Source organism: Microcoleus sp. T2B6 (assembly GCF_036700475.1).
Taxonomy (GTDB): domain Bacteria; phylum Cyanobacteriota; class Cyanobacteriia; order Cyanobacteriales; family Microcoleaceae; genus Microcoleus.
In genome coordinates, this window is record NZ_JAUBOZ010000062.1 from 1 (window position 1) to 46,179 (window position 46,179).

Consider the following 46,179-nt stretch of genomic DNA (forward strand, 5'->3'; position numbering starts at 1 on the left):
ACTGAGGGATAACCGCTCCCATGCTCCCGATGAAGTAAGAAGCAAATGTCGAGACTTGTCTAGTATTTGTGTAGCAGTTTATACTTTGGTTCGCTTAAGTGTACGAAACTTTAGAAATAATTAACCTCAACCTTTGAAACTATGTCACTGTATGACGAAGACACCTTTGTGGTGTTAGAAACAAACCAGCCAGAGCAGTTTTTGACTGCGGCGGAACTGTTAGAAAAGCTGAAAGCCGTGTTAGTCGAGGAACACGAAGATTTGCCGCAGGACGTGCATAAAATATCTGGCGTGGAAGCTCAAGCCAAGTATTTAATTGATACTTATTGTGAATTAGATGTCGGGTATGGAAAATTTTTGCAGTGGTATGCAGTGCGCTTGGAAAAGTAATTTTGGGCATCGCGCATTGGGCATCTGGCATCGGGCATCGGGCATCGGGAATCGGGCATCGGGAATCGGGCATCGGGAATCGGGCATCGGGAATCGGGCATCGGGCATGGAGAATTGGTTATTAGAACCAACAAGTAACAAATACCAAATAACAGGTAACAAATAGCAAATAGCAAATAGCAAATAACAACCAACAAATAACTTATGCCCTATGCCCTATGCCCCATGCCCCATGCCCAATTCCCAATTCCCAATTCCCAATGGTTAATCTTCTAACTGTTGAACCGATGATACTTCTACTGCGGTAACATCGATCGTACCGGGCGGTGTCAAGCGACTAAAATGACCTTCCTCTATTTGCAGAGGTTCGCCGCAGTTGGCACACTGAAACTGAGTTTGATTTAAAGCTGTAAATTCGTATTGACAAACTGGACACTTATCTTCAATTAAATTGCGTTTCAGCCACCACTGAAGCGCGAAAAATGCGACCACAGGTGTCACCAACAAAAAAGCTACTACAATCAACACTGATTTAACTACCCAACCCAAACCAATTGACACCAACAAACACGCGATGCCCAGCAGTATCAGCCAATTACTAATACGGGGTAGCTTGAAAGATATTTTGGGGGTGCCTTGGTTCACGGTGGTCTCCTTGGGTGTCTTTGCAGGTAGGCATAACTGCTACATAAGATTGACATAAAGCGGACAAGACTGACATCTCGGACACTTAAAACTTATTTCCTGTGTCTGCGTAGGGAGTCGGCTCCTTCTACTCAACAGGCGTTAATTCAGGACTAGCCATCCTTACTCGATCTTTTGGGACTGATGCTAAATTAATCGCAGCATTCAAGTCTCGATGACAATTGTTACCGCAAGACTCACAAACAAACATTCGCGCTTGAAGTGGCATCGGTTGAACGTGGCTGCAGCTTGAGCAAGTTTTAGATGAGGGATACCATCTATCTACCAGTTCGACAACAGTGCCGTAAATGGGAGATTTATAAGTGAGAAAGCGTCGAAATTCATAAAATCCTGAGTCTACTACTGAAGAAGCCAGTTTGTGATTTGCCACCATCCCAGAAACATTTAAATCTTCGATGCGGATGTGAGCATACTTCTGACTGATTTCTGTCGTTGTTTTCTGCAAGAAATCTCGTCGCCCCTGAGCAATATCGGCGTGTTGTTTAGCCTGATTGCGATAAAATTTTTGAGCGTTTTTCGAGGCTTCAATCCCAAGTTTTCTATTGCCTAATTGCTTGTTTCGATTGCGGTACTGTAGTTTCCCTAGCTTGATTTTCGCTTTTTTTAGGGAATTTGGCAGTTGGTATACCGTACCGTCACTCAAGGTGGCAAAGGTGGAAACTCCTAAATCTATGCCTGTCGGTTCGCATACTTCATGATACAAAGGGGGGATTCTGTCAGCTTTTATTGTAAAACTGACATACCATTTTTCGGCCCTACGGCTGATGGTAAATGTTTGAGAGCAACAGTTGTACCCGATAGATTCTTTCAGGCGAAACGTTCCCAATGTGGGAATTTTTATCCGATTTCCAGCTCTCAGAAATATTGGCCCATTGCTGCTGTCTACGGTAAAGGAGTCCCCGCCTTTCTTGCGTTTGAAATTAGGAAAGCCACTGACCCCGTTAAAAAAGCGTTCTAGGGCGCTATTGAAGGCCCGGAAAGCATTTTGATAAACGCGAGATGATAAAGTGTTAGTCCATTGATATTCTGGTTGTTTTTTGATGAAGTTTGTGAAGGTTTTTTTGATGAGGGCAATTTTTCGAGTACGGCTAACTTTGATATCCATCACGCCCAAGTAAAGGGTACGAGCCAAGTTATAGCAAAACCGAGCGTAACCGGCGTGTCGCGCCATCCTTGTACGTTCTGAATTGTTGAGTTTGAGTTCTAGCTTTAGGGCGTACATAGGCTGGGGAGAGAGTCAGGACTGCCTTCTTCGGATACTAATTTTACCAGTCGCAGCCCACAAAAGACAAGAAAACGGTGTTTTTTTGTCCAATATGTCTTTAATGTCACCAAAAGTATACGAAACTGCCGTTTAGTATCACCTCTATCCTACTCACAAATTCAGGCTGTCGATCGAGTTAATTTTCCCATTGTACACCCAGAAACCGCTCTCTACGGCATAAGCTTATCTGAGTCAGAGGGTTGAAAAATTCCTAGTAATGATTGACAAAGGGATTCAACACTAAATCTTGCGAGGGTTTGTTCCCTCAACCAGTGGCGATCGCACCTTTTATCCTCCCCTCGCAGCATTTCCACACAAGCAACCGCTACTGCTGCGGAATCTCGGTGGGGAACTCGCCATCCCAGTTTACCATCTTGCAGCGGATCGGCTGACCCGTCTGCGTCCCCCGCGAGTACGGGTACTCCGCAAGCCAGCGCTTCCAAATAAACTATACCGAACCCTTCCTGGGAGGGCATTACATAAGCATCGGCCAACTGGTAATGTGCTGCTAAATTTTCTGTCGGTACAAAACCCGCAAATATTACTCTTTCGGTAACTCCCAAGTCATCAGCGAGTTTGGCTAATCTAGATCGATCGTCTCCTCTGCCAATAACTAAGTATTTCACATTCGGAAAAGTTTCGGCTATTTGCGGCAAAGCTTGAATTGTGACATCGACGCCTTTGTAAATATCGCTCGATCGCAATCTGGCTACAGTCATCAATATTTTAGCACCAACCAAATTGTACTGCTCTAATAAATCCTGTGGCTTGTGCCGAGTCGTAAATATATTTACATCTACCGTACAAGGCACTATTTGGAACTTTTCAGGATTTAATTGGTTAATTTTGCAAGTGCGGTCGCGCGTGTACCTGCTAATAGTCCAAATACTGTCAGCTTTACTCATTGCTGTTTGATATTTGGGCCCAAGCGGTTCCCACACTTCCTTGCCGTAAGTTAAAATTGTGTAGGGAATTCCCAAGGGTTGGCACAGAATTTGAATTAGCGGTGCGAGTTTGATGTGACCGCAAAAAACCCGCTGCGGTCGTTTTTGCAGCAAGCGAGTTAGTAATACTGTAGCAAAATTAAGACGACCAAACCAGAGATTCTCGGTTTTGAGATAATAAAATTTCAGATTTCTTGACTCGTAAGGATTGTTGCATTCTTCGGAATCTCGCAACAGCAAAACTTCAGCTTGTGGCGGCGAGGTCGTGTTTGCGGTTATGGACAGGTAAGCTTTGAAAATGTCTTTAACGTAGGATTGTATGCCGCCTTCGCTGGCAAATATTTCTAGGAAACAGAATAGGTGATTTGTCGATCGCATCTCAGATTTAGGCATTGACAGCGCAGACAATTATTGCAGTATAGTAGTGATTTTGCCAATCCGGGCGATCGCCATGATCCAGAGCTTTTAAACCATGTCAATATGACTGTAGTTGTAGGTTTTACAGGCAAATATTTGACTCGCCTACTCTCACCGTTGGTTTTGAGCGACTATCTGCTTTTTTACTAGGGCTTTTTAACGGGCTGCATCGGTGAGTGCGAGACTTTGTTTGCAGTTTACTATAATCTACCGTAATTGACTGTAAACTTAATGATTTTTTACAATATCCTACCCCAAGCAAAATTTAAGATTTATTAAGTTGGCGCAGCGCGTCCGACCCGACTGCAGATTAGCAGATCGGTGGCGATATAGGCTCTCGCATCTTTAGTTTGTGCTAAAAGTTTTGTCTATCCAAAGATAGATATCGAGCCAGTATTGAACTGTTATCATCAGCAAATATAGAGAGTTAAATTTAATATGACTCTGCCAGGTTTTAAACACAATTTCTGAAAAATTTTGTCGAAAATATTCTCCTAAAATTTTCTCAGATACTGCTCAAATTAATGCTCATAAAGCCTTTAAAAAAATCAAGCCTCGTTGATTTTTTCGCAGGGAACACAGAGCCTGGATATTCGTATATTGTCTGTTCGCAAAAGCAGTCTAACGAGCCGAGCCAGAAAGTTTTACGAGAAGAAAAGAAACAAGGTTTTGTACAATCATGTACGAAGAAAAGCCTGTCACCTAAAAAATTAGGTATTCGAGCTTAAACCTGACCAAAGCTAATGTTAGGTGGGCAACGTCATATTTACGAGCGACTCTCTCCAAACGATCCTTCATTGGAGTTTGAGGTGAAACGAGTAACGATCGCACTCAGTCTTTTGGCGTTGCTGATTTACGGTATGAAAAGCTAAATAGAACCCTCCTATAAACCAGTATCCACAAAGCTTTTGGATTTTAAAGAGATTTTTTTTCATACCCTGATTAAGCAACGCCTAGAAGCGCAACTATCAGCAAGCCATCATAGATCGTGAAAATGCGATCTACGAACAACTTTGGCAAGCAGGAAATGTCGATGACTTGACCGTTAAAGTTTGCTATAGACGATCGCTATTTCACTCATCAGCAAATATTCTCAAATGATTTGATGTGTTTTAGAGGGCGATCGCCAATAATCTCTCCGAACTCAACAACGAAGTCTACTATATTCGCTTGCCTAATCTCGAACTGAAATAGATAATCTTAATGGACTTATCGATTCGCCATAACGGTTCGTTTGAGCGCCTGCAAGTAACCTTGAACTCAGTACCAATATCTTTCAGCAGTCTGCTCCAAGCGAATTGTTATACTGCGGATTCGTTCAAGCTTTGCGACTCACTACCTTTTTAGATTCTCCAACCGAGTTTTTTCTGCGTGTGCTTTGGGCGACAACACTTGGAGATTTTCCAATCTAGTTAAGCCACCTTCTGACATTGGTATAATGTGGTCAATTTGAAAATCTCTTCGCATCTGGCTCTTAAACCCACTAGAGGCACAGACGATGAATCCTTTCCCGTCAGTATACTTGGCAAAGACAGCATCCTTAATATCCCGATACTCTGCTGGATCACGCTCTCGGATTTCCACAAGTGAAAGGCTTTCTAATGGAACTGTATCAGGAATTACAATGGTCGGGGTAACTGTTAGATCGGGGTAAACTCCAAGTAGCTTATTGATTTCGATATCTACCTGTTTCTTGAAATAAAGGTAATTATATCCAAATAAAACCTGCCAAAAGGATTTACTGTCATTCCATAGCGATGTAAGATATTCAGTCACCTGCCTAAGTGTTAAATCATTCTCGTAGATATGTCTTGCCACAATTGACAAATCACACTTTCTACGCTCACTAAAAGCGATGAACTCTGGCTCCATCTCCTTTTGAGCATAGAAGCGTAAAATATTTTTAACATCATCATCTCTGTATCCAAGCAGGAAAGGATAGTCTGGGAAGTAGAGGTTCTTCGTTAGTTGCAGTAAATATTCCAGCTCCTCGTCAGTCAAGACTTCTCTATTTTGGATATTTACACTCTTAAATACAGCATCTAGGTCATTAACAAAACTATCATAGGCTTCCTCAGTGCCGTTATATAAAAGTACATCATAGTTTCTAGACACTGGTTCAGCGTTTCTAGACACTGGTTCAGCAGACTCAGAAGATTCAAGAATAGAAAAGCGATAAATTCCAACAGGAACCCGCCTCAGAAAATCTAGTTTTTCTAAAGCAGTAGTGTCGATGGAATCATCCATCATACGGGCAAACTCTTCTATCTTTTCAATTGAGATAAGTCGAGCAATTCTCTTCATTGTCTCGATATCTCTATCAACAAACTCAGCGCCATCAATATCAGTCAATTTTTCAGGATTAACCCAGTTAATCTTATCTTCCCAATTATCGATGAAGCTTACAACATAGGCTTTTTCTGTACCTCCTGCTTTCTGTCCGCGCAAAGCCCTACCAATCATTTGGGTCATTAAAAGTGTAGAAGTAGTTGGGCGTGTCAGAAAAACTGTTTGAACATTAGGCAAATCAGTTCCTTCGGTCAACATTTCTACGTTTATGAGAACTTCGAGTTGTCCTGCCCTGAAGCGCTTGATTTTTTCTGAATTCTCTTTTACAGAAATCGTAGCTCCAGTACCTTCGTCCATGATTTTTGATGCCACGAAGTCAGATTTTATTCCTCGTTTTTTAAATAATCCATTTAATTCGATCGCGTGTTGAATGTCAACTGCGAAAACCAAAAGGGGCTTATACTTTTCTCGGTTCTCAACATAGTGATCGATAATCCGTTTATTGCGGATACTCGACCTCGCAATTCTTTCGGCAACCTTCTGAGGTAATTTGTCGAAGTCCTCAATTGATCTAATATCTCTGTCTGTTAATTCTTTATAGAAATCTAGCTCTGTCTCTAAGTTCTCAAAAACTGGTTCTGCAAGAATTCCTCTTGTAATGAGCGTCCTCAAGTGTTCTGAAAAGATAATGTCATCGGGAAAAACTTTTTTAAGCAAACCTTGCTCACTTTTATCTGTTCTGAATGGAGTTGCTGTCAACCCTAACATTCTGAAACCATCTGCTTTTCCTCTATCTTTAAAGTTTTGCTTAATGCTGTCAATTAATTTTCGATAAGTCTTTGCTGTTGCATGATGGGCTTCATCCACTACTAAAAGTATCGCGTCGGAATGATTAACCCAATTATTTGTGAGGTAATTTAGCCCACTGTTTAAACTATCTTTGCTGGCAATGATAATATCATCATTTTTTTCGATATTAACAGGGCGATCGTGCTTGGGATGACCAGAAATCACGCGATACTTGAATCTTTCAGTATCACTTAGTAATGATGGGTAAGCACTAAATTTTAAGGTTTCAAACGCTTGATCAAGTAGCTCATGTCGATGAGCAATCCACAAAACTTTTTTACGCTTGTCGATGAAATTGCGTAGTAACCAATGAACGGCTGTCAACGTTTTTCCACCACCCGTAGGCAAAACTAACAAACCCTCAAAAGGAGACTTATTTTTCTGATCTAGTGCCTTAATTGCCTCATTTTGATGGGCGTAAAGTTCTCTAGGATTTTTGCCTTTATTAACTTGGATTTGACCTGAGTATTCAACTTGAATAGTTTGCATAGTAATGGAAAACTGAAGATAACTTTAAATTTGTGGCTTGTCCGACTGCTGCTCTATCGATAACTCCAAAGTAGGTAAACTCTCGATAATGACAGATAAGCTTTCGGCTGCACCTCCACCGACAGAACAAGCAGTATAGCTATGTATTATCACGCAACTGAGGTTTAATTCCTATTTTAATGTAACATAACCGCAGCTTTTATTACAAGGTCAATGCGATCGCCTCAACAATCATCTTTATCAACCTGATACTCCTGCGATTTAAATACTTAGCCCTGTTCAAATTCAGGTCTTATCAGCTAGATTCCCAAAGCGAACGGCTATTTTAACAGTTGCTTGGGCAATTGAATCGGTTGCTTATCTTGGGGGCTATCTTGAGCATCGTCGTAAATCTCCGATTGGGATTCAAGTCCTCTGGCGAGGCTGGTCCAATTTACATGATCTTTGCCAAGGTTGGCTCAAGGCTAAAAATCATACTTAACGGGAAAAGTAAGATTGGCGTAGCCTATTCTCGTACCTTTGCACCAAGCGGTAAAGCCGATCTCACAGGCGGTACGGGCAGTTTTCTGGCTGCGCGACCGTTTGGGGACAATATTGCTACATCCAGCGATTCTGTAGGCGTACAAGGATTCTACCGCCTTGCTCCCCGGTTGCAAGTTCACGGTTGGGGCGTTTATACTCGCGCCAATGCAGAAAATTCTGGTGTTAGCAGCGTTTCTGATGGTAGAGGTGGCGTGGTTTTGCTAAATGTTGACGGTGACGATCGCGCCGATATTGTCTATGCAGCGATCGGGATAAGTTTCCCAGATGTCGGAGGTGAAGGCAACCTACCGGGGATTTTAGTGGGTTTACCAGGTCGCGTGACGAGCAGTAATGTCCGCCGCGAGCGAGATACTTCCTATCACATTGAAGCGTTCTATCGCTTTCAGGTCAACGACAACATTTCCATCACCCCTGCTGCTTGGGTCGTTGTTAATCCTGAGAATGACAGCCGCAACGAAACTCAATGGGTTTGGTTGCTTCGCACTGGCTTTAACTTTTAACCGGAAAGATATTTTACTAACCTAGTCCAGGACGCAAAAACCCAGTTTCTTAACGTAATTGCCTCATTTGAGACGATAATCGCGAGAAACCGGGTTTTTTAGACTGATAGTGCATCCAGGGCTTCATATCGTTTGCGGTGGCATCGGAATAATAAAATCGAGTCAACAGTTAACACTCAACCATTCAGTTTTTCGACCCGCCCGTCAACAGTCAACAGTCAACAGTCAACAATCACCTGACGGTGCAACCGGAATTGATCTCAATTCGATGCCACACAACAAAAAACCCCTACCATCGCTGGCTGGGGTAGAAAATTATCAGGGTGCATCTACTAATATTTGCAACTATAACATACATTTGTGGGGTGTCACCCTTCAGGGGTGACACCCAACGAGGAATTTAGGTCAGAATAAATTATGATTTAATATGCCAATGATTAACAAAGCTTCTATATCATCTCGTTCTGTCCCAGCCGATCTAAAATTTAAGATTTAGAATAAATCTGTGCTAGACCTCAAATTAATCCGAGAAAACCCGCAAGCCGTGCAAGAAAGCCTCAACCTGCGGGGAGGTAACTATGAAATCGAGCCGATTTTGCAATTAGACAAACAGCAGCGGGAGTTGGAAGGCAAGCGATCGCAACTACAAGCCCGCAGCAACGAAATTGCCAAACTCATCGGTCAAAAAAGAAAATCGGGTTTACCCCTCGAATCTCCCGAAATTCAGGAACTGCAGGCAGAAGGCAACGCAGTCGGCACCGAGTCGAACGAATTGCAAGCACAGGAAAAAGAGCTAAAAGCTCAAATAGAAGCTTTATTGCTACCGCTGCCAAACTTGCCGGGTTCGTCAACGCCGATCGGCAAAAATGAAGAGGAAAACGTCGAAATCCGGCGCTGGGGAGACGAATACATTCCCCAAAATTCCGGTATTTTACCGCACTGGGAAATCGGCGAAAAATTAGGAATTATCAACTTTGAACGGGCAGTTAAAATCGCTCAGCCCCGCTTTGTAAGCTTAATGGGGGCTGGTGCAGCCCTGGAAAGAGCGATTATTCAATTCATGCTGGATCGCCACACAAAAGCAGGTTATGTAGAAGTCATTCCCCCATTTTTAGTTAACACTGAATCCCTCACCGCTACGGGTCAATTACCCAAATTTGCTGAAGAAAGTTTCAAGTGCGACCAAGATGATTTGTGGCTAATTCCTACTTCCGAAGTTCCGGTTGTCAATTTGTACAGAGGTGAAATTTTGACAGCAGAACAGTTGCCAATTTATCACTGTTCTTATACTCCTTGTTTTCGCCGCGAAGCTGGCAGTTACGGCAAAGATACGCGGGGATTAATTCGGTTGCATCAATTTAATAAAGTTGAATTGGTGAAACTCGTGCATCCGAGTACCTCCGAGGCAGAACACGAAAAGTTAGTGCAGGATGCGGAGGGAGTTTTGCAGGCGCTGAAATTGCCTTATCGGGCGATCGTACTGTGTACCGGCGACTTGGGTTTCGCTGCTGCCAAAACCTACGATTTAGAGGTGTGGCTGCCATCTGCGGGCAAATACCGCGAGATTTCCAGTTGTTCCAACGTCGCAGATTTTCAGGCGCGGCGGGCAAATATTCGCTTTAAAGAAGCGGGTAAAAAAGGCACTCAATTCGTTCACGCCCTCAACGGTTCCGGTTTAGCTGTGGGCCGGACAATGGCGGCAATTTTGGAGAATTACCAGCAGCCCGACGGAACTATAAAAGTGCCGGAAGCCTTACAACCCTATTTGGGACGGGAAGTTTTATAAGTCACTCGGCGATTGAAATCGCGACTATACAAACGAAGTCCGCGCAACGCGAGACTAAGAAGTAACACTGTTAGAACCCCGACTTCTTCAAGAAGTCGGGGTTCTGGATCTTCTGTTTTTTGAAGTGGCTCTAATTATACCAAATCAGGCATAAATATCCTCCTTATTTCTTAGTCCGCCGAATCATCTTTGTTTGTGTAGTAGCGGTTTCAACCGCTGAATCATCGACGTGGTAATTTATAGTTTAACTAATGCTTCCTTGATATCGATCGCCAAAAATCTATCCAATGCTAGATACATCCAATAAAGAGATAACTGACTATCGCTGCTAGTCTTCTGAAATCCCAAAGCCAGGGACTGTTTTTCGTACATGGGGTGAATCATCAGGGTGTACAAGTCGCAAAGATTTGGAAAATCTGTTTGCATTTCGCCTAAAACTTTTTGGGCGTCTTCGAGAAAAGCAATGCGGTATTCTGACAAATACTGCGGATCGATCATCCAACTGCGGATAAATACTGACTGGCAATTTATATCTCCTGGTAGCGCCATATTGAAAGGATCGATATCGGAAATAGAACTTAAATGAAGGCTTTTGCTAGGAGCGTTAAAAAAATTGACTTCAGATTCGCTAACTGTGGGATAAAGTAAGTAAAACCCGACTGGATTGAGGTTATCTGAGCGCCGCAAAACTCGCATTCCCTTTGAGTATTGACTGGCAAAAAGCCGGAGTATTTTAGCAATTTTGTGGGGAACGGCGTTAGTGTTGCGGTTCATCCAGTTGTAATTGGTAGCTAATAAATTGGCAACGATAATTGCGTCGCACCGAGGGTTGAAATCATCTAATTGGAGTTGTACAGGATTTTGAGGTTCGGCGCCCTCGAAAATTTCTGAAACTGGTTGAATTTGAATTGCCGTAGTGTTACCGTCAAAGTGTTTTGCGATTAATCCGAGTGCTGCTAATTTATCTAACATCATTCCGGCGGCGCGATCGCTCCCGCGATCGGAATCGGAGTAAAATAGTTCGGCGGCTTCCCGGTGAGTGCACTGCACTTCTGTTGCTGGCACTTCCAGTTTCGCCAGCGGTGGTTTGATACGGGGCTGGCTTTCCTGAAGCTGTTTCACCGATAAGTAAACCCAAAGCCTGATAAAGCATTCAGCCCTAGTGCGAGTTACGCCTAGTCGTTTCATCAACAGCGAAACAGCCGTGCGGCGTTGAGAAGGAGAATACCAAGTATCTAGTTTTGCAATATCCATTTCAGTCGGGAAGCTGCGAAGGAACTCTAGTTACATATTGGCTCAATTACCATAAACTTCACCCCGCTTCAGGTTACTTGTTGCCTCTGTTGCTCAACTTGCCTGATTTCCGGCGACTCTACAAGATAGCTGCTTGCTCCTTGCAAGTTCACTGCTTCACACAGCACAATCAATTTTAGATGTTTTCTGGCTTGATTTAAGAAACCAACGCACCCGACTAAATTAGCAACTTTGGAGGTTTACGCCATGTACAGTGCTTATATCAATCGGATTGGAAAATTTTTGCCGGGAGAACCGATTAATAATGATGAGATGGAAGAATATCTTGGCAAAATTGCCTCGCGCCCTTCGAGAGTCAGGCAGCGAATTCTCAACAGCAACGGGATTCAACAGCGCTACTACGCGATCGACAAACAGCAGCAAACACTATATTCTAACAGCCAAATGGCCGCGTTTGCCGTCCGTGACGCGATCGCCCAGGCAAATTTGGAACCAGGGGCGATCGACTTATTGGCCTGCGCTACTACTTTACCAGATTTATTAGTACCGGGATTTGCCAGCACAGTACATGGGGAACTTTCCGAATTATCTCCCCTAGAAATAGTGTCAACTCAAGGAGTTTGCTGTGCCGGAGTTAGTGCTTTAAATTACGCCGCCTCTCAAATCGAACTCGGCAAAAAACAAACCGCCATAGCCGTCGCTTCCGAATTTCCCTCGCGCCTCTTCAAAAACACCAAATTTGAAACAGAGACTTCTCTGCAAGCGGGAAAAACCCTGCCTTTCGATACAGAATTTCTCCGCTGGATGCTCTCCGACGGTGCCGGAGCATTGTTGCTCCAAAACCATCCCAGCGCAACAGGAATTAGTTTAAAAATAGAATGGATTGAACTCGTTTCTCACGCCAATGCTTATCCTGTTTGTATGTATTCAGGATTAGCCAACGAAACATCCACTAAAAGCTGGCTGGATTATTCTTCCTACCTCGATGCAGCCACAGCAGGAGCTTTTGACTTGCGGCAGAATATTCGCTTGCTGGAAAATGTAATGAAATTAGGCGTTGAAGGTTGGCTGCGGTTGATTAAAGCCGGGAGAGTTTGTCCGCAGGAAATCGACTGGCTGCTGTGCCACTATTCGTCTCACTTTTTCCGGGGGCAAATTGTGGAACTTCTGGAACAAGCAGGCTGCATGATTCCTGAAGAAAAATGGTTTACCAACTTATACACAAGGGGAAATACAGGCTGCGCCTCGATTTATTTAATGTTAGAGGAATTGTTCAATTCTGGCAAGTTGCAGCCTGGACAGAAAATCTTTTGTTTTGTCCCGGAAAGCGGGCGCTTTACCACGGCATATATGATGTTAACTGCTGTGGAAAATACCCATAAGCCTATGAGTTCTCAATTTTCTAACTTTCACGAGGTTCCGGAAGCTTCGCCTCTCGAAAGCGTTAAACCTGCACACCCCAACTCTCCGCAAGCTTATTTGTTGCGGGAGTTAGCATGGATTTGGCTGAAGTTCGAGCGCGAAATTCGTTCTGTTCCTATTGTCCGCAAATTGTACCGCGGAGAGTTTACAATAGAAGATTATCAAGCTTTGCTGTGCAATCTCCGGCCGCAAGTTGTAGAGGGATCTCGCTGGATTGCTCGCGCTGCTTCTAACATGAGTGACTTTCGCCTGCGATCGACTTTTATCGGCCATGCTCAAGACGAACACCGCGACTATCAAATGCTAGAACAAAATTATGTTTCTGTGGGCGGTGAATTGGCAAAAATTGTGGAATATGATAAGAATATTGGCAGCGAAGCACTATCAGCTTTTATCTTTCACCAAGCATCGCGGGACAATCCGGTTGATTTAATTGGCAGTATGTTTATTATCGAAGGTTTGGGCAATCAGTTGGCGGGAAAGTGGGCAAGACAAATTCAAGAAACTCTCGGTTTGCAATCAGAACAAGTATCGTTTTTAGCTTATCACGGATCGAATGACGAGTCGCATTTAGCCAAACTGGAAAATTTGATTAATGCCGAATGGATGACAGATGATATTGCCCGCCGCATTGTCAAAACCGCTCGCGTAACTGCTCGTTTATATTTGCTGCAATTGGAGGAAATTCGCTAATGCAAAAGCTGCAAAAACAAGATACTGAAAATCTCCCAGATGAGCGAAAAATCCCTTACGCTACCAAACCCTACAACCGCCGAGATCCGAATGTTTGGGATGTGCTATTTTGCGATCGATCTATTCCCGTCGATTTAGTGGCAAAAGCCTACATGATCCGGGATTTGCAAAACTGGACTCGCAGTTATTTGCTGATTCCGATCAAAGTAATTGCTAACTTGTTGCTGGCGGTAATTATGACAACAAAGCGCCTGTTGCCATTTCAATTCCGCGCTTACACTTTAATGCACAAATCGGCTGCATTTTTCCTAAATAACTTTGTCTCGCCCGAAGCTTGTTATTTAATTGTCCGACACATCTGCATCGGCTCCAACATTATCAACTTCTTGATTGACAACGGCCCCGACACCCAGATAGAAAAGTCAAAGCTTTATCCGCGTACTGTTAGCGATTTAGCTGAGAATGCGTTTCTCGAACACGACTTAATTCTCTATAACTTTGTCTGGGATTACAACCAAGCAATGCTGACAAATCCTAACTGGTTGCAAGTCGTCAAAAAACGGGGAATAAATTATGATAGTATTCAACCAGTAGAAGTGGTCATAGATTTTGAAAAACGCAGATGGCTAAATATTCTGGATTTAGAATCGGCGATCGAATTGTTTAAAGTCTTTTATTCTCTGTGTTTGACTAGCGACGAATTTGCGCGAGCAGTGATGTCGCTTCAGTTAGATGAAAACTTCGGACTGTACGTCAGCGAGATTACCGGAAATTGCGACTGGAATCATGTAATTGTTAACCGCCATCCGCTAGCGCCAAACAGTCCGTTTAATGCGGCACGCGACTTGTTTTTGCACGGGATAGTTTCGGAATATCTCTATCGGTATTTGGAACTGCAAAAAGAGATGAACTCAACTCCGATTAAATAACCCTAAATACCCGTAGGGGCGGGTTTTACCAATAATATTTAAGAAGCGCAAACAATCTAGATAAACCCGCCCCCACACAACGAATAATCTACATCAACCCTGTCTGTGTTCGCATCGAAAAAATGTACATTTGGATTGTTCGTCTTGGGAGGGCGGGTTTGTCAGATTATTCGTTTCCGACATAGATGGTTGGTAAAACCCGCCCCTACGCAATCTGAAATTATAGTTGATTTTTCAGGTAGAAAATTAATAGGAAAAGTCAAGCTGCTGCTAGCTGTGCTTGTTCTGCGGCTTGGGGCAAATTTTGACTTACGACAATCCACTTGCCTGTAAGTGGGTCGCGGTAAGTAATAAACGGATTAGATTTTAAAGGTTGACTGCAAGGTTTAGCGCCCATTTCTACACACTCCCAATAAATGGTATTGAATAACTACTACAACACCATACCTTTAATAATCGGATATTTTGCCTAAAATCCGCGTGATTTATACCTGAACAATAGGTGATATTTTAGGTAGGTTTTGGTGACATAGAACACTGCCTAATGTGATTTAAAACTGCGTTGGCAGTGAGCTGTATCACCAAAAACCTTCTGTAAAAAAAATCGGCCTTCTGGTTTTTAGCTTCTACCTTTAAGAGGGCCACTATTTTCAGTATACATCTGATATTATTAAGTAAGGTAAAGACGTTTATCAGAGATCCCCTCACAAACTTATGGTGCTATTTGGATTTGGCAAAAAGTCGAGCCTGCCCTCTCCCCAAGAAGCCTTGCCGGGGCGGGCAGAGTCGATGTCGGTACCGGCAACTCACTTTGTTAACGGCAATCCGCTCAAACCTCCCTTTCCAAACGGCATGGAGACTGCCTTGTTTGGCCTGGGCTGTTTTTGGGGAGCAGAACGCAAATTTTGGCAACAAAATGGAGTTTTTTCGACGGCTGTTGGCTACGCGGCGGGGATTACTCCGAATCCTACTTACAACGAAGTTTGCAGCGGGATGACGGGACACAATGAAGTAGTTCTGGTTGTGTTCGATCCGAAAGTAATTAGTTACGAAACGCTGCTCAAAGTTTTTTGGGAAAGTCACAATCCTACTCAAGGAATGCGTCAGGGCAATGATTCTGGTACTCAGTATCGATCGGGCATTTACGCATATTCAGCCAGCCAAAAGCAGTTAGCTGAAGCATCGCGCGATGCTTACCAGCAGGCTTTGACTCCGGCCGGTTACGGCAAGATTACTACTGAAATTATTGATGCTCCTGAGTTTTATTACGCAGAAAGCTATCATCAGCAGTATCTTGCTAAAAACCCGAACGGTTATTGCGGCTTGGGCGGTACTAAGGTTTGTTTACCTGCTATGTCTCAGGCTTAAAACTTTTACAAGGGGTAGTTTTTTGGGGCTGTTGCAATAGTCCGGCAGTCCGGCAGGGGTTTAAACCCCTGCCTCAAAGCTTAAGTCGTCTGAAGACGACTGAAAGGTTATTGAGATGGTCAAAGGGATTAGTTGAAAGCAGGTAAAATAATGCTGGCTGGTGTGGTAATTATCAATTTAATGATATCTCTGGTCTGTTTTTATATAGCTGCGAAGGTGGGGAAAATCAGGCGGACGATCGCACGTTTTGAAATGCGGATCGCAGCAATGGAACGCCGCAGCAGCAATGTCCTCAGTATGTCGCCGGATTTCCTTGGTAAAAGGCAGCAAGGTACCCGCCAACTACGACGACGTTATCAACAACTGGAATTGCAACTGCAACAGGTTCAGCAACTTTTGGGATTGCTGGGTTTGGGACGGATGCTTTGGTCCAGGCGCGATCGACGTTTGAGGTAAGCTATCCTAAAATTGCCGCCTGTGCTGACTCCCTAGGGTTTTCAACAATATTTCTACCTTTGTAAAGGGCTGCGATCGGGCAAACGCCCCTAAAATTGGTGTATGGAGAGAAGTTATAAAAATGTCAACTAAACGTTCAGGATTATTCATTGGCGGTTTGCTTGTGGGTTCTGCGATCGGGGCCGTGACTGGCTTGCTGATGGCACCGCGACCCGGCAAGGAGACGCGGCAGATATTGAAAAAATCGGCCGATGCTTTGCCGGAGTTGGCGGAGGATTTATCGACTAGCGTGCAGTTGCAGGCCGATCGACTTTCTGAAACTGCAATCCGAAATTGGGACGAAACTTTGATTAGACTCAAAGAGGCGATCGCTGCAGGTTTGGAAGCGACTCAGCGGGAACGCCAAACACTGTCGGAAGCTGAAGCTGAAGTGAGTCCCCCATCGCGCCCTCCCATCCGCTAAATGGCATGAAATTCTCAACCCCCAATCCCAGATTCAAGTGAGTGATCCCATATTTTGGCTAGGACTTTCGATTTTGCTAGTGGCAGTTAGCCTGACTGCTGTTTTAGTGACTTTAATACCTGCGGTGCAAGCGCTGGCCCGGGCGGCCCGCAGCGTGGAAAAGCTCGCTGACACGCTTTCTCGCGAATTTCCGCCCACTTTGGAGGCGATTCGGTTGACGGGGCTGGAAATTAGCGAGTTGACGGATGATGTCAGCGAGGGAGTACAAAGTGCGGGCGAGGTTGTCAAACAGGTCGATCGAAGTATTGGTAGCGCCAAAAAGCAGGCGCAAAATGTGCAGGTAACTACTCGCAGCCTGGTGACTGGGGTTAAGGCTGCTTGGAAAACTTTAACTCGCAAGCCACCGATTTCTGGGACAAATCGCCGATCGACAGATAGATTGTCGCCGAGTCAAAGAAGTGCGCTTTCGGTGAGGGATTCGGGTTTGGAGGACAGGTATTCTGGGGTTTACGGTGCCGGTGCGAGTAATGGGGAATCGCCCAGGTTGAGGAGTAGCGAGGGTTCTGGTTTGCCGGGGGATGCTGAAGAGTTTGAGGAAGTGTCGAAGGATTCTTGATAGTCGATCGCTTTTTACCTTGCTTGTTTCAACTTTTGAATTTCCTCCATACTCAATCCTGTTGTTTGAGCGATCGTTGCTTCATCTAATACATCCAGAAGTCCTTTGGCAATTTCGATCGCTTTTGCTTTCACAGCCTGCTTCACAGCTTTAATAGTAGCATTCCGCTGGTCTTGTATGTAAATTTCCTGATGTTCTAAATCTTCCAACTCTTCGCGCGTTAAATCGGCGCGATTCGCAACTTCAAAAGCTTTCTGAATTGCCTGGACTTCTCCCATTTGTTCCGGTACAACTTCTAAACTTTTGGCATTTTTCAGAAAATATATCCACTTATCGGTTAGAGTTTCTAATTCTTCTAATTTTTTGCCGAATTTCGGTAATTCAACAAACACTAACTCGATATCGTAAATTAGATAGTCAACCAGATAATCTCTTTCTTTGAGGACAAAGCGGGAAATTACTTTGTCGAGATTGGGAAACATTTCAAAGTCAGTAATAGTTAAGGCAATTACCGGATTGAGTAGGGTGTAATCTACTCCTGTGTCTAGTTGAATCGAATAAGCTTTAGCAGCATTGTACAAGATCCGCTTTTCAAAGCCTTCTACATTCAATACCTGCATTTCGATAATGACTGTTTGCTCGTTATTCAGCTTGGCTCGGATATCTAAGTAAGTATCTTTAACTCCTCTAATTTTGGGGGGTTGATAGGGATTGAGGATTTCTAAAGATTCGATCGCAGAATTGCCTTGGTAGAGGATGGCGTTGAGAAAACTGATGAGGATTTCTTTGTTTTGTTCGTCGCCGAAGATTTTTTTAAAGGCAAAATCTGTTTTGGGATTGATAAATCTCATTTTTTAAACCTCCAATTTGAAGCGCTCGCACTCGATTAAGATTATAGCATTTATGCTCTTTGGTTGAGGGTATGATTAGATCGCAAAGCTTTTCAGTAAGATTGGTGGTTGAGGGGCGAGATCCCTTCAGTTAGATTAGTTATAGGGGCGATCGCCCATCTAATCCTCTTTATCCAAATCTTCTTTTTTCGGAGTTTCTGAAGTTGAGGGGAATTCTAGTCGAATGTTAATATCAATTGATACTGTACTTTCTTTAAAACCTATATTAACTATTTTTACTAATGCTTCTGTAGGTACAGAATTATTTATTTTAAATTCAGGAGAAGACTGAGTTTTATATCCGGCTTCCTGTAGCCGATCGCAAATATTGCGCCAATTTCCTACAGGTTCGTTAGGTACATCTGCGAGTTTTTTAACATATTGGTATAAAGTTTTACATAAATAAACCTCTGCACTTTTGGAACTCTGAAACAGTTGGCGGGCGATTTCGGCGGGACTGCAACCGGAAAGCAATCCTCGGAGGTAGAGTTTTTCTGTTTCTGTTAGTCCCCTGCGCGATCGAGGTGAGATTTGCCGTTTAGCTTCTGCAAAAGCTTGGTACAGCCTTTCTAAATCCCAGTGTTTGGCGGCTTCGGCAAATAAGTCTTCTTTTGATGCCATTGTCGGGTGTGGTGAGATGTGGCTAACGATAGCATAACCGAAATTGCTAGCGTTTGTTAGTTGCTTGGTAGCGGTAGCTAGTGTAGTATTATACTAAGACTAAAGAGATAAGTGTAAATACTTAGATTAACGGGGAGGCGCGATCGCTTCAACTAACGTCAAAGCTAGTATTTGCAAAAGTCAGACAACGTTAAGTAAAGTTTTGTAACAAAAAAGCAGTATTTTGCATAAAACTTGCGGACTCAGCCTGATAGATAAATAGAGCTTGAGAAGTACCGCTACTGTTGCGGTTCATCGGGGCTAAGGGTTCATGAGGGCGATCGGCCGATCGGCTTTTACAACAACAGTTTATTTAATCCAAGCAAACACAGGGCAAGTCTATGTACTTGTCTCTAATCAACACGAGGGAATAACGTGTCTAATTTTTTCACGCCTGAATTCAATAACGAAAGTGCGATCGCTCCTTGGAATGCCAGCCTAGAACCGACTAAGGCTATTATCCCGCAGCTAGATGCTAACCGCGTCCTAACGGGCGGTGTCGGTGAGGAAGTTAATCTCCCGACTTTAATGCCTGAAGCCTATGACAATATGATCTTGCCTGATGCTGCGCTAACGCGGATGGCTAATGGGGCGATCGCGGACTCCAACAGCAGTTTACCGGATAGCTCTGTCGATTTGCTAACAGGTCAGGCGATGTCAGAGGTTTATGGGGATTTGAGTAAGTTTGCGGCCCAGCCAGATTTCGCAGCTAAGCTGAATGTGCCTTTTGGGGAAAACTGGGATGCTGCGGCTGCGAAAGCTTTAGCTGAAGAATGGTTTCAGGGAGATTTTAGCGATATTCCGCCGGTGAAGGTTGTCTCGTCTGCTGAGATTGATGGGGCGAATGGGGCTTTTGCAGCAGCGACGGATACGATTTATGTATCGAAGGAATTTTTGGCGGGGAATGCGGCGAATCCGGCGGCGGTTGCGGATGTGTTGCTGGAAGAAATCGGACACTCTGTTGATGCGCGGTTGAATCTTACGGATTCACTGGGGGATGAGGGGGCGATTTTTGCGGCGGTTGTTCAGGGGAAAACTTTTGATGCGAGGGATTTGGCAAGTTTAAAAGCTGAGGATGATAGTGCAACGATTCACTTAAATGGTAAAGAAATTCAGGTAGAAAAAGCATCCCTTCCAGACCCAGGATTGAGAACAGTTGCTCATATACAGGATCTTGGTGACAGAACCTTTTCAGAAGGTGCTGTTGCCGGTACTACAGGTCAGTCAAGGCGTTTAGAGGGGTTTCAGATAAATCTTGATTCTCCAATTCCCGGCTTAAGCATGGAGTACATGGCTCATGTTCAAGATACCGGTGATACATCTTGGGTGAGAGAAGGACAGTATGTTGGTACAAAAGGTCAATCTCGACGGATCGAGGGATTTGCCATCCGTCTCACTGGTTCGCAAGCATCTAAATATGATGTATTTTATCAGGCTCATGTAGAGGGAATAGGTAACACTCCCAGAGTCGGAAATGGTCAATTTTCTGGTACTCGTGGCCAGTCTAAACGAGTCGAGGCTATTTATGTTTGGGTACAGCCTAAACCTCAGCCTGGTAATCCAGATATCGATATCCAACTTTCTTATCCCAGAGGAGGATTTACTCAATCACAAATAAACCAGATGGAAAAAGCTGCCCAAAATTGGGAGAGGATAATAACTAAAGATAAGGACTCTAGTGGAGTTCTAAAGATTTCAGTTGTAAAGAGTCCAACTGCTAGTTCAGGCTGGTTCGCCGACTCCTATAGGGACTCTGCTCGGAATTATCGAACTAACTTTTCTGGGTCAGACGTTGACATAAACGGAGTTGATTATCAGAATAATATTCGGCTTAACCCCAGTCGATTTTCCGAGATTGTCAATAATAATTCGCTAGTTCGACTAGCAATGCATGAAATTGGTCATACTCTAGGTCTTGACCATGAATCTGTGGTCAGCCTAATGAATCACGATTTCTTTAACGCCAAAATGACCGACAGTATGTACAATACTCTGACTGCTCAGGGTTATAGTATCGATCGCAATGTACCGATTAACTGGTCTTGATTAGTTTTTTATAAGGTAGGTTTAGCGATCGCCCTTTTCTCCCAAATAACCAAAAGGGCGATCGCCCTTTTTTCCCAAAGTGCGATCGCCCTATAATTTCAGCATGGCAACAACTGTCAAATTCAACAGAGCGATCGGTATAATTAAAAAATCAACATCAAATACAGTCAATTAATGCCATGATTGCTAATTTGCCCATCAAGCTGCCTCACTTACCCAACAGCTTGCCCAGCGAAGGTTCTGTCCGCATTGAGTTGGTCAACGGACTCTTAATATTTAGCGCTTCTATTCAAACCCAGGAACGAATTCAAACTTTAACAGCTCAACAACAAGCATCAAATCTCACTCCCGAAGAACAAACAGAATTGGATGGATATCGAGAATTCATTAGCTATCTAAATTTGGTAAATGAAACCATGAAAAATACTTTTCTATATCCTTTGCGAGGCACTGTCAGTGGCTATAATGAGCCGTTTGAACCTGCGGTTTCCTTGGAAGATTGGGAAGTGTTACAATGATTGTACTAGATACTCATATATGGGTTTGGTGGGTTGACGATAACACACGACTGACTCAGAAACATCGGGACTGGATACAACAATATCAATCTCAAGGTTTAGGAATCAGCATCATTTCTTGTTGGGAGGTTGCTAAATTAGTAGAAATGGGAAGACTTACTTTGTCCGTTACAGTTGATGAGTGGTTAAAACAAGCTTTGGCTTATCCCGGAGTGCAGCTACTCGAACTCACCATTCCCATCATTGTCGAGTCAACTAAACTCACAGGTTTTCACCGCGATCCAGCAGATCAAATCATTGTGGCAACGGCGAGGATTTGTGGGTGTCCCTTACTAACTGCTGATGCAAAAATTCTGGCATATCCTGATGTACAGACTCTTCAGTGACCTGTAAAAAATGCCTTAAGACGAATCTTTAGGTTGCGTTAGTCAGTTTGCCGGCATCTACGAAGACTCGTCAAAGCTCGATCGCGATTTGGAAGTTTTGATTGCAGCGGGCATCCCGCGTCATTTATTTAAAATACTGACTGACAACGATGACATCGATTTGAAGCCTGTAACGCAATACCTCAAAGCAGTCTGATAATGTCTTGAGTGTAGCGCAATTGTTCTTTTTCCGAAAGTACGATCGCGCTTTTTATCCCAAAGTGCGATCGCTAATCTTTCAAGAGACGCTCAATTTACACATATAAAAGCTGATTGGCGATTTCATCAGCCGTTAACGTATTTAACAGAATAGCAACCCGTTGGACAATTTCATAGGCGTTCTTTTGAGGAGTCACAATAATCCCAGAATGTTCCCGTCCTTCTGTCATATATTCTAGGTGTAATCGCTCAAAATCCACGCGATTATGAGTCAGCAAACATCGATCGACAGATGCAGCATAAGCCAATTGTTGGGTATCAAATTGACTCAACATTCCCTGTTCGCTCGTTGTCGTCACATCAAAACCCCTAGCCCGAAGCAAAGTAGCTACCAGCCTAGAAACATCTTCATCTGTATGAATAGTTGCAAATAGTTTCACGGTTTTTTCATTGCAGCTTTAACAGCAGGATGAATCAATTCTTCAGGAATTCGATTCTGCTCAATATAAGTATTTATTTCTTCTTGGTTATCCAAATAAAAGCTCAGTGCGTCAAAAATTTGAGCTAATTTCAGATGAGGTAAGTGCATCGGGATTTCTTCAGGAGTGATACCCAAGCGCCACAATTCCACGATCGCACGAACCGAAGTTCTCGTTCCTGCGATAATTGGTTCCCCTTGCAAGATTTCAGGGTGACGTGCGACATAACGCGAAGCAGATTGTGTAGTCATGATAGATTAACCGGACACATCGATCTTGATTATAACTTACCCTAAAACTCGGTTTTGTTGATGACACTGTAACATCACCTAATTTTCATTATCGTAGTCAATAGTACCAAACAATTCCATTACTTTTAGTTGTTTGCGACGTTGAATGTACTCGCGTAAAGCTGCTTCGATTAATGTAGTAGGTGTTGGATGGTTACTCAAATCAAGGGCTTCTTGAAGGAGAGTTTTGTCAATTTCGAGCGTAGTTACCATATATTTTCCTCGTGCAAGTAGGGTATCACGTAATTGCCACCGAACAATGCTGTAATTTTAGTGTAGCACTGAAACTCTATCAATGGGCGATCGCTTTTTGCATTGAGTTCACGGGAGAATGAAAAGCCTGTTTAGCTTGCGTAAGTCAGGCAAGTCTTTATGAGGACTCGTCAAAGCTCGATCGCGATTTGGAAGTTTTGATTGCAGCCGGCATCCCCCGTCATTTATTTAAAATACTGACTGACAACGATGACATCGATTTGAAGCCTGTAACGCAATACCTCAAAGCAGTCTGATAATGTCTTGGGGGTAGCGCAATTGTTGCTTTTTTAAAGTGCGATCGTCCTTATTGTCCGAAAGTGCGATCGGCTTACAATGATGTCAAATATATTCAATCCTCCCGATCATTTCTTCAGGCGCATACACTTCATAAATTAAAATCAAACTACGGATAATCTCGCCCACAGAACGAGAATTAGGAGGACAATAGACAATCCCCGGATAATCTGTGGTATCGCTTGCCATAATTAAAAAATCGTCATCGTGAGTTACTATCACGCGCTGCTGTTCCCGAATAAATGCCAGGTGTGACTCATCGCTTTTAGTACGCAATCCTGCATCAACTGTTGTTGTAACATCTATCCCGTAACGACGCAAACCGCGCGCAATGTTAGAGTCAATATGTTCGTCTAAATGAAAACGAATTTGCTCACTCACCTCTAATTGCCCTCAATTTTTCTTGTAACGGAGATGGTGGACTATTGCGCTTTAATTCTTCCACAATAGCTCGACTTTCAGCCGTGCGACGATCAATTTCTTCTCGATGATCGTAATAGTAGGTCATTGCAGCATGAACTGAGGCAAGTGGTAAGTCATACTTGCCGGCGATTTCTTCTACAGAAATTCCCATTTTCAGATACATTTCGGCGATGTGTGCTACAGCAATTCGATGGCCCGCAATGCGTGGCTTACCACCAAGTACGCCAGGTGTAATTTCGATATGTTCTGTGATGACTGATTCCTTAGACATCTTAGTTAAAGGCTCTTAATCAGTAATGTTTAACCTCTTTCATATTAACACCAACAAATTCAGCACGCTCGCCTTTTCCTCTTTCTCATCCATCGGTTCTGCGATCGCCCCTCTCTTATCCCCAATCTCCAATGGCGATCGCCATCCCTAAGTTAAAATATAACTTATCAGATTCAGAAAGGACAAGTTATGCCCGTAAACTGGAGAGAACATATCGTTAGTACCCCCGACGTACTGCGAGGTAAACCAAGAATCAAAGCCACTAGAATTCCCGTTACTCTGATTTTAGGTTATTTAGCATCAAATAATACTGTCGAACAAATTATCGACGAGTTTCCCGATCTACTCAAAGAACAGATAGATGCTTGTCTTGATTATGCTCGCGATTTGTCAGATTTTGAAAAAGTGCGATCGCTCTTATTTAAATAATGTTAATATCAAAGCATGGATAGTGTGTACAGACTCCAAGGCGTTGAGTTTGAATGGGACACACACAAATTCCAGATTAACCTAGAAAAGCATGGCGTTAGCTTTGAAGAAGCCGCAGAAGTTTTCTTCGATCCCTTCTATCAGGAGGGAGATGCAACGGCTAATGACGAACAGCGTAACTTTATCCTGGGTTACTCCCGCACTCAACGCCTATTACTGGTTGTTTATGTAGAACGCAGCTTGCGAATACGCATCATTTCTTCCCGTCCTGCTACCCGCACTGAAAGGAAATTATATGAACAATTCTGAAGAAGAAATAAAATTGCAATTGCGACCTCGTACAGCGGAAATAGTCTCGCTAAACATTCCAATAGATACTTTAGCATCACTTGAGAAAATAGCGGCTAATCGAGATATGTCTGTAGAAGCATTGCTTAAGTTTTATATAGGGCAAGGCTTACGGGAAGACTTAGCTAAAGTCTTTTCAGAACGCTTGCTGGACAAAACTGCTCAAGTTTTGGCTAGACACCTTGAGTCAGCCGAAGAAATATCAACTATTATTCGAGAAATTCAAGCTGAAGCTGCACGTTAAATGACAATAAGGTTCAGTTAAAACTATTTATTCCTCGGAGATCCCCCTAAATCCCCCTTAAGAAGGGGAGTAGGGGTTGACTTTGAATAAGTTCTTGTCCCACCCCCTACTCCCCTTAGTAGGGGCGGTGCTACCCCTACTCCCCGTGCCCGCCCTAGGCTAGGGGGGATCGAGCTTAACTGAACCGTATTGCGTTAAATGAGGGCGCGATTTAAGTACCAAACTAAAAGGCGATCGCCCTTTTTTCCCAAAGTGCGATCGCCCTTATCTAACTTCTCTTCTCCTCACATTACTAAGCAACTGCAAGTTCATATTGCAGAACTAAAATTTCATCAGCTTTCAACATAGCCATAGCATATTCACTTCCTTGACTATCAGCAAACTCCACTAAATACTGACATTCCTTTTCCGTATCATACACTTCAATAATAGTTCCCACAAGTCCAACTGGCAAACTAGAAATAGATGCGTATTCGGGTTCCACTAGCGCTAATCGCGTATTTGAAATCGGCTTGAGAATCGCAACAGAATCCAAAACTCTAAAGTGTTTGATCATAGTTTAACAAAAGCTGAAATCCAACAACGGTTAGAATTAGTTGAAGTAATTCCCCAGAAGTACCTTCTCAAGGTTTTTAGGGGCAGGTTTAGTTAGGATATACGCAATCGCAGCGAGTTTACCCATTTCACGCACCCGCCCCACGCTAGGATATAGGCCTTACTTAGGCCTTAAGTTCGCGCTGCTAAACTCAGAAGCCACAATCATCGACCCAATCCCCGCATCCGTAAATATTTCTTGCAGCAAAGCGTGAGGAATTCGACCGTCAATAATGTGAGCACCCTTCACACCCTGAGCCAAACTCCGCACACAACAATTAACTTTCGGAATCATCCCCCCAGACACGACTCCCGACTCAACCAACTGTCTAGCTTCCTGAATATCTAACTTAGCAATCAGACTATCCGGCTTGTGATAATCCTCCAAAATTCCCGCCGTATCAGTCATCAAAATCAACTTTTCTGCTCCCAAACCAGCCGCAATTTCCCCAGCCACTGTGTCAGCATTAATGTTGTAAGATTGACCTTTTTCATCCGCTGCCACGCTCGACACCACCGGAATATAGCCGCTGTTCACCAAAGACTCCAAAATCTGGATTTTCACGCCGCTGACTTCACCAACAAATCCAATTCCTTCCCGGCCATCTGGACGAGCTTGAATCAGATTGGCATCTTTGCCACACAATCCCACTGCTTTGCCGCCAGCTTGGTTGATTAACGAAACAATTTCCTTATTTACTTTACCCACCAAAACCATTTCTACAACTTCCATTGTCGCCGCATCAGTCACCCGCAAACCATCCTTAAATTGCGGCTCAATTCCCAATTTTTCGAGCCAAATATTAATTTCCGGGCCGCCACCGTGAACCACAACCGGACGCATCCCCACGCAAGCTAGCAGCACAATATCCCGAACCACCTTGTCTTTGAGATTGCTATCTTTCATCGCCGCACCGCCATATTTGACCACAATGGTGCGACCGGCAAAGTGTTGAATGTAAGGCAGTGCTTCGGACAGCACCTCTACTCGATTAGTGTCCGAATTCCTAACAAAATCGCTTTGTTTGAGCATGGGTAAATTACAGAAGACTAAAAACTTAATTCTAAACTTTAATGGCTAAAGCATATATCAACAGCCACAAAAATCACTTTTTCCCTTGAATTTATCCACGCGCAGGCTCGATCGCCTTTATCGAACCCCATCCTCAAAAAAATCATAGGTTTTTTTAATAAAAGCATTATAATTTATGTATTATAACTTATACATTTTTTGCTAGAGTCAAGAAATGTATAACTCCCTAGATTTACTTAACGTTTTATGTTAACTGCTGTCGCGCAAGACTCCGAAAACCTTCAGTACAAGCTACCATCAGAGGCTGAGTCGTCCCCCCGGATGACGGTATTTTGCGATTTAGACGGGCCCATAGTCGATGTGTCCGATCGCTACTATGCCACATATCAACAGGGATTGGCCGATACTCAAGCAGCTTATCTCGATCGGGGAATCAACCTCAACCTTCAAATCCTCAGCAAACAGCAGTTTTGGCAGATGAAGCAAAACCGCGTGCCCGATGCTGAAATAGCCAAAAGTTCCGGCTTGTCGGGAGAAGAAATTAACGCTTTTCTAGGATGCGTGAGTCGGATTGTCAATCAGCCAGACTTGTTGCACTTAGATCGCATCCAGCCGGGAGTGCAATGGGCGATCGGACTTCTGCACTCCCGCGGCGTGCGGCTGATTTTAGTCACCCTGCGGCCGAGAAATCAAGCCGTTCAACTGTTACAAAATTACGGTTTAGCCAGACTGTTTACCAGCATTCGCGGCAGTCAGATGGCGGATGCCGCCTATCACAACTATACAGCCTTAAAAACTGAATTGTTGGCTGAAGTTGCAGAAGAATTTGAGTCATCGCTGGGTTCGGCTTGGATGATCGGAGATACAGAAGCAGACATCCTCGCGGGCAAAGCATTGGGAATACCTACAATTGCCGTTACCTGCGGAATTCGCAGCCGCTATCAACTGCAAAAGCACCAGCCTAATTTCATTCTCAGCGACTTGATTATTGCCGTTCATCACTTATTAGGTTCGGGCCAACAAGTAATAGTAGAATGACAATATTCCCGCTCACAACAATTAAAGGTTTTGACAAAATCTTGACAGTTACAGGTAAAGTAATATATGATTCTCTCAAATGTGTTGATGCTCATCTACACACCTAGCCCAAACCTTGAAAACCCCATAATTCCGTTGAGGTGTGTAGATGCAATATGTAGTAAGCTTTTCAGGGTGCAAAATTGATATTTTTGAGACGAGAAACCTCGATAGCGTCCCTTGCCTGTGTCCCCTTGGGACGAGGGCGTAGCGGAACGTCATAGACCAATAAGACCGTCCGGCGTTGCTGATTAACGGTATGAACCAACTTTTTGCTTAAAGTTACAAAACCCACCCTACTTGGCTTGTGGCAATTCCGAACTCTTCAATTCATACCTGTATTAAGCAACGCCCACTTTTTAAGTAAGTACATACATTGTCTCTAAGTCAAATTTTGGCAACACAGCAAAAATGAAGGAAATATTCAACAGTCTTTTGTATCCATTTCAAATACCATTTCTGGCATCATCTCGAATTTATTGGTTGTATGTGCTTTCAAGTGTTTTACTGGCGACAATACTATATATATTTGGTTCAGCAAATCGGGACAAACAGAAAAATTTACTAGAATACCTTTTACCTAAAGAAGTTTATTTACATCCCTCATCTATTACTCAATACAAATATTTTTTTTGTATTTCCTTGTTCGAGATATTTTTCGTAGTGCCAACAACACTATTTGTAGCAAATGTTGCCGATATAACTTGCCAAATTTTGATCCAAATTACGGGCATCACCACACCTTTTGTCGTCACGATTCCCCAATTATGGCAGCATATCATATTCAGCATTTTTTTAGCATTATTAGGTGACTTTGCTAATTTTTTCTACCATTATCTGGCTCATAAAATTCCTATTTTGTGGGAATTCCATAAAGTACATCATTCAGCCGAAGTCATCACACCATTGACGGTATATCGCATTCATCCATTCGAGCTGTTTTTAGGTACAATAACGATTGTTACAATCACTAATTTCGGAGCGGGCATCTGGATGTACTTATTTGGGAACGCGATGAAAGAGCTATTAGTTTATGGAGTCAGCTTTGAGATTTTTATCTTTTATTTAGCAGGATATAACTTGCGTCATTCTCATATCTGGTTAGCTTATCCTCAGTGGCTCAGTCATATTTTCATCAGTCCAGCACAACACCAAATTCATCATAGTGTAGACCCCAAACATTATGATAAAAACTTTAGTTATATTTTCGCATTTTGGGACTTGATGTTTTGCAGTTTATACGTGCCAAGCAACTATGAAAAATTGAGCTTTGGTTTAGCCAATGGAGAATCAAATTTGTTTAATAGTGTCACCAATATATTTTTACAGCCTTTGAGAGCAATTAGGCAGGGAATCAGCAAAAAGTCAGTCTGATGTAAATGCCTTTTAACTCACTGTTGATATTTTCCCATCTGGCATTTACTTAATTGAGAACAGCTATAGGTGGTTAAGTATAATAGTAATGGATTCGCGCTACTAAAAAATAGTTATTGCCGTCATTTTATAGCAGTTAATATGAACAAAGAACCCTTAGATTCACGCCATCAGACCACTGTCTTTAATCAAGATTCACATCTAACAACAGAAATGAAATATTCTCAAAACAAGTGTATTCATCAGGTATTTGCAGACCAGGTAGAAAAAACACCTAATGCAGTAGCAGTCGTATTTAAAAACCAGCAATTGACCTACAGAGAATTGAATGCAAAAGCTAATCAATTGGCACATCACTTGCAAGTGATGGGGGTAAGATCAGAGGTATTGGTGGGTCTATGCGTAGAGCGCTCTATTGAAGTAATTATAGGAATTCTCGGTATCCTTAAAGCGGGTGGAGCTTACGTTCCTTTAGACCCTGCTTATCCCCAAGAACGTCTGGCATTTATGTTAGAGGATACTAACTTAAAAGTGGTTTTAACTAAGACAGAGTGGATAGAGATACTACCTGTTATTACCGCTTCAGTGATTTGTCTTGATGCAGACTGGCAGAAAATTGAGCAACAAAGCCAAGAGAATCCAGTGTGTGATGTGACACCAGAAAATCTCGCTTACTTAATATATACTTCTGGCTCTACTGGCAAGCCAAAAGGAGTACAAATGCCCCACGCCAGTGTTGGATATTATTTGCAAGCGATCGCTAAAATATTACCAGTTAATAGCAATGATGTTTATCTCCACACAGCTTCTTTCTCTTTTACTGCCTCAGTCAGACAATTATTCTTGCCTTTATCCCAAGGTGCTACAAGTATCATTGCCACCCGTGAACAAACTAGAACTCCCCTGAGCCTATTTGAATTAATCCAAACACAGGGTGTCACTATCTCTGATGGTGTACCTTCCGTGTGGCGTTATGGACTGATGGCTTTAGAAAGCTTAGATATAAAATATACTGAAGCATTAAGCGAATCAAAATTAAGATTAATAGTATTTGGTGGCGAATTACTACCCTATCAATTAATTAAAAAGTTACGCAACCTCTTTAAAACACCACCCCGCTTTTTTAATGTTTTAGGTCAAACAGAAACTATTGGACATGGTTTTTATCCCATTCCAGAGGACTGCAACCTGGAAGAGGGATATGTCCCAGTCGGTCATCCTCTGGAAAACATTCAGCAGGTTTATGTACTCAATTCCCATCTTGAACCAGTAAAAACTAATGAATCTGGTGAAGTATATGTTGCAGGTTCTACCTTAGCTCGTGGCTATCTTCACCGGACTCAAGCCAATGCAGAAAATTTTATCTCTAATCCCTTTAATCCACAACAGCGACTTTTTAAAACTGGTGATGTAGCTCGCTACTCAAGCGACGGTACTTTAGAAATTCTTGGTCGTATCGACCTGCAGGTAAATATCCGGGGGATGCGAGTTGAACTGGAAGAAATCGAATCAGTATTGAAATTTCATCCTAATATCCGGGAAGGTATAGTCACTGTAAGAGAAGATATCCCAGGAGACCAGCGCCTAGTAGCCTATATTGTAGCTAACAATCAAGCCTTTAATTGGGGAGAAATCCGCAGTTTTTTAGAGCAAAAACTACCAGATTATATGGTTCCTAATGCCTTTGTGCTGATGGAGAAACTGTCAGTATTACCCAACGGCAAATTAGACCGCAACAGTTTACCTGCACCAAATATATCTGCTGAGATTCGTAACTTTGTTGCACCCCGTACCCCAAAAGAACAAGTTATAGCTAACATTTGGGCGGAAGTTTTACGACTGGAAAAAGTAGGTATTTATGATAATTTTTTGGAATTGGGAGGACATTCCCTGCTTGCCAGTTTAGTTATATCTAGATTGCGCGAAGCCTTATCTGTGGAATTATCGGTCAGCGTTTTATTTGAATCGCTTACTGTAGCCAGTTTAAGCGAACATATTGAAGCTTCCTATTATCACAACCAGCAAAATCAAACCTTACCAATATTAGAGTCACTTGACCGTTCTGTTGAATTACCTTTATCTTTGATTCAGCAGCGATTTTGGTTTCTCGACCAAATGGAAGGGGCAAATGCTGCCTATAATATTGCCAGAGCGTTGCGTTTAGTTGGTCGGCTGAATTTAACAGCACTCCAACAAGGTATAGAGTCAATTATTCAACGCCATGAAACCCTGCGTACTTCCTTTGGCATGGTAGATGAAAAACCAGTGCAATTTATTGCTGCAACTCTACCATTTACTTTACCATTAGTGGACTTACAAGAATTACCAGAAGTTGAGCGACTGACTGAATTACAAAGATTAATTACCGCAGAATATACAAAACCTTTTGATTTAAGCACTGCACCTTTATTAAGAGTCAAACTCATTTGCATAGAGTCAGAGTCCCATGTGTTGCTGGTGACAATGCACCATATTATCTCTGATGCTTGGTCAGTGGGAATTTTCTTTAAAGAATTGTCTAATTTTTATGCCGCTTCTCCCTTACCAGATTTGCCGATTCAATATGCAGATTACGCTTACTGGCAACGTCAGTGGCAGCAAAATGATATTATCACCACCCAGCTAAACTACTGGAAACAACAATTAGCAGATGCTCCACCTGTAATAAAACTACCAACAGACCGACCGCGTTCTGCTATCCAGACATTTCGTAGCAGCATCGAGAGGTTTAAGTTGGGTTATGACCTGACTAGCAAGCTGAAAACCCTAAGTCAGAAGTCAGGTGCTTCGCTATTTATGACTCTCCAAGCGGCTTTTGCGACGTTGCTTTATCGCTACACTGGTCAGGAAGATATTGTCATCGGCTCTCCTATTACTAACCGCAACCGTCCAGCCCTTGAGTCATTAATTGGTTTTTTTGTCAACACTCTGGTTTTACGCACCGGCTTAGAGAACAACCCCACATTTAGAGAACTTCTAGCTCAGGTGCGACAGGTTGCGCTCAATGCTTACTCTCACCAAGATGTACCTTTCGATCGACTGGTTGAATTTCTGCAACCACAACGTCTCCTCAGCCACAGTCCGCTATTCCAGGTGATGTTCGTATTGCAAAACTCCCCAGTGGAAAAACTGGAATTGCCCGGTTTGAGTGTAACGCAGATCGAATTAGACAGACCGACCGCAGGTGCGACTTTTGATTTAACCCTGTCGATGCAGGAAATAGACTCAGAACTCAGGGGGGCATTTGAATATAATGCCAACTTGTTTGATGCTGGCACCATTGCACGGATGGCAGAGCATTTTCAAACCTTGGTAGAGGCGATCGCTACCAATCCAGACGAGTGCGTGGGGCAATTACCATTACTAACAGCAGCAGAACAGCATGAATTACTAATTGAATGGAATCAGACCCAAACTAATTATCCTCATCAATGTATCCATCAATTATTTGAGGAGCAAGTAGAAAAAACGCCTAATGCGGTAGCGGTAGGATTCAAAAATCAACAACTCACCTATCGGGAGTTAAATCATCGAGCCAATCAACTGGCACATTATTTGCAAAAGCTGGGTGTGGGTGAAGAAACTTTGGTGGGAATTTGTTTAGAGCGATCGCCTAATACAATCGTAGCCATGCTAGGGATTCTCAAAGCTGGTGGTGCTTATTTACCTCTAGATCCCACCTATCCCAGCGAGCGCTTGGCGTTTATGCTCCAAGATGCACAAGCCTTTTTACTGTTGACAGAACAGCAGCTATGGGGACAACTGACCACTGTTGAGCAGATTTGTATAGATAGCGACTGGTCTGTAATTTGCCAAGAGAGCCAGCAGAACTTAAAGTGTAATACCACCGCCGATAATTTGGCTTATGTCATATACACATCAGGGTCAACAGGTCAACCTAAAGGTGTGATGGTTCCTCATCGCGGGGTGGTGCGATTAATACGAAATACGGACTATATAGATTTACAACCAAAAGATGTCATCGCCCAAGCTTCTAATACCTCCTTTGACGCTGCTACCTTTGAAATTTGGGGAGCATTACTCAATGGTGCAAAAGTAGCGATGTTGGAAAGAGAAACAGTCCTCTCACCGCGAGATTTTGCCAGCAGCTTACAAACTCAGGGAGTTACAACCCTATTTATCACTACGGCACTGTTTAACCAAATGATTCAAGAAGTGCCGTTAGCATTTGCATCCCTACGCTACTTATTATTTGGTGGTGAAGCTGTTGACACCCGGCGGGTGCGACAGTTGTTAGCAGCAGGTGCGCCCCAAAAGTTGTTACACGTTTACGGTCCTACCGAGAATACAACTTTTTCCACCTGGTATCATATCCAGCACATAGAACCAAAAGCAGAAACAGTTCCTATTGGTCGAGCGATCGCCAATACCCAAAGCTATATTCTCGATCGCTATTTGCAACCTGTACCTATTGGTGTATCAGGAGAACTTTACCTTGGTGGTGCAGGTTTAGCCAGAGGGTATTTCAATCGTCCAGACTTAACATCTGAGCGATTTATTGCTAACCCTTTTGTGGAAGATGAGCGACTTTATAAAACTGGAGACTTGGCACGCTTTTTACCAGATGGAAATGTTGAATTTATGGGACGCATTGATCACCAAGTTAAAATTCGCGGGTTTCGCATTGAACCAGGAGAAATTGAAACGGCACTGAGCCAACATCCCCAAGTTCAGCAAGCGGTGGTAATTGTCCGGGAAGACGATCCAGGAAATAAATATTTAATGGCTTATATTGTGAGTGAAACAGAAACATTGACCAGTAGTAAATTGCGTCAGTTTCTGAAAGAACACCTGCCTGAATATATGATACCAGCGGCTTTTGTGACGCTCAAAGCCTTACCCCTGACTCCTAATGGTAAAGTGGAGCGGCAAACTCTGCCAAAGCCAGAGACAACAAATTCAGAACTAGAAGCCGCTTTTGTCGCACCTCGTAATTGGCTTGAAGAACAATTAGCCGAAATCTGGTGTACAGTGTTACATCGTCAGCAGGTAGGCATCCATGATAACTTCTTTGAATTGGGGGGACACTCTCTCCTGATAACATCTGTAATATCTCGCATTCGAGAAAGTTTTGCGATCGAACTTCCTCTGCGCTCTCTATTTGAAGCACCTACTATAGCTGCACTTAGTCAAGTGATAACTGCTCATCAGCTTGAGGTACAGGAGCAGAGTGCAAGTGGTATGACATCGAACACCTTACCACCTCTTCTCCCTCAAGTACGAGATACATATATACCACTATCTTTTGCACAAGAGCCTATATTGTATTTACAACAATTAGCTCCTGAAAGTTTCGCCTACAACAGCTTTTTTGTTTTACGTTTCACTGGCTCCCTCTCTGCAAGCGTGTTGGAGTCTAGCTTCAATGAGATTATTCGCCGTCATGAAATATTACGTACTACCTTTACTGTGGTAGAAGGTCAACCCGTACAAATCATTACCCCGTCCCTAACCATACCGTTGAAGATCGTAGACTTACAAAACCTACCTCACAGAGAGCGAACATCTGAAGCCGAAAAACTTGCTGCTCTGGAATATCAGCACCATTTTAATCTAGCTGCGGGTCCTCTGATCAAAACAACCTTGCTGCGATTAGCTCAACAGGAGCATTGGTTGACACTAAATATGCACCATATCATCACTGATGGGTGGTCATTTGGACTCTTGTTGGAGGAGTTAGGAATACTCTATAAAGCTTTTGCCAACGGTTTACCTTCACCCCTACCCGAATTACCTGTTCAGTACGCAGATTTTACCCTCTGGCACAGGAAATACTTTAATGAAAAGGTAATAGAACAGCAACTTGTTTATTGGCTGCAAAAACTGACTAATCCTTCACTAGCATCTGATGTGGTGTCAAGCAATCAACCACAGCTTTGTAACAGTAGAAGCGCATCTATTTATTCTGTAGTTCTGCCAGCCAGTCTTGTGGCATCAATCGAAACCCTCAGCCGTTCTCAAGGAGTCACCATCTTTGTCATCATTCTGACTGCTCTGAAGATACTTTTGTTCAAGTACACTGGTAAAAATGACATTTTAGTCATGGCAACAGTTGGTAATCGTAGCACAGTAGAAACCGAAAAAATGCTCGGTTGCTTTATCAACGACGTAATTTTGCGATCGCATATCTCATCTGAGCAAACGGGACTTGCTCTTTTTGAGCAGGTGAAAGAAACTTTCACAGAAGCAATCAACAATAGAGAAATTTCTGATCGAAAAGTCATTAATGCTATCACTAGCAAACAACCACTTAACCTCTCAGCAGCCGTGACCATGCTACCCGCACAAAATTGGCATGACTGGATGTTAGATGTAGACTTTGTATCAATTAAGCGCGATCACCGCTTGTGGTCTCAGGAAAATGCTCTAGAAATTTATGTTTCTTCACCTTCTGTAAATAACCCAACCATTGAAATTAAAGTCTTGTACAGCACAGAGCTATTTACAAATGAAACCATTGAGTTTCTGTTTAGCAATTACCAGGAAATTCTAGAGAAGCTTGTCCAACATCCAACCAGCCCGGTTTCTGAATTTGCATAATTTGAGGGCAAACCTTTCTTTTATCCTCCGGTATCTATGATTCAAAGCATGAGTGTTTTTATCTTGATCTGGATTGGTCAGGTGCTATCTCTGGTTGGCTCTCGCATGACCAGTTTTGCTCTGAGTATTTGGATTTATCAGCATACTAACTCAAACACCCAGTTCACTCTCCTGATTCTATCAACGACCTTACCTGCGATTATTATCTCCCCCATTGCTGGAGTGTTTGTCGATCGCTGGAGTCGTCGCTGGATCATGATTATTAGTGACTTCTGCGCTGGTCTGTGTACCTTAACCATTGCCTGGTTATTTATGAATGGCAACCTAGAAGCCTGGAGTCTGTGCCTAATTAGTGCTATTAGCTCCGGCTTCAGTGCCTTTCAGTCCCTCGCCTATTCTTCAGCCACTACATTACTGGTGTCTAAAGAACAACTTGGTCGTGCTAGTTCGATGACGCAGATTAGGTTGGCTATTGCGGAAATTCTCTCGCCAGTGCTGGCAACTGCACTGCTGGCAACTGTCCAAATTCCGGGAGTTATTATCATTGATCTGACAACTTTGTGCTTTGCCCTGGTTTGTTTGCTACTGGTTAAGTTCCCTGAAGTTCAGACCAAAGAAGCTAATGAAGAAGTAGGGTTATTCTCTTCATTCTGGAAAGAAGTGTCTTTTGGATGGAATTATTTAATTGAGCGACCTGGACTGATTGGGTTAGTCATATTTATTGCTATCAGTAACTTCCTCATCGGTTTCGATGAAGCTCTAACTACACCTCTGGTACTTTCGTTCACTTCCGTTCAAAGTCTGGGGACAATCTCTTCTATTGCTAGCTCTGGGATGTTAGTCGGTAGTTTTATTATGAGTTTGTGGGGAGGACTACAGCGCCAGATAAATATCATATTTATCTCGATGCTTTTTTTTGGTTTATTCTATGTGTTAGCTGGCTTGCGTCCTAGTCCGATTCTGTTTACTATCTCTAATTTCTTTATATTTTTTATACTCCCAATCGTTAATGGTGCAATCCAAGTCATCTTCCAAAAGAAAGTTGCTCCAGAGGTACAGGGAAGGGTCTTTGCATTCCGTACCACGATGACTCAGGGTTTTCTGCCGCTTTCTTATCTGATATCAGGGCCACTAGCCGACCAAGTTTTTGAACCGTTGATGGCTGCTGATGGGTTGGGAGCAGCTAGCATTGGGCAAATTATTGGTGTTGGGCATGGTCGCGGTATTGGTTTGATGTATGTCATCATGGGTATATTTAGCATCTTTGTCACCTTCATTGCCTACTTTTATCCCCGTCTGCGTCTGCTGGAAGATGAGTTACCGGATATAAATCCTTTCTCGGATCAACTTGACTTTTCACAAGATATCGATGAATGCCTAAGCCAGAAAGTTACCCATCCTAACTCCCTATGATATGCAGGGTGGTTTCATACAGCATCTGACTAAGATTTATTACCTCTCTAGTTTCTCACATTTGGTTTGGGATTGCTATATTTTCGTTTCCATTTACAAGCAATCTCAAATCCTGCTACTAGCCTAGTTTTCTGACCCTCACTCCTTGAAAATATAACGAAGTTCCTGGTACTATTTGGGTAACAAACACCAGTATAAGGAGATGGCTCTTTTCTGCCAGATGAGGGCGATCGTCAAAAGATTGATACAGCCCCATTGAGTCCGCTCTATCGAAACTGATAGGGTTTGTCCCACAGAGCAATAAGTTGTTAACCAATAAGTGATTAAGGGAAACCAAAGAGCGTACGATCGTTAATTGAGGTATTTCCAAAAATCTCTGCAATTTGCGACGCCGACTTTCAGTTGTAATTGGATAGGGAAATAAGGAGTGCGAGCCGTTCTAATCTCACTTGTTTCTCGGATTGTATCAAAGAGAGCAAGATTGTGAGTAGAATAAATTGGGTCTGGGTCAGTTGTTTTTGTAAGTGGGTCTGATAAAATGTTGGTAACATATTTTTTGAGATAGGCTAGCGTGTAACAACACAGGCTGCCTATCTTTTTTTACCACAAATCAGCCCACCCTTTATCCACTCTTGGTTTCAGGCGGGTTGTCACCCCCCCAGGGCTTAGACACTACCTTGCTCGACTGCATCGCCAGACACTGTGCTATTCCAAATCAGAATAACTACTGAGACACTCAATTAGATTGTTACTACATTATCTGAAATTCTGGGATGTTCCGGTTCCTCAATAATTCATACCGCTATTCAGCAACGCCAACTTTACTTCTCGCATTCGTCAATCTCTCAACTCAAAAGACATCTTTAGCACCTCCGTAGAAGAGATTCTAAATACTCTGGAAGCCGACCGTGTACTGATATATCGCTTCCATCCCGATGGCAAGAGTGGAGAAATCACAGCACAAGCGATCGCATGATAGTTTATTTGTTGGAGAGGTCTAATGACTAATGACTAATGACTAATGACTAATGACTAAGATTTTTCTAAATTCCTGGTCATTTCCCACAAGCGATTGAGCGGAAAATAAATCACCGGAGCCCAAAGACTGCTAAGAATAGCAGAACACAAAGCCACTCGCTGGTGATAGCTCCAAATTTCCAGTAAAGCCCGATCGCCCATAGAAAAAAATTGCAGCCCCATCACCGTTTCCGCTACCACCGCCATCCCAAACACAATTAACGCGATCGGGATCGGATCTCTCTCAACAATATCTACCGGAATCGACCAGGTTTTCTGCAAAACAACTGTTAGGACTCCTACAACTACTAGACTCACAGCGTGGCTGGGATGAGGAGCCGTCATCGCATCTTGAAGAAACCCCAAAACCAAGCCCATGCTAGCAGATCCCCAAACTGTACGTTTCCGCTTAATACTCCAAGCTACCAACCAAATTAACAGCCAGTTAGGCCCAATTCCCAGCAATTCCATTCCCGGCAGCCGAGTAGGCAATATCAGTATGCACAGCATCACAGATAGAAATGTAACTGCGAAGTTGAGAAATTGGCGCGATCGCGAAGACATCCGAGATAAAGCTTTCATTGTTGCTGTGATCCCTCAGATGCTGCTGAAGATTGACTCGGCGAATCCTTCGATTCGGCTTGCTTAGAGTGCGGGTAAACCACCGCCCACTCCAGAGCATTCATCGGTGCAGAGAACTCAACCACAGCTTCGGGAGCCGGAGTTTTATTCATATCCACCGAAACCACTTTTCCCACAGGCAAACCAGGAGGGAACAACTGACTGTAAGAAGAAGTTGAAACCACATCCCCAGGCTTGACATTGGGAACATTATCAAAAAACTCCATCACAGCCTGATTTCCGCCTTTCCCGCGCATAAAACCCATCTGGCGACTGCGGGTAATTCCCACACCCAATTGACTCGTAGCGTCGCTGACTAACAGCACCAAGCTAGTATTAGGAGTAACGCTGACAACTCTGCCTACCAAACCGCCGGGGCCCATCACAGTAAAATCTGTTTTGATGCCATCGTTACTGCCGCGCCCCAAGGTTACTTGCTGCCACCAGTGGCCCGCACTGCGGCCGACAATAGGAGCCACAATCCCTGCTGGTTTCTTAGCCGAAACGTAACCTAAAAGCTCTTTTAGCTTCTGATTTTGATTGTCTAATTCTAATACCTGCGCTTGCAATTCTTGAGTGCGCGCCGAGATGAGTTCCTCTTGCGCTGATCCGTTGGCGTGAAACGGACGAGTCACCCAATTGTAAACTTCAAATACGGCCGCACCTTGTGTTTGTCGAACTCCCCAAGCGGCAGTTACAGCGAAACCTAGAAGAGCAATTTGCAGCCGCAGATCCCACCACTTTCGGAATGTATTTTTTAGCATAATTTCACTAATCTAAAATTGTTAAGTCAGGATTTTAGATTTGAGATTGCAGCCGTATTTATTTCTAAATCCACAATCCCAAATTTGTTAACTACATATTACGCGACGACTGCCCGCTGAAAACCCGTTCCAACTGTTTGTTTTCCAATACTCTACCAGTTCCCAAAACCACGCAGCACAGCGGATCGGCTGCCACGTGAGTGACAATTCCTGTTTCGTGACTGATCAGAGTATCTAAACCTTTCATCAGCGCGCCACCACCAGCCAGCATAATTCCCCTGTCAATAATATCTGCTGCTAATTCCGGCGGGGTGCGTTCCAAAGTACGCTTGACAGCTTCCACAATTACTGAAAGCGGTTCCGACATACTTTCGCGAATTTCTGGGCCTTTGATAGTAACAGTTCGCGGCAAACCCGACAGTAAGTGCAAGCCCCGCACTTCCATCATTACATCGTCATCCTCTGGAGTTGGATATGCAGAACCAACCTGAATCTTAATTTCTTCAGCAGTGCGTTCGCCGATGACCAAATTGTGAACTTTTTTCATGTATTGGACGATCGCCTCATTGAGTTCGTCGCCGGCTACCCGCACAGACTCACTGATCACCGTACCTTGCAAACTCAAAACCGCAACTTCCGTCGTACCTCCGCCTATATCTATAATCATATTGCCAGTCGCCTCAGCAACAGGCAGTCCAGCCCCGATCGCCGCAGCGATGGGTTCATCAATTAACCGTACTTCTCTAGCACCGGCCTGAGTCGCCGCCTCAATGACAGCACGCCTCTCGACTCCGGTGACACCGCTGGGGATGCCAATAATGATCCGCGGCGAAACTAAGCTTCGGCCTTCGTGAACCCTGCGGATAAAAGTCTTGAGCATCAGTTCCGCCGTATCGAAGTCTGCAATTACCCCGTCGCGAAGCGGGCGCAGTGCTATGACGTTCCCTGGCGTGCGGCCGAGCATTTTTTTTGCTTCTTCTCCAACAGCCAGCGGTATTTTTAAATCTTGGTCGATCGCCACTACAGAAGGTTCCTGCAGAACAATACCTTTGCCCGATACATAAACGAGCGTGTTAGCAGTACCGAGGTCGATACCCATATCTCTAGATAACGAAAATCGATTGAGAAGACCCACTGATTCGTACCCCCCCCAAAAACTAAAATACTATTGTGTGCAATAATGTTGTTACAAAAGTGTAACCGAGGTGGATTCTATTACGTTTTTCATCCTGAGTCTAGTCAGAAATGTACATTGTCGAGCTCAGGTTGAGCGCAGACTCGCCAATCATCCACTATCAATATGTTCTGCTAACTGGGTGTACAATCAGGATGAAGCCTCACAAGCGTTGTTCCAAGTTCAGTTTGGAGGCTAATGCGCGTGTGGACTGTTTAACTACATCAGCGATCGACCACATTCCCAAAAAAGTTTATGAGTCTTAATGTTGTGCATTTAGTAGGCCGCGTCGGCGGCGACCCGGACGTAAAGTATTTTGAGTCGGGTACAGTTCTGTGCAAGTTGACGCTGGCAGTGAACCGCAGAAGTAAGAACAGCGATCAACCAGACTGGTTCAATCTGGAAATCTGGGGCAAAACAGCGCAGGTTGCTGCTGACTACGTTCGCAAAGGCTCTCAAATTGGCGTAACAGGCTCTTTGAGGTTCGAGCGCTGGCAAGACCGCAATACCGGTTCAAATCGCTCTAAGCCTGTAATTAGAGTAGACCAGTTAGAATTCCTGGGTTCCAAACGGGATAATGAATCCAGTATGTCGCAACACAACAGCGAATTCTAGCGTTTGGGGAATTTGGGAAGTAATATTTGTGAATTGGGTGGGTGCTCGTGACTTCAGAAAAGTTAGAAATTGTTCAAACTGAGTACCAAGCTGGGCAAGTAGCTTTTGAGAGTGGCCGGTATGCTCAAGCTGTGCAGAGTTTAGAAACAGCTACCGGTTTAGTCGATCGAAATTCCCGGTTGGGCGGTGAGGTGCAGATGTGGCTAGTGACAGCCTACGAAGCCTCTGGCAATACAGAAAGGGCGATCGAGCTTTGCCGCAAGCTCACCCGCCATCCCCGCCAAGAAACCCGCCAACAAGCAAAGCGCTTGCTGTTCATTCTCGAAGCTCCCAAACTCACTATCCCTCCTGAATGGATGGTGAAAATCCCTGATTTGGCAGCTTTAGATGAAAATCAATCAATCAGTTTTCAAGCCAATCCGAACGCTGACATCAAGTACGCTAAGCCCAAGCCCGCCGTACCAGAACCCGTAGATTTGAGTCAGGTTAATACGAAAGATAATAGGTTTATCTGGGTGGCGTTAATTGCGATCGGGCTAATTTTAGGCGGATTATTTCTTAGTTATTAATCATTTTTTTAATTTCATATGCGGTCGATTACCCAATATGGTAGGGGCGGGTTCACCAACAATACTCGCCAATAATTGACAATCTCAAAAACCCGCCCTGGTCGCTATATTATAGTCAATCGAGCCGACATGATATCAAACCATTGTTTGCATAAGCCCTGAGAGAAGTTAAGCAATGCCTTTTAGCAATTATAAAAGTATCAGCGCGGTCGCCAAAGAATTCCAAATTAATTACCTACGGGATAATTTCATTGTCGAAACAGAATTTGCAGTCAGCGAAGTTTTTCGGAATGAATTAGAATTGATTTTCAATGAGGGAGTATTTGACAACTCGGAAATCGCCATTTGTGAAAATATCATTTATCCTGTATTAAAAGAAGTTTGGAAAAATTATCGCACTAATTTTCTCCTCTGGAGTCACCAAACCTTAGTCTATAATGAGAATCTGTCAGGAATTCCAGATTATATATTGGCGAAGCGCTCCCCCCTCGGCACAGTAGTTTTTGACCAGCCCTATTTCATATTAGTTGAAGCCAAGAAAGAGAGCGCATTTGATGAAGGATGGGGGCAGTGTTTGGCAGAAATGATCGCCGTGCAGCGACTTAACAATGAACCAGAACAAACTATCTTTGGTATTGTTTCTAATGGGGCCATGTGGCAGTTTGGCAAGCTGAAATTAGAAATGTTTACTCAAAATAAAATTTTCTATACAATTCAGGACTTAGAGCGACTGTTTGCAGCCGTTAACTATGTTTTTAAACAGTGTGAATTACAATTATAGAGGAATGCTCTTCAGTTTTAGGCGCGGGTGTCGAGAAATTGGGTTTTTATGGAAATACTTCGCTGTAGCCGGCAGATTCACGAAAAAACCCGGTTTCTAAGTTTAATTATTTACAGCAATCTTTGGAGATTTTACAGCATTTGCGATCGCCCGACGCGGAGACAGTGAGAGAAATTATTGCTATGGTTCAGCAGATGGCTGGGGATTGATGGATGCACTTCGACTAAAGAAACCGGGTTTTTCGCAGCTTTTCGGTGGTGTATCGATGTTTTTGGAAAAAACCCGGTTTCTGGTCACACCCAAAATCGCTAAAATAAAACAAAGACCAAACCAGAAAGCGATTATTGTGAGCGATTCAACCGTAGACCAGATTTTGAAATTGGCCTCTCAGCGCGCCGATGCGGCTGAAGTATACTACCTGTCGAGTCAAGACACCCCCATCGAATTTGAAAACAATCGCCTCAAATCCCTGCAAACCAAAGCACTGCAAGGCGTAGCACTCCGGCTGATTTCGCACGGCAAAATCGGTTTTGCCAGTTCCACAGATTTAACGCGGATAGACGATTTAGTAGATGCAGCGATTCAAACAGCCGAAATCGGCGACCCCGCAGAATTTGAACTCGCCTCCAACTTCCACCTAAAAGGCCCGGAAACCACCTACACTCCGCCCACAACTCAAGAATTAGTCGAAAACGGCAAAAACCTGATCGAGCAAGTTCACGCCTACAATCCCGATATTATGGTAGATGTCGGCTTTCACGTCCGCAGCGGCAGAGTGAAAATTGCCACGACGCAAGATTTGTATGCCGAAAGAAGCAGCCAAATAGTCAGCGGCACTATTGCTGGCAATTTGGTAAAGGGAGAAGATTTTATGCAAGCATACAGTTACGACGTTGCGCGCGATCGTCCCCTAGACACCAACAGCATCCTCGAATCACTCCTCGAAAAATACCGCCTCGCCGAACATTCAGCCACCATCACCAGCGGTTCCTACCCAGTATTATTTACCCCCAGAGCAGCCGCTAGCACCCTCGGTGGCCTCTTTGATACCATTCTTTCAGGTCAAGCAGTAGTTCAAAAAGCCTCTCCCCTAGCCGACAAAATCGGCGAAACCTTATTTGACGAACGCTTTACCTTTTTTGAAGACCCCACTTTAGGCCCTTCTGCTTGTCCCTTTGACGACGAAGGTACACCCACCACCCGCAAAGTCTTGATAGACAAAGGTACTGTCACCGGATTTTATTGGGATCGCAGGTGGGCCGCTCGCGCCGGTGTACAATCAACCGGCAACGGTTTTCGTGGCGGATTGTCTCGCCCAGGCCCTGATTTGACTAACTTTTGCATTTCCCCAGGAAATACCGCCACTCAAGACTTGATTGCTAGCATGGACGAAGGTCTCATAGTAGAGCAGGTTTTAGGTGCCGGTCAGTCCAATCAGTTAGCTGGCGAATTTTCGGTCAATTTGGACTTAGGCTATAAAGTAGAAAAAGGCAAAATTGTGGGTCGCGTCAAGAATACAATGGTGGCAGGCAGCATTTTTGAAGCCTTTAAAAATTTGGCAGATTTGAGTAGCGAAGCCGAATGGGTAGGCGGTGCAGCCTATTTGCCGAGTATGCTGTTTCAACAGTTGGGTGTAGCTTCGAGGCAATAAGTTCAGTGCGGTTTTACTCGTTACCAGGCTCTGCCTGGTAATACATATCATGAGGCTCTGCCTCGAATTTGGATGAAAGCTTGCGAGGCAAAGCCTCTGGACATGGGTTCCCAGGCAGAGCCTAGGAACCAGTTAACCAGTTAAAACCAGTTAAACAAACATAGAAACAGTGTCGGCAATTCAACGCTTTGCTAATTCATGCAAATAGGTAAAAACAGGGAAAAATTTATAATGAAAGAGCCAAATGTCAAGGATGGAACTGGGAAGAAGAAAAAGCACTTTTTCTTTCTTTTACCTTTGGTTTTTTGCCTTTTAACTCTAGTGACTGGATGCGTTCAGTACGATGTCGGGGTTAACTTTGAGAGTCAAACTCGTGGCGAAATCGTGCAGCACATTAAACTGGGGGAAAGGTTGACGAGCTTCAGTAGCGAAACTGTTGCAGAATGGTTGAAAAGCGTAGAACGCCGGGTGAGGTTGCTGGACGGAAAAACTAAACGGCTTTCGCCCACAGAAGTTTTAGTGAGGATTCCTTTCAATAATGGATCAGAGTTGCAAGACAAGTTCAACCAATTTTACAATCCCGTCGCACCAACCACACAATATCGGGTTTCAAGTCCGCTAGAAACAGATTTGCCGAAGTTTGAATCTCACCTTAGTGTCAAGCAGAATAATTTATTATTGGTGCTGCGAAATCGGTTGAGTTTGGAATTGGATTTGCGCTCTCTTTCACTGCTTTCTTCTAATGGCAGTCTGCTGCTGAGTCCGGGGGGACTTTTGGAGCTAGACTTTAGCTTGAACACGCCTTGGGGCGCCGAAAGTATTGAAACTGTCGCCGGTGCGCTGATTCCCGAAAGCTCTCAGCAGGGAAAACAGTTAGTTTGGAAGATCAAACCCGGAGAAGTTAACTATTTGGAGGCGATATTCTGGATTCCCAGTCCCGTAGGAATTGGGGCGCTGATTATTGCCTTATTTGTGGCGGCGGGCATTGCTTTGAAATATCAAATATTGCCAGCACTTGGAATCGGCAAGAAACCCCAAAACATCGGTCAAACCTAAAGAGGATATGGGGAGCATCTCATATTTGTAAAAATACTTCTTCTGGCTCCTTCCTTCTTCTGGCTCCTTCCTTCTTCCTCTTTCCTTCTTCCTCTTTCCTTCTTCCTCTTTCCTTCTTCCTCCTGCCTCCTGCCTCCTGCCTCAAAACTCCAATTTCTAGCGGAGGGCTGCAAAGGTGAGATGCTCCCAGGATATGTCCTAGAGGGGCGGCTTAATCAATCTCTTAAATGAACTCTCAGAGCTGCAATAAACCCGCCCCTCCCCGGATATTATGGTTAATTGACCCGATTTGATTTTATCAAAAAAACTGAGAATATCTGTCAAAAAACAGTTGACAAATAGTAAATGATTTGCTTAAGCTGAATTGAGAATTAGGAACAGAGAAAATGCGATCGCTAAATTTCTTCTTCATCTTTCTGATTTGCTTGGCTCTAGTATTATTCAGCATCGAAAATACACAGCCAGTCGCGATTCAAGTTATCGAAGGCGTCCAAGTTAAAGCTCCGCTGTGCGTATAACTAATTGTAGCGACCGGATTAGGGGCAACACTAGCGTGGCTGTTCAGTCTGTGGTCGAGAATGCAGCGAACCCTCGCCTCGCGCCAAGAGATTCGCCAAGTTCGCGAAAAAGAGTAATGCCTAGGACGGGCTTTTCTTAGACATTTCCGTTATAAATTAGACAATTGGTGTAGGCTGGAATAATTCACCTAACCAAACCCAGATATGTCCAAATATGTACCACCAAGAATCGCTATTCAACGACTCGGAGTAT

General features: G+C 43.6%; 47 protein-coding genes and 1 pseudogene. 29 read left to right on the top strand and 19 right to left on the bottom strand.

What is annotated here, in order from left to right; all coding sequences use genetic code 11:
* The first annotated feature begins 141 nt into the window (after nt 1–141).
* Together QUA00_RS23495 and QUA00_RS23500 are read left to right on the top strand one after the other, a co-directional pair.
* A complete protein-coding gene (locus tag QUA00_RS23495; protein WP_333411288.1) occupies nt 142–390 on the top strand; it encodes a chlororespiratory reduction protein 7 in 249 nt (82 codons plus the stop codon).
* 2 nt (nt 391–392) lie between these two features.
* Nucleotides 393–515: a hypothetical protein gene (locus tag QUA00_RS23500; RefSeq protein WP_333411289.1), complete on the top strand. Its 123-nt coding sequence runs from the start codon at nt 393–395 to the stop codon at nt 513–515.
* Between the two features lie 139 nt (nt 516–654).
* Here the strand turns inward: QUA00_RS23500 and QUA00_RS23505 are convergent, their stop codons facing one another.
* The 3 genes from QUA00_RS23505 to QUA00_RS23515 form a co-directional block, all read right to left on the bottom strand.
* Nucleotides 655–1,035, bottom strand: coding sequence for a hypothetical protein (locus tag QUA00_RS23505; protein ID WP_333411290.1), 381 nt, complete (start codon nt 1,033–1,035; stop codon nt 655–657).
* A 127-nt stretch (nt 1,036–1,162) separates the two neighbouring features.
* Nucleotides 1,163–2,317 (bottom strand): transposase, encoded by a 1,155-nt coding sequence (locus QUA00_RS23510; protein WP_333144429.1) that lies wholly within the window; start codon nt 2,315–2,317, stop codon nt 1,163–1,165.
* A gap of 212 nt (nt 2,318–2,529) precedes the next feature.
* Complete coding sequence (locus tag QUA00_RS23515; protein WP_333144428.1) at nt 2,530–3,696, bottom strand: glycosyltransferase family 4 protein; 1,167 nt, start codon at nt 3,694–3,696, stop codon at nt 2,530–2,532.
* Nucleotides 3,697–4,463: 767 nt separating this feature from the next.
* On the opposite strand from QUA00_RS23515, the gene QUA00_RS23520 reads away from it, so the two are divergent.
* A complete protein-coding gene (locus QUA00_RS23520) occupies nt 4,464–4,592 on the top strand; it encodes a hypothetical protein (RefSeq protein ID WP_333411291.1) in 129 nt (42 codons plus the stop codon).
* Between the two features lie 463 nt (nt 4,593–5,055).
* Here the strand turns inward: QUA00_RS23520 and QUA00_RS23525 are convergent, their stop codons facing one another.
* Nucleotides 5,056–7,347: a DEAD/DEAH box helicase family protein gene (locus QUA00_RS23525; protein WP_333411292.1), complete on the bottom strand. Its 2,292-nt coding sequence runs from the start codon at nt 7,345–7,347 to the stop codon at nt 5,056–5,058.
* A 398-nt stretch (nt 7,348–7,745) separates the two neighbouring features.
* Here QUA00_RS23525 and QUA00_RS23530 point away from each other — a divergent pair, with 398 nt between their 5' ends.
* Nucleotides 7,746–8,390, top strand: a complete 645-nt coding sequence (locus QUA00_RS23530; protein WP_333308824.1) for an iron uptake porin — start codon at nt 7,746–7,748, stop codon at nt 8,388–8,390.
* Nucleotides 8,391–8,895: 505 nt separating this feature from the next.
* Nucleotides 8,896–10,176: a serine--tRNA ligase gene (gene serS / locus QUA00_RS23535; protein WP_333105906.1), complete on the top strand. Its 1,281-nt coding sequence runs from the start codon at nt 8,896–8,898 to the stop codon at nt 10,174–10,176.
* A 237-nt stretch (nt 10,177–10,413) separates the two neighbouring features.
* Here serS and QUA00_RS23540 read toward each other — a convergent pair whose 3' ends face one another.
* A complete protein-coding gene (locus QUA00_RS23540; RefSeq protein WP_333105905.1) occupies nt 10,414–11,430 on the bottom strand; it encodes a hypothetical protein in 1,017 nt (338 codons plus the stop codon).
* A 246-nt stretch (nt 11,431–11,676) separates the two neighbouring features.
* Here QUA00_RS23540 and QUA00_RS23545 point away from each other — a divergent pair, with 246 nt between their 5' ends.
* Both QUA00_RS23545 and QUA00_RS23550 read left to right on the top strand, forming a co-directional pair.
* Complete coding sequence (locus tag QUA00_RS23545; RefSeq protein WP_333411293.1) at nt 11,677–13,545, top strand: 3-oxoacyl-[acyl-carrier-protein] synthase III C-terminal domain-containing protein; 1,869 nt, start codon at nt 11,677–11,679, stop codon at nt 13,543–13,545.
* Nucleotides 13,545–14,474, top strand: a complete 930-nt coding sequence (locus QUA00_RS23550) for a DUF6999 family protein (RefSeq protein WP_333144421.1) — start codon at nt 13,545–13,547, stop codon at nt 14,472–14,474. The genes QUA00_RS23545 and QUA00_RS23550 overlap by 1 nt, the downstream gene beginning before the upstream one ends.
* A gap of 259 nt (nt 14,475–14,733) precedes the next feature.
* On the opposite strand, the gene QUA00_RS23555 is transcribed toward QUA00_RS23550, so the two are convergent.
* Entirely contained in the window at nt 14,734–14,871 is a 138-nt protein-coding gene (locus QUA00_RS23555; protein WP_333144420.1) for a hypothetical protein, read from the bottom strand.
* Between the two features lie 317 nt (nt 14,872–15,188).
* On the opposite strand from QUA00_RS23555, the gene msrA reads away from it, so the two are divergent.
* From msrA to QUA00_RS23575, 4 genes are all read left to right on the top strand, one after another.
* Nucleotides 15,189–15,842: a peptide-methionine (S)-S-oxide reductase MsrA gene (msrA, locus tag QUA00_RS23560; RefSeq protein ID WP_333411294.1), complete on the top strand. Its 654-nt coding sequence runs from the start codon at nt 15,189–15,191 to the stop codon at nt 15,840–15,842.
* Between the two features lie 132 nt (nt 15,843–15,974).
* The gene (locus tag QUA00_RS23565; RefSeq protein ID WP_333411295.1) at nt 15,975–16,298 is read left to right on the top strand and encodes a hypothetical protein; all 324 of its coding nucleotides are present in this window, start codon (nt 15,975–15,977) and stop codon (nt 16,296–16,298) included.
* Between the two features lie 121 nt (nt 16,299–16,419).
* Nucleotides 16,420–16,761 carry a YtxH domain-containing protein gene (locus QUA00_RS23570; protein ID WP_190663664.1) on the top strand — a complete coding sequence of 114 codons (342 nt, stop codon included), beginning with the start codon at nt 16,420–16,422 and terminating at the stop codon, nt 16,759–16,761.
* Between the two features lie 37 nt (nt 16,762–16,798).
* On the top strand, nt 16,799–17,377 hold the full coding sequence (locus QUA00_RS23575; protein ID WP_333411296.1) for a DUF948 domain-containing protein: 579 nt from the start codon (nt 16,799–16,801) through the stop codon (nt 17,375–17,377).
* A gap of 14 nt (nt 17,378–17,391) precedes the next feature.
* Here the strand turns inward: QUA00_RS23575 and QUA00_RS23580 are convergent, their stop codons facing one another.
* Together QUA00_RS23580 and QUA00_RS23585 are read right to left on the bottom strand one after the other, a co-directional pair.
* Nucleotides 17,392–18,228, bottom strand: a complete 837-nt coding sequence (locus tag QUA00_RS23580; protein ID WP_333300870.1) for an Rpn family recombination-promoting nuclease/putative transposase — start codon at nt 18,226–18,228, stop codon at nt 17,392–17,394.
* 159 nt (nt 18,229–18,387) lie between these two features.
* Nucleotides 18,388–18,888, bottom strand: coding sequence for a DNA-binding response regulator (locus tag QUA00_RS23585; protein WP_333411297.1), 501 nt, complete (start codon nt 18,886–18,888; stop codon nt 18,388–18,390).
* Between the two features lie 414 nt (nt 18,889–19,302).
* Here QUA00_RS23585 and QUA00_RS23590 point away from each other — a divergent pair, with 414 nt between their 5' ends.
* From QUA00_RS23590 to QUA00_RS23600, 3 genes are all read left to right on the top strand, one after another.
* Entirely contained in the window at nt 19,303–20,973 is a 1,671-nt protein-coding gene (locus QUA00_RS23590) for a hypothetical protein (protein ID WP_333411298.1), read from the top strand.
* Between the two features lie 179 nt (nt 20,974–21,152).
* Nucleotides 21,153–21,491, top strand: coding sequence for a hypothetical protein (locus QUA00_RS23595; protein ID WP_333282099.1), 339 nt, complete (start codon nt 21,153–21,155; stop codon nt 21,489–21,491).
* Nucleotides 21,488–21,877: a type II toxin-antitoxin system VapC family toxin gene (locus tag QUA00_RS23600; protein ID WP_333144409.1), complete on the top strand. Its 390-nt coding sequence runs from the start codon at nt 21,488–21,490 to the stop codon at nt 21,875–21,877. Before QUA00_RS23595 ends, QUA00_RS23600 begins: the two co-directional genes overlap by 4 nt.
* Before the next feature lie 293 nt (nt 21,878–22,170).
* On the opposite strand, the gene QUA00_RS23605 is transcribed toward QUA00_RS23600, so the two are convergent.
* From QUA00_RS23605 to QUA00_RS23625, 5 genes are all read right to left on the bottom strand, one after another.
* On the bottom strand, nt 22,171–22,515 hold the full coding sequence (locus QUA00_RS23605; protein WP_333260331.1) for a DUF5615 family PIN-like protein: 345 nt from the start codon (nt 22,513–22,515) through the stop codon (nt 22,171–22,173).
* Nucleotides 22,512–22,805 (bottom strand): DUF433 domain-containing protein, encoded by a 294-nt coding sequence (locus tag QUA00_RS23610; RefSeq protein ID WP_333411299.1) that lies wholly within the window; start codon nt 22,803–22,805, stop codon nt 22,512–22,514. The genes QUA00_RS23605 and QUA00_RS23610 overlap by 4 nt, the downstream gene beginning before the upstream one ends.
* A 78-nt stretch (nt 22,806–22,883) precedes the next feature.
* Nucleotides 22,884–23,057: a type II toxin-antitoxin system VapB family antitoxin gene (locus QUA00_RS23615; protein ID WP_333218573.1), complete on the bottom strand. Its 174-nt coding sequence runs from the start codon at nt 23,055–23,057 to the stop codon at nt 22,884–22,886.
* Nucleotides 23,058–23,438: 381 nt separating this feature from the next.
* Complete coding sequence (locus QUA00_RS23620; RefSeq protein WP_193971742.1) at nt 23,439–23,774, bottom strand: DUF5615 family PIN-like protein; 336 nt, start codon at nt 23,772–23,774, stop codon at nt 23,439–23,441.
* On the bottom strand, nt 23,767–24,087 hold the full coding sequence (locus QUA00_RS23625) for a DUF433 domain-containing protein (protein ID WP_333106278.1): 321 nt from the start codon (nt 24,085–24,087) through the stop codon (nt 23,767–23,769). Before QUA00_RS23625 ends, QUA00_RS23620 begins: the two co-directional genes overlap by 8 nt.
* A gap of 189 nt (nt 24,088–24,276) precedes the next feature.
* Between QUA00_RS23625 and QUA00_RS23630 the strand changes: the two genes are divergently transcribed.
* The 3 genes from QUA00_RS23630 to QUA00_RS23640 are packed head-to-tail and all read left to right on the top strand — an operon-like array spanning nt 24,277 to nt 25,108.
* Nucleotides 24,277–24,516, top strand: coding sequence for a DUF433 domain-containing protein (locus QUA00_RS23630; RefSeq protein ID WP_333106277.1), 240 nt, complete (start codon nt 24,277–24,279; stop codon nt 24,514–24,516).
* Nucleotides 24,517–24,531: 15 nt separating this feature from the next.
* A complete protein-coding gene (locus tag QUA00_RS23635; protein ID WP_333411300.1) occupies nt 24,532–24,825 on the top strand; it encodes a BrnT family toxin in 294 nt (97 codons plus the stop codon).
* Nucleotides 24,812–25,108, top strand: a complete 297-nt coding sequence (locus QUA00_RS23640; RefSeq protein ID WP_333411301.1) for a hypothetical protein — start codon at nt 24,812–24,814, stop codon at nt 25,106–25,108. Before QUA00_RS23635 ends, QUA00_RS23640 begins: the two co-directional genes overlap by 14 nt.
* Before the next feature lie 292 nt (nt 25,109–25,400).
* Here QUA00_RS23640 and QUA00_RS23645 read toward each other — a convergent pair whose 3' ends face one another.
* Together QUA00_RS23645 and argB are read right to left on the bottom strand one after the other, a co-directional pair.
* Nucleotides 25,401–25,643, bottom strand: coding sequence for a DUF4926 domain-containing protein (locus QUA00_RS23645; protein ID WP_333411302.1), 243 nt, complete (start codon nt 25,641–25,643; stop codon nt 25,401–25,403).
* 180 nt (nt 25,644–25,823) lie between these two features.
* Nucleotides 25,824–26,735: an acetylglutamate kinase gene (gene argB / locus QUA00_RS23650; RefSeq protein ID WP_333144401.1), complete on the bottom strand. Its 912-nt coding sequence runs from the start codon at nt 26,733–26,735 to the stop codon at nt 25,824–25,826.
* 246 nt (nt 26,736–26,981) lie between these two features.
* On the opposite strand from argB, the gene QUA00_RS23655 reads away from it, so the two are divergent.
* The 5 genes and pseudogenes from QUA00_RS23655 to QUA00_RS23675 form a co-directional block, all read left to right on the top strand.
* On the top strand, nt 26,982–27,773 hold the full coding sequence (locus QUA00_RS23655; protein WP_333282081.1) for an HAD family hydrolase: 792 nt from the start codon (nt 26,982–26,984) through the stop codon (nt 27,771–27,773).
* A 450-nt stretch (nt 27,774–28,223) separates the two neighbouring features.
* Entirely contained in the window at nt 28,224–29,186 is a 963-nt protein-coding gene (locus QUA00_RS23660; RefSeq protein WP_333144399.1) for a sterol desaturase family protein, read from the top strand.
* Nucleotides 29,187–29,399: 213 nt separating this feature from the next.
* Nucleotides 29,400–35,747 (top strand): amino acid adenylation domain-containing protein, encoded by a 6,348-nt coding sequence (locus QUA00_RS23665; protein ID WP_333411303.1) that lies wholly within the window; start codon nt 29,400–29,402, stop codon nt 35,745–35,747.
* A 36-nt stretch (nt 35,748–35,783) separates the two neighbouring features.
* Nucleotides 35,784–37,160 carry an MFS transporter gene (locus QUA00_RS23670; protein ID WP_333144397.1) on the top strand — a complete coding sequence of 459 codons (1,377 nt, stop codon included), beginning with the start codon at nt 35,784–35,786 and terminating at the stop codon, nt 37,158–37,160.
* 664 nt (nt 37,161–37,824) lie between these two features.
* Nucleotides 37,825–37,953, top strand: a pseudogene (locus QUA00_RS23675) (IS1 family transposase); the annotation flags it as partial.
* A 239-nt stretch (nt 37,954–38,192) separates the two neighbouring features.
* Here the strand turns inward: QUA00_RS23675 and mreD are convergent.
* From mreD to QUA00_RS23690, 3 genes are all read right to left on the bottom strand, one after another.
* Entirely contained in the window at nt 38,193–38,759 is a 567-nt protein-coding gene (gene mreD, locus QUA00_RS23680; RefSeq protein ID WP_333411304.1) for a rod shape-determining protein MreD, read from the bottom strand.
* Nucleotides 38,756–39,562 (bottom strand): rod shape-determining protein MreC, encoded by an 807-nt coding sequence (gene mreC, locus QUA00_RS23685; RefSeq protein ID WP_333411305.1) that lies wholly within the window; start codon nt 39,560–39,562, stop codon nt 38,756–38,758. The genes mreD and mreC overlap by 4 nt, the downstream gene beginning before the upstream one ends.
* 91 nt (nt 39,563–39,653) lie before the next feature.
* Nucleotides 39,654–40,661: a rod shape-determining protein gene (locus QUA00_RS23690; protein WP_006632285.1), complete on the bottom strand. Its 1,008-nt coding sequence runs from the start codon at nt 40,659–40,661 to the stop codon at nt 39,654–39,656.
* Nucleotides 40,662–40,991: 330 nt separating this feature from the next.
* Here QUA00_RS23690 and QUA00_RS23695 point away from each other — a divergent pair, with 330 nt between their 5' ends.
* From QUA00_RS23695 to QUA00_RS23715, 5 genes are all read left to right on the top strand, one after another.
* The gene (locus QUA00_RS23695; protein ID WP_333411306.1) at nt 40,992–41,351 is read left to right on the top strand and encodes a single-stranded DNA-binding protein; all 360 of its coding nucleotides are present in this window, start codon (nt 40,992–40,994) and stop codon (nt 41,349–41,351) included.
* Between the two features lie 47 nt (nt 41,352–41,398).
* Nucleotides 41,399–41,920: a tetratricopeptide repeat protein gene (locus tag QUA00_RS23700; RefSeq protein WP_333243477.1), complete on the top strand. Its 522-nt coding sequence runs from the start codon at nt 41,399–41,401 to the stop codon at nt 41,918–41,920.
* A 175-nt stretch (nt 41,921–42,095) separates the two neighbouring features.
* The gene (locus QUA00_RS23705; RefSeq protein WP_333411307.1) at nt 42,096–42,701 is read left to right on the top strand and encodes a hypothetical protein; all 606 of its coding nucleotides are present in this window, start codon (nt 42,096–42,098) and stop codon (nt 42,699–42,701) included.
* 346 nt (nt 42,702–43,047) lie between these two features.
* On the top strand, nt 43,048–44,352 hold the full coding sequence (locus QUA00_RS23710) for a metallopeptidase TldD-related protein (protein WP_333411308.1): 1,305 nt from the start codon (nt 43,048–43,050) through the stop codon (nt 44,350–44,352).
* Between the two features lie 231 nt (nt 44,353–44,583).
* Nucleotides 44,584–45,408, top strand: coding sequence for a DUF3153 domain-containing protein (locus QUA00_RS23715; RefSeq protein ID WP_333411309.1), 825 nt, complete (start codon nt 44,584–44,586; stop codon nt 45,406–45,408).
* Nucleotides 45,409–45,427: 19 nt separating this feature from the next.
* Here QUA00_RS23715 and QUA00_RS23720 read toward each other — a convergent pair whose 3' ends face one another.
* Nucleotides 45,428–45,553 carry a hypothetical protein gene (locus QUA00_RS23720; RefSeq protein WP_333308822.1) on the bottom strand — a complete coding sequence of 42 codons (126 nt, stop codon included), beginning with the start codon at nt 45,551–45,553 and terminating at the stop codon, nt 45,428–45,430.
* A 241-nt stretch (nt 45,554–45,794) separates the two neighbouring features.
* On the opposite strand from QUA00_RS23720, the gene QUA00_RS23725 reads away from it, so the two are divergent.
* Both QUA00_RS23725 and QUA00_RS23730 read left to right on the top strand, forming a co-directional pair.
* Nucleotides 45,795–45,926 (top strand): hypothetical protein, encoded by a 132-nt coding sequence (locus tag QUA00_RS23725; RefSeq protein WP_333147012.1) that lies wholly within the window; start codon nt 45,795–45,797, stop codon nt 45,924–45,926.
* Nucleotides 45,927–45,929: 3 nt separating this feature from the next.
* Nucleotides 45,930–46,043 (top strand): LapA family protein, encoded by a 114-nt coding sequence (locus QUA00_RS23730; RefSeq protein ID WP_333411310.1) that lies wholly within the window; start codon nt 45,930–45,932, stop codon nt 46,041–46,043.
* Nucleotides 46,044–46,179: the final 136 nt, after the last annotated feature.

Bases quoted from the DNA above. Each gene is read 5' to 3' on its own strand.
- QUA00_RS23495 (WP_333411288.1), top strand. From the start codon at position 142: ATGTCACTGTATGACGAAGACACCTTTGTGGTGTTAGAAACAAACCAG.
- QUA00_RS23510 (WP_333144429.1), bottom strand. From the start codon at position 2,317: ATGTACGCCCTAAAGCTAGAACTCAAACTCAACAATTCAGAACGTACA.
- QUA00_RS23515 (WP_333144428.1), bottom strand. From the start codon at position 3,696: ATGCCTAAATCTGAGATGCGATCGACAAATCACCTATTCTGTTTCCTA.
- QUA00_RS23520 (WP_333411291.1), top strand. From the start codon at position 4,464: ATGTTAGGTGGGCAACGTCATATTTACGAGCGACTCTCTCCAAACGAT.
- QUA00_RS23525 (WP_333411292.1), bottom strand. From the start codon at position 7,347: ATGCAAACTATTCAAGTTGAATACTCAGGTCAAATCCAAGTTAATAAA.
- QUA00_RS23540 (WP_333105905.1), bottom strand. From the start codon at position 11,430: ATGGATATTGCAAAACTAGATACTTGGTATTCTCCTTCTCAACGCCGC.
- QUA00_RS23545 (WP_333411293.1), top strand. From the start codon at position 11,677: ATGTACAGTGCTTATATCAATCGGATTGGAAAATTTTTGCCGGGAGAA.
- QUA00_RS23550 (WP_333144421.1), top strand. From the start codon at position 13,545: ATGCAAAAGCTGCAAAAACAAGATACTGAAAATCTCCCAGATGAGCGA.
- QUA00_RS23555 (WP_333144420.1), bottom strand. From the start codon at position 14,871: ATGGGCGCTAAACCTTGCAGTCAACCTTTAAAATCTAATCCGTTTATT.
- msrA (WP_333411294.1), top strand. From the start codon at position 15,189: ATGGTGCTATTTGGATTTGGCAAAAAGTCGAGCCTGCCCTCTCCCCAA.
- QUA00_RS23570 (WP_190663664.1), top strand. From the start codon at position 16,420: ATGTCAACTAAACGTTCAGGATTATTCATTGGCGGTTTGCTTGTGGGT.
- QUA00_RS23580 (WP_333300870.1), bottom strand. From the start codon at position 18,228: ATGAGATTTATCAATCCCAAAACAGATTTTGCCTTTAAAAAAATCTTC.
- QUA00_RS23585 (WP_333411297.1), bottom strand. From the start codon at position 18,888: ATGGCATCAAAAGAAGACTTATTTGCCGAAGCCGCCAAACACTGGGAT.
- QUA00_RS23595 (WP_333282099.1), top strand. From the start codon at position 21,153: ATGATTGCTAATTTGCCCATCAAGCTGCCTCACTTACCCAACAGCTTG.
- QUA00_RS23600 (WP_333144409.1), top strand. From the start codon at position 21,488: ATGATTGTACTAGATACTCATATATGGGTTTGGTGGGTTGACGATAAC.
- QUA00_RS23610 (WP_333411299.1), bottom strand. From the start codon at position 22,805: ATGACTACACAATCTGCTTCGCGTTATGTCGCACGTCACCCTGAAATC.
- QUA00_RS23615 (WP_333218573.1), bottom strand. From the start codon at position 23,057: ATGGTAACTACGCTCGAAATTGACAAAACTCTCCTTCAAGAAGCCCTT.
- QUA00_RS23625 (WP_333106278.1), bottom strand. From the start codon at position 24,087: ATGTCTAAGGAATCAGTCATCACAGAACATATCGAAATTACACCTGGC.
- QUA00_RS23630 (WP_333106277.1), top strand. From the start codon at position 24,277: ATGCCCGTAAACTGGAGAGAACATATCGTTAGTACCCCCGACGTACTG.
- QUA00_RS23635 (WP_333411300.1), top strand. From the start codon at position 24,532: ATGGATAGTGTGTACAGACTCCAAGGCGTTGAGTTTGAATGGGACACA.
- QUA00_RS23640 (WP_333411301.1), top strand. From the start codon at position 24,812: ATGAACAATTCTGAAGAAGAAATAAAATTGCAATTGCGACCTCGTACA.
- argB (WP_333144401.1), bottom strand. From the start codon at position 26,735: ATGCTCAAACAAAGCGATTTTGTTAGGAATTCGGACACTAATCGAGTA.
- QUA00_RS23655 (WP_333282081.1), top strand. From the start codon at position 26,982: ATGTTAACTGCTGTCGCGCAAGACTCCGAAAACCTTCAGTACAAGCTA.
- QUA00_RS23660 (WP_333144399.1), top strand. From the start codon at position 28,224: ATGAAGGAAATATTCAACAGTCTTTTGTATCCATTTCAAATACCATTT.
- QUA00_RS23665 (WP_333411303.1), top strand. From the start codon at position 29,400: ATGAAATATTCTCAAAACAAGTGTATTCATCAGGTATTTGCAGACCAG.
- QUA00_RS23670 (WP_333144397.1), top strand. From the start codon at position 35,784: ATGATTCAAAGCATGAGTGTTTTTATCTTGATCTGGATTGGTCAGGTG.
- mreD (WP_333411304.1), bottom strand. From the start codon at position 38,759: ATGAAAGCTTTATCTCGGATGTCTTCGCGATCGCGCCAATTTCTCAAC.
- mreC (WP_333411305.1), bottom strand. From the start codon at position 39,562: ATGCTAAAAAATACATTCCGAAAGTGGTGGGATCTGCGGCTGCAAATT.
- QUA00_RS23690 (WP_006632285.1), bottom strand. From the start codon at position 40,661: ATGGGTATCGACCTCGGTACTGCTAACACGCTCGTTTATGTATCGGGC.
- QUA00_RS23695 (WP_333411306.1), top strand. From the start codon at position 40,992: ATGAGTCTTAATGTTGTGCATTTAGTAGGCCGCGTCGGCGGCGACCCG.
- QUA00_RS23705 (WP_333411307.1), top strand. From the start codon at position 42,096: ATGCCTTTTAGCAATTATAAAAGTATCAGCGCGGTCGCCAAAGAATTC.
- QUA00_RS23715 (WP_333411309.1), top strand. From the start codon at position 44,584: ATGAAAGAGCCAAATGTCAAGGATGGAACTGGGAAGAAGAAAAAGCAC.
- QUA00_RS23725 (WP_333147012.1), top strand. From the start codon at position 45,795: ATGCGATCGCTAAATTTCTTCTTCATCTTTCTGATTTGCTTGGCTCTA.